Genomic DNA, 57,671 nt, shown 5'->3' with positions numbered 1-57,671 from the left:
CTGCCCGGTGACCAGGACGGCGACGGTGGCCAGCTGGCAGTTGCTCACCCGCTGCTCGGCGCGCACGTACTGCCGGTGCACCGCGGCCGAGTACCGTCCGTGCTTGGGGAAGGCCACCTCACCGATGACCCAGGCGGTCGGCTCGACCGTCTCGATCAGCCGGCCGAGCAGGCGCTCCCGGATGGGCCGGTAGTCCCAGGGACTCTGGTTGATGAACTGCTGCAGCGACTGCTCCGAGTGGCTGCCCGGAGCCAGCGCGGCTATTCGCCGGATCGACTTGCGGCCCTCGCAGTTGATCAGGCCGTTCAGGTAGGTCTGACCGGCGCGTCGCTGATCAGCACGGTGCAGCGTCCGGAAAATGTCGCTGCAGAATTCCTGGAAGTGATCTTCCGAGGTCACGCCGGCGCGTTCGTCGCCCTCAGTCACGTTGACTCCCCGACGGTCGGGCGCTCGAGCTGTTGCGGCCCCGCAAAGGAAGTAGCCGGGTGAGCGCCAATGCCATTTTTAGTCAACGATTTCGTTGAATACAAGAACTAGAACGGGAAATTTGACCACCCCGCGCGCCGCCTAAAACGCTTTATTGCCACTTACACCTGCGTAACGGACGTCCAGCGCCGACCATCGCGGCGTATTGCGCTGTTATACCCGTTATAAGCCAACGCTCCGTGTTGTTGCAACTCCTCTGAGTAATGAGACAGACGCCGCCACATTCGGGGACAAACGGGCAACTTGACGTAGTACGGCGCTTCTCTGGCCGGACACCCGCGCATCCGGTGCACCGCCCCGGCAGGCGTCCTGCCGGCCTCCGCCGATGCGAATGGCCCCGCGCGCGGGCGTACACCAGCCGACTTGACGTATATCGGCAACCGATTGCCGCGCGTCGGATCGGCGGATTTGCAATCCGTTGACTTGCCCCGCGACGCGCATAAGTATTCGCCTATCACCGGCCCGAATTCGATGGATGAGGGGTCCTCATGTCCAGAAAGATCCTCACCGTGCTGTCCGAGTACGGTTATTGGGGTGAAGAACTGCTCGGCCCGCTCACGCGATTCGACGAGCAGGGTTACGAGGTCACGTTCCTGACGCCGCGGGGCGGCCGGCCGCTCGCGCTGCCGCCAAGCCTCGACGCCGGCTTCATCGACCCGCCGCTGGGTCGCAGCGTCGTCTCGGAGGACGTCGCCAAGGCCGCTATCGCCCTGGACCAGTCCGACCGCCTGGACCATCCTGAGGATCTCTCCTCGTGGATCCCGGAGCGTCCCTACACCAGCGACGACAATTACCTGCGGGCGCTGGAGTCCTACAACCGCGAGATCGGTGACCACCTCGACGAGCGGATCGCCTGCTACGAAGCGCTGCTCATCGTCGGCGGCAGCGGTCCCATCGTCGACCTCGCCAACAACGGCCGGGTGCACGACCTCATCCTCGCGTTCCTGCGCTCCGGCAAGGTCATCGGCGCTGAGTGCTACGGCGTGGCCTGCCTCGCGTTCGCCCGCGACTGGGAGAGCCGCGAGAGCATCATCAAGAACAAGCACGTCACCGGCCACTGCAAGGAGTACGACTACAAGGACGGCACCGGCTTCCTCACCACGGACTTCAACATGGGGCCGCCGCCGTACCCACTGGAGTACATCCTGCGCGACGCCACCGCGCCCGGGGGCCGCTACCACGGCAACTTCGGCAAGGAGATCTCCGTCGTGGTGGACCACCCCTTCGTGACCGGCCGCTCGACCGCCGACTCGTTCAGGACCGGCGAGAAGATGGTCGAGGTTCTGGAGCGTGGTCTCCGCCGCTACGGCTGGTAGGCGCACGATGCCCAGAACCGGCAAAGAGGCGATGATCGAACAGTTCCTCGCCGACGGCATCACGCACATGTTCGGTAATCCGGGAACCGTCGAGCAGGGATTCCTCGACGCCCTGGAGTCCTTTCCCGACTTCCACTACATCCTGGCCCTGCAGGAGACCGTGGCGGCGGGGGTGGCCGACGGCTACGCTCGCGCGACCCGTGGCCCGGCCGTGCTCCAGCTGCACAGCGGCGTCGGCCTCGGCAACGGCATCGGCATGATGTACCAGTCGAAGCGGGGCCACACCCCGCTCGTCGTGGTAGCCGGCGAGTCCGGCATCGCGTACGACTCCATGGACGCGCAGATGGCGGCGGACCTCGTCGCCATGGCCCGGCCCGTGACGAAATGGGCGGCCCGGGTCGTCGACCCGCGGTCGCTGCTGCGGATACTGCGCCGGGCCGTGAAGACGGCCATGACCCCGCCCCGCGGGCCGGTGTTCGTGGCACTGCCGATGGACGTGCTCGACGCGCTAAACGACGAGCTGGTCGTACCAACGGTCGTCCCGTCGGCCCGCGCGGTGCCCACCGCCGACCAGGTGGCCGAGGCGGCGGCGCTCCTGTCCGGCGCCGAGCGGCCCGTGCTGGTGATCGGCGACGGCGTCACCACCTCCGGCGCGGAGGCCGAGCTGGTCCGGGTCGCGGAGAAGCTCGGCGCCGATGTCTGGTACGCCGACTCGTCCGACCTGCCCATGCCGTCCACGCACCCGCTCTCGAGGGGCGCCCTGGGGCACATGTTCGGGCCCGTCAGCAAGGCGGCCGTGCAGGACGCCGACGCGGTGCTCATCGTGGGCACGTACGTGTTCCCGGAGGTGTTCCCGGAGCTCACGTCGCCGTTCGCGCCGGACGCCACCATCGTCCACATCGACCTGGACGACTACGAGATCGCCAAGAACCACCCGGTGACGCTCGGGCTCGTCGCCGATCCGAAACCCACGCTCGCCGCGCTCGCCGGGGTGCTCGACCGGTTGCGTACCCCGGAGCAGGAGGCCGCGGCGGCCACGCACATCCGGCGGCGCGCGGCTGAGCGGGCGGCCGCCGACGAGGCCCCCGACGACACCCTGATCGGCGCGTTCCTAGCCGAGCTGGCCGGGCGGGCGCCGAAGGACCTGATGGTGTTCGACGAGGCACTGACCGCCTCGCCGTACCTCACCCGGTACCTCAAGCCGCAGCTGCCCGGGCACTACCTCGTGACGCGGGGCGGCTCGCTCGGCGTCGGTATCCCTGGCGCGGTCGGCATGAAGATCGCCCACCCCGGCCGTACGGTGATCGGCTTCACCGGCGACGGCGGCGCGATGTACACGTACCAGGCGGTGTGGACCGCGGCCCGGCACGATGTGCCCGCGGTGTTCGTGGTCTGCAACAACCATCGCTACCAGCTGCTCAACGCGAACATCGACGAGTACTGGCGCGAGCAGGGCATCGCCGGGCGCGCGCACCCGCACTCGTTCGACCTGAGCCACCCGGCGATCGACTTCTCCGCGCTGGCGCAGTCGCTGGGGGCCGACGGCGTCCGGCTCGACAAGCCGGAGCAGATCGCCGCGACGGTCGAGCGGATCCTCACCACCCGCCGGCCCCTGCTGATCGACCTGCAGACCGACGACACCCTGCGGTCCTGAGCCGCCCGCGAGAGGACGAACAGTCATGGCTGTATCCGAAGACTCCATCCGCACCCTCGTGGTCGAGTGGTACCGCGCCCTGGACCGGCACGACGAGCTGGCCGATGTGTTGCCCTACCTGCTCGACGAGGGCTTGGAGATGCGCTTCCCCGAGGTGACCGCGCGAGGGCACTCCGGCTTCATCGACTGGTACAAGGCCGTCACCAACCGCTTCTTCGACGAGGAGCACACCGTCACGTCGGTCCGGTTCACCCGGCTGGACGAGACCGGCGCCGACCTGAAGGTGCTCGTCAACTGGCAGGCGAAGATCTGGAACCCGCCGGCGGCCAGGAGCGAGTTCCTGGGCTTCGACGCGTACCAGACCTGGGAGCTGGTGTTCACGCCGGACGGCGGTACCAAGCTCAAGACGTACGTCGTCGACCGCATGGAGCCGATGCCCGGCTCCGCGTCGCTCTAGCCCCTCAGGTCCGAAGGAGAGTCATGGACACCGCATCGATCGTGACCCGGTACTACGAGCTTGCCAACGCCGGCAACTGGGATGCCTGGTGCGACCTTTTCGCCGCCGACCAGGTGATGGACGAGCAGCTCGCCGGCCACGTGGAGGGCCGGGAGACGCTGCGCGCGATGATGGCCGGCTTCCCCGCCATGTACGCATCGTTCGAGAACCACCCCCATGAGGTGATCGTCGACGGCGGCAAGGCCGGCGTCGTGTCGCACATCAGCGCCGTCGTCCCGGGCGGCGGCCGCATCGAGGCCGACGTGATGAACTACTTCCACGTCGTCGGCGGGGAGATCGTCTACATGGCGAACTTCCACGACACCCTGCCGTTCCGCGCCGTCCTCCCCGCTGCGTCGTAGGGGGCTGCGATGAGCGACGAGGTATTCGACTACGTGATCGTCGGCGGCGGTACCGCGGGCTCCGTGCTCGCCCGCCGGCTGACCGAGGATCCCTCGGTGCGCGTGCTGGTGCTGGAGGCGGGCAGCGACTTCGTGCCCGCAGCCGTCGACCAGGCGCCGCTGTGGTTCACGCTACTGGGCAGCTCCGTCGACTGGGGCTACCGGACGGTGCCGCAGCCCGGTCTTAACGGCCGCACGGTCTACGAGCCTCGGGGCAAACTGCCCGGCGGCAGCAGCAACCTCTACATCATGATGCACATCCGGGGGCACCGGTCCGACTTCGACGACTGGGCGTACCAGGGGGCGGCCGGCTGGTCGTACGCGGACCTGGAGCCCTACTTCACGAGGCTGGAACAGACGCAGACCGTCACCGACGCGGGCGAGCACGACCCGAACCCGCTGTCGAAGGTCTTCATCGAGGCGTGCGAGGAGCTGGGGCACACCCGGGTTCCCGACTTCAACGGCCCCGAGATGATCGGTACCGGCTGGCACCACATCGACGTGGAGAACGGCAAGCGGAAGGGTGCGCTGCAGGCCTTCCTCGAGCCCGCGCTGGACCGGCCCAACCTCACCCTGCGCACGGAAGCACACGCACTGAACCTCGTCTTCGAAGGCGCTCGCTGCGCCGGCGTACGCTACCTGCAGCAGGAACCCCCGGAGCCGGCCGGTCCCGGACGCCGGCTGCCGGGCGTGTCACGCGCCGACGCCGGCGTGCACACCGCGCGCGCCACCGGCGAGACGCTCGTCTGCCTAGGCGCGATCGAGTCCCCCAAGCTGCTGCTGCTCTCCGGCTTGGGCCACGGCGACGACCTTCGCCGCTTCCGGATCCGCGTGGTCGCCGACCTGCCCGGCGTGGGGAGGAACTTCCACAATCACGTACTGACCGGCCTCATCGCGGAAACCGCCGATCCCGTGATCGCGGGTACGCAGAACCTGTCGGAATCCGCGCTGTTCGCCGTTTCCCGGCCGGGCCTGCTCGCACCCGACCTGCAGCTGGCGTTCGTGCACGTGCCGTTCGACATCATCGTCGGCCGGCAGCACCCCAACGCCGTCTCCATCCTGCCCGGCGTCGTACGGCCCAACTCCCGCGGCACGATCAAGCTGGCAAGCACCGACCCGCTCGTGGCGCCTCTGATCGACCCGAACTATCTCGGCGACCGCTCCGACGTGGACCGCATGGTGGAGGCCTTCAAGATGTCCCGCGACATCTTCGCGGCCCCGGCGTTCAAGGGGCACCTGCACGGCGAGCTTTCCCCGGGCCGCGACGTCCGCACCGACCGCCAGATCGAGGATTTCGTCCGCGCCCGCGCCGACTGCTACCACCACCAGGCCGGATCCTGCCGGATGGGCATCGACGACCTCGCGGTGGTCGACCCGCAGCTGCGCGTGCGCGGCGTCGACGGCGTCCGGGTGGTCGACGCGAGCGTCATGCCCGCGGTGCCCTCCGGCAACTGCCACACCGCCATCGTGGCCATAGCGGAGAAGGCCGCCGACCTGATCACGGAGGCACGCCATGGCTGAGATCACCCTGCGCGAGGGGCCCTTGTCCGGCGCGAAGGTCGCGATCCTCATCGAGAGCGACTACTTCGAGCCCGAGATCCACTACTACCAGCGCAGGTTCGCCGAGGAGGGCGCGGACGTCCACTTCCTCACCCGGCTGTGGGGCCAGAACGAGATCACGTTCTACGGCCACGAGTGGCGCGCGCCGTTCGACGCTCACGAGAGCCTCGAGAACGTCGACGACGAGACGCTGCGCTCGTACAGCGCGGTGATCGTGCCGTCCGGCATGGTCTCCGATCGCCTCCGCTTCACCGAGGACGTCAACCAGCTCGCGCCGGCCGCGGCGCTGCTGAAGCGGGCGTTCGCCGAACCCGGCATCCTCAAGGGCATCATCTGCCACGGCTTCTGGCTGCTCGCGTCCATCCCGGAGACGATCCGCGGGCGCAAGGTCGTCTGCCACAACAACCTCGTCGGGGATGTCCGCAACATGGGCGCCGAGTACGTCGACTCGGACGTCGTGGTCGACGGCGACGACCTGGTCACCGGCCGTACGGGCATGCACGCCCACCTGTTCGCCCGGCAGCTCATCGACCTGCTCGCAGACCGCCGGGACCTGGCGCCCGCTTCCCAGGCGCCGGCATGAGCAGCGGGATGCGCTGGTCGCACGTGGCGCTCAACTGCCGGGACCTCACCGCGACCCAGGCGTTCTACCAGCAATGGTTCGGCTTCCACCGGGCCCGGGCGGTGAAGCTCGACGACGGCGAGATCGTGTTCCTGCGACACGGCGACGTCTACCTCGAGCTGTTCGGGTCGTCGGCCGACAAGCGCATCGTAGGTACGGCGGACGGGCCGCCCGATCCCGGCATCGTGCGGCATCTGGCGTTCCAGACCGACGACCTCGACGGGTTCCTGGAGCGGGCCGCGTCGTTGCCGGTGTCGCTCGGACCGCTGAGCTTCGACGACTTTCTGCCCGGGTGGCGCAGCGTCTGGCTGACCGACCCCGACGGTGTGGTCGTGGAGGTCAGCGAGGGCTTCCACGACGACGAGGCGATCGCTGTCTGATCCACACGGAGGCCCGGGCCCTGCGACACAGGGCCGGGCTTCCGCCACGCTGACCGACAAGCGGGGCAGCGCCGCTACGGCGCCGCCCCGCATGCGGGGACGGGCGATCAGGACTCGAACGGACGGTCGATGAACGCGGCCGTCTGGCGCGCGACCAGGCCGTCGACGAAGTAGATGGTGCCGACGGCCCAGACCAGCTTGCCGTTGAGGCGTTCGCTGGCCTGGTACATGAGGATGTCCTCGGTGATCTTCACGGCGGCGACGTCGCCGACCTCGGGGTGCTCCTCAAGGTAGCCGTCGAACATCGTCTTGATCTCGTCGCGGCCGTGGGCGACGAAGTCGAAGCGGACGAAGACGGCGTCCTCGGCATAGCGCAGGGCGAGCGTGGCGGTGTCGCCGGCCTCGAGCAGCGCGACCTGCGAGCTGAGAAAGTCCTGGGCGACGGCGGTGCCGTTGTCAGCGGTCATCGTGGGTTCTCCTGTCGAAATCGAATACGATCCGGTCGATGCGGAAATCGTATCTTCGCCGACCGTCACCACCGTGCCGAGCAACCATGACGGCCAGCATATCGTCAGGTCTGGTGCACTATTTCTCACCGATTTCCGGCCGATGGTTCCCGCACTGCGCGCGGACACTACGTTTCCTTGCTGCTTGACGGCACCGACGCACCCGGGAATATGCTTCGTATCAAGCCGTGAGGCGCCGGCCGCAAATGGCCGCGAACAATTCTTTCCGGCCCGCGGGTCGGGGTGAAAGGGTGTGCGGAAATGGCAAGGATCCTCATCATGATGACCAGGTCGGCGAAACTCGGCCTGCTCGACGGGCAGGATCATCCGTCGGGCTTCTGGGCCGAGGAGTTCGTCGTTCCTTACGAGAAGTTCGTCGCTGCGGGGCACAGCGTCGACGTGGCGACGATCGGCGGCACGCCGCCGACGCCGGACCCGGGCAGTCTCACCCCGCAGACCATCGGCTACACCCGGCCGGCCGGCTCCCCGGACCACGACGCGGAGAACGCCGCGCACTACCGGGAGGTGATCGACTCGCTGGAAGTGCTGCGCAAGCCGGGGAACCTGGACCGGCTGGAGTACGCCGACATCGCCGGCTACGACGGCATCTACATCAGCGGCGGGCACGGAGCGATGGACGATCTGCCCAACGATCCGCACGTGACCCGCGTCGTGAGCTGGATCCTGCAGCTCGAGAAGCCGCTCGCGGTCGTCTGCCACGGCCACTCGGCGTTGCTCGGGCTGCGCGACGGGCACAGCCGGTGGCCGCTCGAGGGATACCGCATGACCGCCTTCTCGCACGAGGAGGAAATGGTCACCGACATGGCCGGGAAACTGCCGTTCGTGCTGCAGGTGGAGCTGGAGCGGCTCGGCACGAAGTACGAGAAGGCGCCGCAGATCTGGGGCTCCTGGGTGGTCGAGGACCGCAATCTCATCACTGGACAGAACCCCTACTCCTCGACGGCACTGGCGGAGAAATTCCTGTCGAAGCTGGCATGACGGCGATGGTGGGAGAAAGGGGCGCCTCGCACCGTACGCCATGGGCGGCGGTATAAGCTGAGCACCCCGGCGCATCCGAACGAAATCGGAGATTTTCATGATCGTCGAGTACATCCGTTACCGCGTTGCCGAGTCCGACGGCGAAAAGCTGGTCGAGGCGTACGAGAAGGCGGCTCAACCGCTGTTCGCCTCGGGCCATTGCCGCTCCTTCGAGGTGACACGGTGCGTCGACGAGCCGGAGGTATTCGTGGTCCGCATCGAGTGGGACTCCGCCGAGGGCCACTTGCAGGGTTTCCGCACGGGACCGCAGTTCCCGGCGTTCTTCGCGCTCGTGCGCCCTTTCGCGCAGTCCATCGAGGAGATGCGCCACTACGAGGTGCAGACCTCCCACGCCGGCGCCTGACGACAGGCGGCTGACTGCCGAGACGATGCCCCGGGCCGGTGCCGGGGCATCATCGTGCGGAGATCGGTCAGGAAGGTTCCGCGATCGCCTCGTCGCCCGGCGATCCGACGGTGTCGCGGACGGCCAGGTGGTCGAAGCAGTAGTAGAGCGCGATGACCAGGTGCGCGAAGAGCGTCACGGTGCCGCTGACGAACGACAGGCCGAGCGTGGCCAGGTAGATCAGGATGCCGAACCCGAAGCGCCGGGACGTGCCACGTGCGGCCGCGAGGTCGACCTGGTCGTGCAGCAGGGCCGGGTGGCGGATCACGTACTGCCAGAGCCCGATGTAACAGAGCGACATAGCGACCATCGTGCCGCTGTAGAGGGCCGCGGCTGTGTGGGAGTCGCGTGTCTCGGTCAGGTGTTCCGCGAACAACGCGGTAGGGAACGGGATCGCCGCGACGACGAGCATCAGCAGGAGGTTGAGGAACAGCAGTCCCCGGTCGACGCGCGCGATGAGGTGGAACATCGCGTGGTGGTTGACCCACATGATGCCGATCACGAGGAAGCTGACGACGTATGCGAGGTACGACGGCCAGTGGCGCAGCAGCGCCTCGCTGAGCGGCTCGCCGTCGGTGCGCGCCGGCAGCTTCAGGTCCAGGGACAGCAGCGTGATCGCGATCGCGAGGATCGCGTCCGTGAACGCCTCCAGGCGTCCCTTCTCACTCACGGTGTTTCCGCTCCTTCGATCATTCCGGTTTGCCGGCCTCGATCCAGCGGCTGAACACGGCCACCTGGTTCGCCGGCCAGGTGGAGTCGCACGGCATGGTGCCCTCGCTGACCCGGTGCAGGATCGCCTCGGCATGCGTGCTGACGTCGCCGTACTCCCACAGGTCGAACGCCCACTTCATCGAGTTGCGGTCCTGGGCGCGGAACAGCTGCTTGATGTGCCGCTGGAACGACAGGACCTCGCCGGCGTCCGGCAGGATCACAGCGTTCTCCTCGACGACGGGCGCCAGCGCCGAGATGCGCGCGGACGGGGTGGCATCGCACACCCACCACCACCGCGGCACCTTGAGACCCTGCGGCGGCCGGGCGTCCTGCTGGCTGTTCTCCACGGCGATGCGCGTGCCCCACTCGAGGTACGCCGTGAACGCCGCCCGGAACTCCGCATCGTTCGGCAGTCCCGCGTCGTCGGCCGCCTGGCCCATCAGCGCCGCCCACCGCTTGCGCTGCGACTCGGTCAACCGCTTGCCGATGTGCTCGGAGATCATGTGGGTGTAGCCGCCGTACTTGCCGGTGTAGTGCGCCGGGCCCCCGAACACCTCGGCAAGCCACGTCGCCACCCGCTCGGGGTGGTCGGGCCGCATGTCCGCGAACAGCCGGGTGAGCAGCTCGTCCTGGGGGACGTACTTGCCGTAGAAGATGTGCGTCATGCGGCGCAGCGCGGGCAGGCCGCCGGCCCACTCGAACAACGTCGGGTCCGAGTCCTCCGACGGCACGGGGTCATGGAAGTCGGCGTACCAGTGCATGCCGCTGCAGAACGGCTTGTTCTGCGACTTGCCGCACCGGCACAGGCTGAAGTGCTCGTACGAGGCGCCCTCGTTGCGCGCGACCGGCGTGCCGTCGCGTTCCGTCAGCGCGATGCCACCGGTCACGCGGTACGGCCCGTCCTTGGACACCTCGATGGCCGGCGGCCGGTCCTGGTCGACCACGTCGCGGGACTCCTCATCGCCGCTGAGCGCCATGCTGAGCGCGCCGGACGGGCAGGCCCGCACCGCGTTGGTCAGCTCGTCGAGGCGGCCGCCGCTGGGCAGCACGAACGGCTCCTCGCCGAGCCGGAACACACTGGGCAACCGGTCGGTGCAGAACCCGGAGTGGGCGCAGGTGCCGCGGTTGTCGAGCACGGTCGCCTGAAGGCCGGGGTACGAGTCACGGTGGTCCGGGACACGGCCGGGTTCCTTGGCGCCGCTGAAGCCGGTGCGCGCGTGCGTACCGTCGCAGATCGGCTTGCTCGCCGACGCCCCGCACCGGCAGAGCGCGAGCTGCGGCGGCACCGGCTCCTCGACCCCGAGGTGGTCGGTGAGCTGGTCGAGGCCACTCACCAGGTAGGGCCCGTCGGGTGCCGGCTCGATGCCCTGCGCCACGCCCGCCTGCAACCTGCGCAACTCGGCGATGCGGTGCAGACGGGTGAGCGGGCCGTCCTCCGGCGCCAGGCGGCAGGCGAGGTCCTGCAGGCCGGCGATCACCTCGATCATCTCGGCCGGTCCGTCCGGGCCGGGGCGCAGGCCGGCTGCCAGCAGGGCAAGATGCCACAGGGTCTCGTCGACCGGCGTCTGGTCCATCGGCGTGTCGGTCCGCCGATACGTGAGGGCCTCGGAAGTGGCGATGTCACCGGGCCGGGCCAGCACCTCGCCGAGCGGGCGTAGCACCGAGTGGATCATCCGATCGGTGAGGGCGGCGAGCTCGGCGGTGCCCGCGGCGTCGCGCTCCGCCCGCGCCAGCCGGCTCAGCAAGAGCTGGGTCAGCTCCCAGGCGTCGCCGGCGAGGTGGCCGAGCGGGCTGTCCGGCCGGGCCGGGTCGAACGCGGTGCCGTCGGGGCCGGCCAGCACGGCGTGGTACTCCACGTCGACCGCGGCGACGGGCGCCTGCTCGCCGATCATGTCCACCAGCAGGTCCAATGCGTCGCCGCCGGCCGTTCCGGTCGCATTCGCGGGTTCAGCTGCGAGCAGCTGGCCGAGCAATTCCGCGGAGAACTGTACGGCCGTGAATTCCCAAGGAATCAGCATGCCGGACACATTGTCGGATGCGGATGGCGCGCGATGGCGATAGTGATTCGCCATGTGTCGCACGGCGGCGGCGCGCAGCCGGGATTTCCACCGGCGCACCATAGCCACCTGGGCCGGACTCAGGCCGGGCTCGACCGCCGACCCGCGCAACAGCGCAGCGGTGCCCCAGCAGCTCAGAGCCGATCTGACATCGCCTCCGGGGGTATGCGCGAGGGTGGTGTCGGCGCTTCCCGTGCCCCCACCGGTAAGTTCTTCGCTCATTGTCATCCCCCAGTGGAGATGGTCGGACAAATGGTGGACGTCAGCGACCCTAGCAGAGAACGCGCGATTGAGGACTCTCAGTCACGGGACCACCTCCCGGTTTTCGGTTCACATTTCGTGGCACCATTCCGTATCGGAGACACGACATCTCCGGCTTCCGAGTTGCCACGCGGAAACCAGCATTGCCGACTGAGCGTCAGACCCGTTTCGTGAGTGCCTCCAGGAATGGCTCGGTCCGGGCGTGGATCGCCCCGCGGACCTCGGACAAGGGACGGGCGGTGCCGCCCCGGACGGCCGCGATCAGCTCGGCGCCGATGCTGACCGCGATCTCCGCCGAGTCCGTCCCACCCAGGTCGAGCCCTATCGGGCCGGCAATCCGCGCCAGCGCGGCCGGATCCACGCCCTCGGCGACCAGTTCGCGCCGCAAGTGCTCCTGCGACCGCCGCGAGCCCATCACCCCGAGATACGCGAGCGGCAGGCTCAGGGCGACCTTCAGGGCGGGGACGGCCGTACGCGCCTCATGCGTCAGCACACACACCGCGTCCCGTACGCCGAGCCGCCCGGCCACCGCCTCGGCCCGCAGGTACTCGTCCGGCCAGCCGACCACCACCTCGTGCGCGCCGGGGAAGCGCTTCGCCGTCGCGAACAACGGCCGCGGGTCGCACACCACGACGTGCCGGCCCAGGAAGCGCCCGAGCTCAGCCAGCGCGGCCGCACCGTGGGCGCTGCCCAGCACCACCAGCCGCGGGCACGGCGCCCACGACGCGACGAAGAACTCGCACCCGTCCCCCGCCACCATCGCGGAGGTGTCCGTACGCAGCAGCTCCCGCGCCCGCCGCACCAGCAACGCGCCGGTCCCGGCGAGGACCCGCGCCCCGATGACGTCGTCCTGCGTCACGAGCAGGCGCTTGCCGATCCGCTCCGGCGGCGCATCGACGCAGGTGGCCACGGCGACCGGGAGCCGTTGCGTGATCGCCGCGGCCAGCAGGGGAAGCTCCGGGTAGGACGCGCCGCCGACGGGCTCGACGAACACGTCCAAGCGCCCGCCGCACGGGCGGGACACCGCGAATACGTCGCCCGGGTCGGCGTCGAACGTGCGGAGCCGGGGCCGGCCGTCCGCCGCCACCTCGCGTGCCAAGTCGTACACGGCTGCGTCGACACACCCGCCGGAGATGCCGCCCACCACGGATGCGTCCGGGCCGACCGCCATCGTCGCGCCCACCGGCCGGGGCGATCCGCCGCTGGTGCGTACGACGGTGGCGAGCGCGGCAGCCTCGCCGTCGCGCCACCAGCCGAGCAGGTCGTCGAGGATCTCACGCATGGCCGGATCCGGCCCGCGCGAGCGCCCGCCCGGCGAGGACCCGGGTCAGGTGGGCCCGGTACGCCGCGGAGGCCACGTCATCGTCGCGGAACCGGCACCCCGGACCCACGTCGTCCACCCAGGACCCGGGCCGGGGGGCCACGGTCTCGGCCTCGGGCACTCGCCGGGGCCACGCCGTCGCACCGGTCACCGCGACGCGGACCGCGCCCGGGGTCAACGCCACCGCGACACCCGCGACCGGGGACAGCGTTGCGCGGTCGGTCGTTCGCTCGTACGCGGTCCGCAGCTCCGCCTCGGGAGCCGGCACCTCCACCTCGACAATGATGTCCGCATGCGCGAGCAGCGGGCCGTCCGGCGTGTAGAAGTCGGTCAGCGCGACCGTGCGGCGCCCCGAGCGCCCGGCCACGGTCAACCGGCCGGCGAGCACCAGCAGCGCCGCCGCGAGATCCGAGGCGGAGTGCCGGCCCGCCAGCGTGCCGCCGACGGTCGCCCGGTTGCGAATCTGGGTGTCCGCGACCGCGGTCGCCGCCTCCGCCAGGGCGTCATAGGCGGACGGCATGCCGGTCAGCGTCGTCGCCAGGTCGGTCAGCGTCGTGTACGCGCCGATGCGCAGGCCGCCGTCCGCCGAGGGGATGACCCCGCGCAGCTCGTCGATGCGGCTCAGGTCGACGAGCAGTCGCGGCGCCGTGCGGCCGAGTTTCATCGCAGTGAGCACGCCCTGGCCGCCGGCGAGCGGTCGCGCACCGGTCAGCGCGAGCGCCGTGACGGCCTGCTCCACCGAGGTGGGGGCGGTGTAGTCGAACTCCGTCACCATCATCGGGAAGCCTCCCGCCCCGCGCGCGCCGTACCCATCGCCCGCCACACCGTCTCCGGCGTGAGCGGCATGTCGAGGTGGGTGATCCCGAATTCGGCCAATGCGTCGCAGACCGCGTTCGTGACCGCCGCGGCGACCGGCACGGTCGCGGCCTCGCCGGCGCCCTTGGCACCGAGCGGGTTGTGCGGCGTGGCCGTCTCCGTACGGTCGAGCTCGAAGAACGGGACGTCGGCGGCGCGCGGGATCGCGTACTTGTGCAGGTTGTCGGTGAGCAGCTCACCCGACTCGTCGTAGCGGGCGACCTCCATCAGCGCCTGGCCCACGCCGTGCACGATGCTGCCCTCGATCTGCCCGTCCACCACCAGCGGGTTGCCGACCTTGCCGACGTCGTTGACCGCGACGTAGCGCACCAGCTCCACGTCGCCCGTGACCTCGTCGACCTCGACGATGGCGACGTGCGCGCCATACGGGTAGTTGAAGTCCGCGGGGTCGAACGTCGTGGTCTCGTCGATCGCCGGTTCCATGCCGGCGGGCAGGTCCCAGCCGTACCAGATCGCCATCGCGAGGTCCTGGAACGTCTTGGTCTTCCCGTCGTCGCCCGGGACGAACGCCTTGCCACCCTCGAAGACGACCTGCTCGACATTCACCTTGAACAGGTGCGCAGCGACCGCGCGCATCTTGTCGGTGACCTGCCGGGCGGCGATGCGTACCGCCGGGCCGCCGACGCTGAAGCTGCGGCTGCCGTAAGTCCCCTGCCCGTACGGTGCCCGGGACGTGTCCGAGTGCAGCACCTGCACCGTGTCCAGGTCGACGCCGAACTCGTCCGCGACGATCTGGCCGAACGTGGTCTCGTGACTCTGCCCGGTGGTCGTCACGCCTATGGTCAGTGTCGTCTCTCCGGTCGGGTGTACCCGGATGTTCGCGCTCTCCCAGGATCCGCCGAGCATGCCCTCCTCGGCGATGCGAGGGGACGGGCCCACCCCGCAGACCGCGACGAAGGACGCGATGCCGAAGCCGAGCAGCTTGCCGCGCTCGCGGGCGCTACGCCGGGCGGCCTCGCGGTCGGCGTACCCCGCTGCGGCGAGCGCCGTCTCGAGGGCCTGGCCGTAGTCGCCGGAGTCGTAGAGCCAGCCCATCCGGTTGTCGAACGGCTGCTGCCCGGGCCGGATGATGTTCTTGCGCCGCACGTCCGCCGGGTCCATGCCGACGGCGGCCGCGAACCGGTCGACGAGCCGCTCGATGAGGAACGTCGCCTCGGCGCGGCCGGAGCCGCGCTGCGCCCCCAGCGGCACGACGTTCGTGAACGTCGCATAGACCTCGCAGAACGCATGCTCGATGTCGTAGGTGCCGGTGATGCTGCGGCCCATCAGGGCCGTCGCCACGCCGGGCCCGATCGTCGACGGGTACGCGCCCAGGTTCGCGTAGCTGGTGCAGCGCAACGCCGTGATCTTCCCGTCCCGAGTGCCCGCGATCGTCGCGTACTGCCGGTGGTCGCGTCCCTGCACCGTCGAGCGCATGAGCCCACGCCGGTCGTCGGCCCACTTGACCGGCCGGCCGACCTCCTTGGCGAGGAACAGCACCAGCGGCATGTCCGGGTAGAGGTAACCCTTGGTGCCGAAGCTGCCGCCGATCCCCGGGGAGACGACGCGCAGCTTGGTGAACGGGATGCCGAGCACCAGCGCGGCTATCAGGAAACGGTGGTTGTGCGGGGACTGGCTCGTCGCCGTCAGCGTGTAGTCGCCGGTCCTCGGGTCGTACTCGCCGATCGCGGCGCGCGGCTCCAGCGGGCTGTTGATGGTCCGCCGATTGTGGAGGTCCAGCTCGACCACGACCGGCGCGTCGGCGATCGCCTTGTCGGTGCTCTCCTTGTCGCCGCAGGTCCACAGGGCGTTGAGGTTGCCGGGCACGGTCTCGTGCAGCTGCGGCGCGCCCTCGGCGAGTGCCTCCTCGGGCGTCGTGACCGCGGTCAGCACCTCGTAGTCGACCGCGATCGCGCGGGCCGCCTCGGCCGCCTGTGCCCGGGTCTCGGCGACCACGGCGGCCACCGGGTCACCGATGAAGCGGACCCGGTCCGTGGCGAGCGCGGTGCCGGCGCCGGGTACCCCGTACGGGTGCGGCGGGAAGTGACTCTCTACGCCGCCGGGCACCCAGATGCACGGCAGCGGCATCAGGTGGCCCTCGAGATCGGCGGCGGTGACGATGCGCAGCACGCCGGGCATGGCCAGGGCCGCCGACACGTCGATGCCGTTGATCTTCGCGTGCCCGTGCGAACTGCGGAGGAACTCCATGTGCACCATGCCGGGCTTGACGATGTCCGCCGTGTAGTCCCGCTCACCGCGCAGCAGCACGAGATCCTCGCGGGGCCGCACGGCGGCGCCGAACCCGTGCTCACTCATCGCCCGGCCCGCAGTCCCGGCCCACCAGGGAGAGAACCGCTCGGACCACGCTCTGGTAGCCGGTACAGCGGCACAGGTTGCCGGCCAGCTCCCGGCGCACCTTGGCCTCGGTGGGCGCCTTGTCGTCGGCGAGCAGCTGCTGCAGGGTCAGGACCATGCCCGGCGTGCAGAAACCGCACTGGACGCCGTGTTCCTTCCACAGCGCTTCCTGCAGGTCGCTGAGGCCGGTCGCAGGGTTGGCCCCCTCGATCGTGGTCACGTCGGCGCCGTCGGCCTGCACGGCCAGCATGGCGCACGACTTGACCGCGCGGCCGTCGACCAGCACGGTGCAGCTGCCGCACTGGCCGGTGTCGCAACCCACCTTGGCCCCGGTCAGCCCGAGATCCTCGCGAAGGTAGTCGACGAGCAGGGCACGGGGTTCGACATCGGCATCGATTGCATGATCGTTCACGCACAACGAGAGACGCATTCCGGACCTCCACAAAAGGCCGCCGGCGCAGGTGCCGCCGTCTGTCGTGACGTCGCGGCACGTGGTCGGGTCCTGGCTTCGTGCTGCGACGCTAAGTGAGGTCGTGCCCGCGCCGGGTGACGCAGGTCGCCTTGTCTCCGGTCCGGGCAAATGCGCGACGGATCTCCGTCAAGTTGCTTCCGGGTATCCCGCGTTACGGCCTTCCGGCCCGCGCACGCGGTGCAGGCGGTCGCTTCCCCGTGGCCGCATCGTCCGGACAAGGATCGGTTCGAGCACTGGCGCATGCCGATATCCGGCGGCGTCAGGCCGTCATAGCGGCGACGTACGGCCGCAGCCGGCGGTAGGTATCCTGGTCGATCACTCCGGCGACAGGTGCGGCCACCGCCGCCGCGGACATCGCCACCGCGTCGGCGAGCGGCGCCGGCCACGGTGTACCGGCCTGCAATGCCCGGGCCAGCGCGGCGACGCACGCGTCGCCCGCGCCGGTGACGTTGCCCGTGATGTGCTCGGGAGAGACGACGCGCCAGGCCTGGTCACCGGTGAGCGCCAGCAGGCAGTGCGGGCCCTGGGAGACCACCACCGCATGCGCGCCCAGGCGCAGCGCCTGCCGGGCCGGGCCGATGTCGTCGTAGCCGGCGCCTGCCTCCGGCGCGGGGGTGGCGCCCGCGGACAGGAGTCCGGCGATGTCCTCGCCATAGGGTCTGGCGATGTCGGGACGGGCCGAAATGCCGTGCCGCAGCGCCTCGCCACCGGTGTCGAGGATGGTCCGGACCCGGTGCGCATTCGCGGTCCGGATAAGCACGGCGTATGCGTCAGGCGGTACCCCGATCGGCAGCGAGCCGGAGAGCACGACGACCCGGGCCACCCGGACCAGGGCTTCGTAGTGCTCGACGAAGCGCTCCCATTCCGCGGCCGTCACGGCGGGACCCGGCTCCAGGAAGCCGGTCGCCTCGCCCGCGTCGATCACCGCGACGGTGCGCCGCGTCTCGCCCTGGATGCGGACGAAGGACACCGGCACTCCTGCCGCGTCGAGCAGCGCGGTCACCAGGGCGCCGGTCACCCCGCCGAGCAATCCGGTGGCTAGGACCGGCTCCTCGGCCGCGTGGAGGATGCGCGCCACGTTGACGCCCTTGCCGCCCGGCTGCGACTCGACATGCCGTACCCGGTGCGTGGCGTTGGTGGAGACGGCGTCGACGGTGTACGTCACGTCGAGCGCGGGATTGAGGGTCACGGTGAGAATCAAGTGCCGGCTCCGTCCGCAGACGTCGGGATGACTGCTGAGGGCGGGGCGGCGCCTCGAACGCCGCCCGCCGATGTCAGCAGGCGTCGTAGACGTACGAACGAGTGCCGGGGGCGGAGACGTCCCGGTCCCGGCGGACTATCGACAACGTCGCACCGTGACTGCGGCAGGCCTTGGTGAAGCCCGCCTTGGTGTACTCCACGTCAATGACCTGGTTGCCGTACACCGCGACGTAGTCGCCGCATTCGCTGTACTGGCCGCATTCCTCGACGATGGCGAAGTCCAGGCCCGCGGCACGGCCGGAGGTGCCGAGTCCGGCGGCGTTCTTCTGGCCGATGGCGAGATTCCTGGTGTGGGCCCGGACGGCGAGCAGATTCGCCATCGCCACCGCGTCCGTTCGGGTGAGCAGGCCCTGCGAGCGCTCGTACGAGTCGAGATTGTCCGGCTCCACGGCCCGGAACCCGCGCTCGGCACAGTCATCCATCCAACCACCGACGATGTCCGCCACCTCGGCGCGCTTGGCGGCGGTGGAGATGTCGAGCAGGTTCTCGTCCCAATCCGTGTCGACGACGTACGTGCCGTTCGCGTCCTTGAGCAGGAGGTCTTCGTGGTGCGAGCGCCACCACCCCAGCTCGTCGGGTTGAACCTGGAAAGCGTTGACGTAGCAGATGGTGTAGAGGCCGCCGGCCGGTGCCGCTTCCCGGTCCCGGCTGACCACCTGCACGCCCGCGGGCGGCTGGTAGGCGGCCCCGATCTGGTAGTCGAACGGCGCGTTGGCGGGTGGGACGGCCACCCCGGCGGGATGCGGGGAGTCCGTGGACGCGTCCGCGTGGCGGGTGGCCAGCGCGACCGCGGCGACGGCGAGCACGGCGACGGCGAACCCGCCGAGAACGGCGAGAAGGCCGCGGCGTTCGGACATGGTCGCGGTGGGACAGGGTGCAGACGACACGACAGAGGCTCCGAAGGGTATCGGGATCTGCCCCGCCTCGGACGCTGAGGTCCTGGCGACCTGACTGCCGGGCTCGGGCTGGGACGCCCCTACCGGCTGGGCTGGATCACATCGTGCGGCGCGGGGCGGCCCGCGGCGCTAAAGGCATTCAACGTCGCTCGGGCGACGGTGTCAATACGGCCGGGCCTCAGCCCCTGAGCCCGCTGAGCCGCATCGTGGCGACGAACCATCGCTGCGCGACCAGGAACGCCATTATCAGCGGCATCGTGGCGATCACGTTTCCGGCCATCAGCTGGGACCATTCGGTGCGCCGGGTGCCCTGGAAGCCGGCCAGGCCGACCTGCAGGGTGAACCGGTGCTCGTCGTTGATCGCCACGAGGGGCCAGAGCAGATCGTTCCAGCTGGACAGCAGGGTGAAGACGGCGAGCGTCGCGAGCGCGGGCCGGGCGAGCGGCAGGACGACACTCACGAACGTGCGCAGGGTGCCGCAACCGTCCAAGCGCGCTGCCTCCTCCACCTCGAGCGGCAGCGACAGGAAGAACTGTCGCATGAGGAAGATGCCGAACGCCGACGCCAGCCAGGGCACCATTGCCGCGGCCAGCGTGTCCACGATTCCGAGCCGCGCGAACATGAGATAGGTGGGAATCATCAGCAGCTGCGTAGGAATCATCGCGGTCGACAGGACGGCGACGAACGCCATGCCGCGCCCGGGGAAGCGCAGGCGCGCGAATCCGTACCCGGCCAACGGGCAGAGCACGAGGTGTGCGCCCACCGCAACGGCCGACACCAGGACGGTGTTGGCGAACCAGCGTCCGATGTGCGACTCGGTGAACAAGGCGCGGTAGCCGTCTAGGTGCAGGCCACCGGGGAACAACTGCGGCGGGAACCGATCGATCTCCTGCGCGGTCATGAAAGACATGGCCACCACCTGCACCAGAGGCAGCACGAACAGCAGGGCCAGCGGCATGAGCACGATGTGCCAGGCGCTGAAGGGCAAGAAGCGGCGCTTGGGTGCGGGCATCAGCCCCACGCCGCCGGGTCACGGCGGTGGCGCCAGAGCACCGCGCAGGTCATCAGCAGTGTCACCGCGAACAGCAGGCAGGCGACGGCTGCGCCGGCACCCAGGCGCCGGGCTTCGAACGCCAGTTCGTACATGTAGTAGACGACGGTCTCCGTACTGTTCATCGGCCCGCCCCGGGTGGTGGTGTAGATCAGGTCGAACATCTGCAGGGCGGTGACGCACTGCCAGACACCGGTGAAGACGGTCACCGGCCGCAGCCCGGGCATCGTGATACGCCGGAAGATCTGCCAGCGGCCGGCGCCGTCGACGGTCGCAGCCTCGACGAGCTCGCGGGGGATATCCTGCAACGCGGCCAGGTAGACCACCGTGGTGAACCCGACCTCACCCCACAATGCGATCCCACAGACGACCGGCAGCGCCTGGTGCGGGCTCTCGAGGAACTGCTGTGCGGGCAACCCCAGGCGGCGCAGCAGGTCGTTCGCCGCACCGTACTGGGGGTTGAAGACGTATCCCGCCAGGATCCCGGTGGCCGCGGCGGATGCGACGTAGGGGACGAAGATGCACGTGCGGTAGAACCCGATCAGCCGGATGCGCTGGTTCAACGCGATGGCGAGCAGCAGGCCGAGCAGCAGGGAGGCCGGTACGAACAGGGCGGTGAGGACCAGGCTGTGCCGGGCGGCGGCGGCCAGGCCCGGATCCCCGGCGAGGCGTTCGTAGTTGCGCCAGCCGACGTCGACGGCCGGCGTGACGCCGTTCCACTTCGTACGGGAGATGCCGAACGCCCAGACCGCCGGAAAGATCGACAAGCCCACCACGACGATCGTCGCCGGTCCCGTGAAGGCCCAACCGGTCAGGGTGCGCCGGGCCAGGCGGCGACGGCGGCCGCGCGTCCGGCCGGCCACCGTGTCTCCGGTACGCCGGGAAACCGCGAACGTTGTCGTCACGAGTCCTCCAGCGCCGGAACGGACCTGGCCGCCGCCTCGTCGAGCGCTTCCCTGGGGCCGGCCGCGCCCTGCAGCACCCTGGCGACAGCGTCGCCGACGTGGCGCGACATCTCGGCATACCCGGTCAGGGAGGGCCTGACCTGCTTCGCGTTGGCCAGGTTTTCGGCGAAGGCCCGCGCACCGGGATACTCACGGGCGTAGGCGGCGAACTCGGCGGTGTTCTCCTCCGGGCAGCGCAGGGGCAGATTCCCCAGCTTCCGGCTCCACCTCGCGTCGACCGGCTCGCTGGTCAGCCACCGGACGAACTCCCGCGATGCGGCGGCCCGGTCGGCGGCGGCGTGGTCGAACAGGACCCAGAGGTCGGGCCCCGAAATGGTCTGGTGGTCACCGTTGAACCCCGGCAACGCCGTCACCCCGTAGTCGAGCCCGGCCTGTTTGAGCTCGAGCATCGCCCACGGCCCCGACATCATCATCGCGATGCGGCCGCTGTGGAACAGCGGCCCGTACCTCTCGTCGGTCTGGTCCAGATACATGGACTTGTCGTCCACCGCCATGACCCGCAGGGTCTCCAGCGCGGCCACCCCGGCGTCGGAGTTGAAGGCCGGCCGCTTGCCGTCCAGGATCTTGCCGCCGCGCTGCCACAGCAACGGCCACAGGTGCCAGGTCGTGTCTTCGCTGCCCGACACCGAATAGGCGGTGCCGTAGACGGACCGGCCCGGATCCGTCAGACGCCGGGCCGTGCGGCGGAAATCGTCCCAGGACCAGTCGTTCCGCGGGTACGCCACCCCGGCTTCGTCGAAGAGTCCCTTGTTGTAGATCAGTGCGACGTCGTCAATCAGCGCAGGAACGCCGATGACCCGGTCACCGTCCATCGCGGTCGCGCGGGCCGCGAACGGCATCTCCGACCAGCCGAACGCCGGATCTCGGACGATGTCGGTGAGGTCCTGGGTACGTCCGCTGGCCGCGAGCTCGCCCGCCCAGCTGCCGTACGCGTAGGAGATGTCCGGGTAGGTGCCGCTGATGAGACCGGACGTCAGCTTGGTGAGCAGGTCATCGGTGGTCGACGCGCCCGCCGACGTCCTGATCGTGACGTGGGGGTGCAGTGCGTGGTATTCGGTGGCAAGCTCCTCCGCGAGCTGCTCGGCCTCCCCCACCTGGCCGGTCCACCAGGTGATGGTGACGTCTGGTTCCCGGTCGCCGGCCGCGGCCCGCCCGCCGTCGCGTCCCCCGCTGCACGCTGTGAGCAGCAGGACGGCACCGGCCGTCGCCGCGAGCAGCCGTCCTGGTCGAAACCATGCGCTACGAGCGCCGGTCGCTGTTCCCATCCTCTCGATCTCCCCCGATCGATGTGGCATGTGCCGTGGTGAAGGTGGCCGTCAGCCCGCGGATGCCAGAACCCTAGGGCGGCAACGGTCAAGGTCCGGTCAAAACCCGGGCAAGGACGTCAGATCATGCCGGTGCGCACCGCGTACGCCACCGCGTGCGAACGGTTGCGCAGTCCCAGGCGGCGGGTCACCCGGTAGAGCACGTTCTTGACCGTGCGTTCCGAGTAGCAGAGCTTCGCGCCGATCTCGGCGGTGTCGAAGCCGTCGGCCATCAGCCGCAGCACGCTCACCTCGCGCGAGCTGAGCCCCGACGGGGTGAGCCCGTACGGGACCAGCACGTCCCGGTTGATCCTCTCGATGTGCCTGATCAGCTCACCGACCAGGTTCGGTGGCATGACGCCGCTGCCGTCGACCGCCGCCTCGATGCTCTGCACCAGAAGATCGGTCGTCACCGCCGCCTTCGGGACCACGGCGACCACCTGGCACTCGACCGCCGTGAGCAGCTCCGACTCGTAGAGCTGGTCGACGACCAGGACCACGGGCGTAGATGCGCCGGCGGCGGCGGCGCGCAGACCGGTGACCACCTCGGCCGTCAGGCGATCCACCGCGATCACCGCGACGTCCGCCTGGTCACGCCGCGACCCGCTGAGCACGATCAGCCCCGAGCGGGACTCGAGGAGCTTGGCGAGTCCCGCGAGGCTGAGCGGATCCGATGCCTCCATGACGACTCGCAGAGTGTCCACTGTAACCTCCGGCACTGTTCAGTAAGGGCGTCGAACAGTCTGCGGGACGAGGGCTTCAAGAATTCTTCATGGCGCCTCGACCACGCTGAACATTGCTCGGGCGCCGGCGTGCAGAGCGTGGGTACATTGATGCTCATGGTTGTCGGCGAGGATGTGGCGCAGCGGCACGAGCTGCACATCCGCCTGCTCGGCCCGGTGCGGGCCGTGCAGGACGGCACACCGCTGTCCCTCGGCACGCTGTATCCCCGGGCCGTCTTCACCGTGCTGGCGATGAACGCCAACCGCCCGGTGGCCCGCGAGGAACTCGTCAACGCGGTGTGGGGCGCCGACCCGCCGCCGAGCGCCGCCAACAACGTCTACACGTACGTCTCCATGCTGCGCGACGTCCTTGAGCCGCAGCGCGACCGGCGGTCCAGCGCCCGGGTGCTCGCGTCGGGCGGGGGTAGTTACTGCCTGCGGGTGGCGGAGCGGCACGTCGACGTATTCCGTTTCGAGGCCCTGCGCGAACAGGCTCGCAAGCTGCGGACGACCGGTGACCTCGACGCCGAGCTGCTTGTCCTGGAGTCCGCCATCGATCTGTGGCAGGGGGATGCGCTCGAGGCAATTCCGGGGCCGTTCGCGGAGACCCAGCGGAGACGGCTGGGCGAGCTCCGCCTGGCCGCCGCAGAACGGCGAGCCGCGCTGATGCTCGACCTCGGTCGCCACCAGGAGGCGATCGCCGAGCTGCGCAATCTGGTCGAGTGCCATCCGCTGCAGGAGAATCTGCACGGCCTGCTGATGGCGGCGCTCTACCGAGGCGGTCGCCGGACAGAAGCTCTGGAGGTCTACTGCCACGTCAGCACCCTGCTCGTCGAGCAGGCCGGCACCGAGCCCGGCGACTCACTTCGCTCCTTGCACAGCCGGATCCGGGACGGCCACGTCGAGCCGGCCGTTGCGGGAATGCGTGCCGCCGAGCCTGCGAACACCGAGCAGGGGCCGGCAGGCGGCCGTGCACCTTTCGTCGGGCGTGCGGCCGAGCTACGCCTGCTGCGCCGGGCTGTGTCCAGGGTGGCCGCCGGCCGCGGTGGCAGCGTCTGGCTCGACGGCGAGCCGGGCAGCGGCAAGTCCGCCTTGCTGGCCGAGGCGCTGCGAGGGGCCGGGCGGCGCGGCTGCGACGTCCGCTGGGGTGTCGGCGACGAGCTGTCCCGGCACCTGCCCTTGCGCCTGCTCCTGGAATGCTTCGACCTGGACTCGGAACAGGTCCCCGGCAGCGCCCGCACCATGATGCGTACGCTGCGCTCGGTCAGCGGCGAGCTGATCCGCGACCCGGCAGCCACCGTGGAGCGGGCTTTGACCATGGTTCGCAGCGCCGCCGCGGCGGCACCGCTCGTCCTCGTCCTCGACGACCTGCAGTGGGCGGACGAGACCACACTGCAGGTCTGGTCCTTGCTGCACCGCATGACCGGACAGCTGCCGCTGTTACTCATCGCCGCCGCTCGTACCGTGCCTCGCAGGGCCGAGCTCGACGTCCTGCACAGCCTCGTGGAACTCCACGGCGCCGAGGTGGTGCATCTGCCGCCGCTGGACACGGCCGACGCGACCGCCATGGCGGCGGCGCTCGCTCACGAAGTCCAGAGCCCGGCGCGGGTGGCCTCCGCGGTGGCAGCCGCCGGCGGCAACCCCTACTACCTCATCCACCTGATCGAGACAGCCGAGGGCGATCGGGATGACGGTGCTCCTCCCCCGGCCCTCGTCGCCGCTGTCGAACGGCACCTCGATCCGCTCACCGACGAGGTACGGCAGGTGCTCCGCGCGCTCGCCGTGCTCGGCGACGGCTGCTCGGTGACAGAACTGTCCGCAGTGACCGGCTCGACCGTGCCGGATCTGATCCACACCGTCGGTCAGGCGCAGGGCTCGGGCATGCTCACCGGGTCCGTGGTCGAGCCGGCGTTCCGGCACCCGATCGTCCGCCAGGTGCTGTACGACCAGATGCCCACCGCGTTGCGCGTGCTGATGCACGGCGCTTACGCCGAGCGGATCGCGAAGGCCGGCGGCGGCGCGGAACACGTGATCCGGCAGCTGCTCGCCGGCCCGACACCCATGGGCGTCTGGGGGGCGCAGTGGCTGGCCGACCACGCGGATCCGCTCTGCGTCCGGATGCCCGAGGCCACGACCGAGGCGCTGCGCCGGGCAACGGCACAGCCGGCGCTCACGCAACAGTTGCGGGAACGGCTCACCGCAAGCCTCGCCCGGCAGCTGTTCCGGCGAGGATTCCCTGCGGACGCCGAGGCCAACTGGGTCGCGGCGCGCACCTCCGATCCCGAGCTGCGCGCCGAGATGTGCCTCATCATCGCGCAGCTGCACCGCCGGCGCGGGGCGCACGGCCAGGCGCTCGCGGTGGTGCACGCCGCGCTGCGCAGCCCCCTCACCCCGCGCCCGTGGATTGCCCGGTACCGCGGTCTGATGGCCCAGTTGTTGCCGAGCGGGGCGCCCGACGACCCGGCGCCGGCATCGGAAAGGAGCGACACGTGCCCGAGGTGTTCCACGGCGACCTGCGGGTGAGCCTGCTCGGACCCGTACGGGCCTGGCGCGATGAGCGGGAGCTGGCACTCGGACCGGCCCGGCAGCGGACGGTGTTCGCGGTGCTGGCCGCGAACGCCAACCGGCCGATCGGGCGGGACGAGCTGATCAAGGCCGTGTGGGGGGCAGCCGCGCCAGACAGGGCCGTCGGCAACCTCTACACCTACATCTCCGGGTTGCGGCGCCGCCTCGAGGCTGCGGACGGCGCCGACGCTGACGTCCTCACGTGGGGCCCCGACGGCTACGCGTTGCGCCTGACCGACGGCGCCAGTGACCTCGAGGAGTTTCAACGACTGCGCGCCGAGGCAGCCGAGCTGCTCGCCGCCGGCGACCGCGTGGCCGCCGTCGACCGGCTCGAGGAGGCGCTGGGGCTGTGGCAGGGCGACGCGTACGCGGGCCTCACCGGACAGTTCGTCGAGGTGGACCGGCAGCGCCTCACCGAGCTGCGGCTCACCACTGTGGAACTGCGGGTCCGCACCCTGCTGGACCTCGGAGGCGACGACGACCTGGTCGCAGAGCTGACCGAGCTGGTCCGGGAGCACCCACTGTACGAGCCGGCGCACGAGCTTCTCATGCTGGCGCTGCAGCGAACAGGTCGGCTCGCCGAGGCATTGGAGGCGTTCCGGGACGCGCGGCGCACCCTCATGAGCGAACTCAGCGTCGAGCCGGGTCCCGCACTGAGCCGCCTGCACCGCCGACTGCTCAGCGACCCGGCCGATCAGCCGGTGACCGTGTCGCCGGGACACGGATCCACGACCGGCACGGGCGGTCATCCCTTCGTCGGCCGTGACGCCGAGCTGCGCCTGCTGCGCGGGCTCGTGGACGACGTCGCCCGCGGTGTCGGGGGTGGCATCTGGATCGACGGTGAGCCGGGCATCGGGAAGTCGGAGCTGCTGGCCGTGGCGCTCCGCGACGCCCCCCGGCTGGGCTGCCACCTCGCCCGCGGGGTCGCCGTCGAGCTGGGTCAGCACGTACCGCTGCAGGTCATCACCAGGGCGCTCGGCCTGGACGGCGCGCGCAGCCCGCTCGCGCCTCCCGGCGACGACGCCGGGCCCGAGGTGGCCACCGACCGGCTCGTCGCGTACGTGCGCAGCGCCTGCGCGGTCGCCCCGCTGATCGTGGTGATCGACGACATGCAGTGGGCGGACGACGCCACCATGCTCGTCTGGGAGCGACTGGCCGCCGCGACGCGACGCCTGCCGCTGCTGCTCGTGGCGGCGACCAGGCCCGAGCCCAACGGCCGCATCCTGTCCCGCTTGCGGCGTGGGGTCGAGGCCCGGATGGGCCACGTGCTGACCCTGCAACCGCTGCGGGCCGACGACATCGTGACGCTCATCGGGCAGATCGTCGAGGCGGAGCCCGGATCGTCGCTGCGGGCGTTGACGCCGCGTACGGCCGGCAACCCGCTGTTCGCGCGGGAACTGGTCACCGCACTGGTCCGGCAAGGGGCCGTGCACGTCGTCGACGGCGTCGCCGACATCGATCCGGACGCCGCCGCCGAGGCCCCGCAGTCGCTGATCGCGGCCGTGCGTGCGACCCTCGACTTCCTGAGGCGCGACACCCAGGAAGTGCTGCAATTCGCCGCTCTGCTGGGCATGGAGTTCGCCGTCGAGGATGTAGCAGCGGTCAGTGGACGTTCCCCCGCCGGGTTGATGACCTGCCTGGACGAAGCGGTGTCCGCGAATGTCGTCGTGGACGCGGGCAAGAACCTGGCTTTCCGCCACCCGTACCTGCGTCAGGCCCTGAGCGATCGGGTCCCCTCTGCTCTTCGCGCGGTGATGCACCGCCACGCCGCAGAGTCGCTGGCCCGCGGTGGAAGCCCCGCCACTCGCGTAGCGGAGCAACTGACCGCCGAGACGCCGGTCGTCGACGCCTGGGTGGTGTCCTGGCTTGCCGGCAACCACGCCGACGTCGTCCGGCGGGCACCCCAGCTCGCTGCCCTCCTGCTGCACCGTGTGCTCGCAACCGATGTGCCCGACCCGGCCCAACGGGCGACGCTGCTCCCGGCATTGACCCGCGCGCTGTTCCGGCAGGAGCAGCAGCCGATCCATGAGGCCAGGCAGGCGCTTGATGTCGCCACCGACGCCGTTGACCGCGCGGAGATGCGTTACCTGCTGGCCACCATGCACTTCCAGCGCGGCGAATCGGCGGCCGCCGCCGCGTTGTTGCAGGACGCGGTGCACGATTCCACCGTGCCGGACCTCTGGCGCACGCGTCACCGGGTCCTGCTGGCCAGCGTACGGCGGGGAACGCTCGACGACCTGGACCGCGTGGAGCAGCGGGCGACCGAGCTCTACGCCGAGGCGGTGGCCGCCGGGCAGCAGTACGAGTCCGCGTACGCGCAGCAGACGCTGTGGCAGGTCCACTCGATGCGGCGCGATCATCGGCGGGCCCTGGAGCACATCGACCGTGCGTTGACGATCGTGCGTGACCCCGGCCTGGCCTGGATGCGGCTGGACCTGCTGGACAACCGCATCTTCGCCCTTCAGAACCTGGACCTGCTGGACGAGGCGCATCAGACGTTGCACGACGCGGCACAGTTCGCGCTGAGGCATCGCACCACGGGCTTGCCGCTGTCCGCCGCTATCCACTACTACTGGCTCGGCCGCTGGGACGAAGCGCTCGCCGAGATAAATTCGGTCACCGCCGATGTGCCGACCACCACATTCCAGGGCATCCGCGAGCCCGGTGCCATGACGATGCTGCTGCACGGCGTCGCTGCGCTCATCGCCGCGCACCGCGACGCCCCCGAGACGGCCGCCGCGCATCTCGAAGCTGGAGAGTCGCGGCCGGCATCGCTCGCCGAGCGGGAGTGCTGCGACTTCTCCATGGTCGCCCAGTCCCTGCTCGCGCAGCGGGAGGACCGTCCGGAAGAGGCGTTGTCCGTGCTGGCCCCGCTCCTGCGACCGGCGTTCGCGCCGATGATGCTGCGCCACCAGTGGCTGCCGGACATGATGCGGCTGGCGCTCGCGGAGGGTCGCCGCGACCTGGCGGAGCAGGCGATGGAGGTCTGCGCCGGGGAGGCGGCCAAGGAGACCGTACCGGCACGGGCGGCCGCGGCAGCGGACCGGTGCCGCGCCCTGATGACCGGTGACCCCGGACCGGCGATGAGCGCGGCGCAGCGGTACCGGACGGTGGGACGGACGCTCGAACTTGCCGCCGCGCTGGAGGACGCGGCAGAGCTGCTGGCCCGGCGGGGACAGTTCGAGGCGGCCCTGGACGCCGGCCGCGAGTCGATCGAGCGGTACGGCCAGATGTCCGCGACCTTCGACGCCGGCCGCGCCCACCGCCGCCTGACCGCTGCCGGCATCCCGCTCGCAATCGACTGCAAAGAGTGGCCGGCGGCGTAGGGTGGACGTATTCCGTGCAATGACATCCCGCCCTTGAGGTGGATCGCCACCCGGGCCCACGAAGAGTGACCGTGACTCTTCTCCAGGGATATGCGTGATGCCTACCGTTCTGCTCGGTGAATCAACCCCAACCTTCTCGTCGTGTTCGCCATGCTCTTCCGGCGCGCCGGCGACACGGTCCACACCGCCGGCGACGGTGCCGAGGTGTTACGCCTCGCCGCCCGGATGACACCGGATCTCGTGGTGCTCAACCTGCCCGAGGATGAGGGGCCGGCCACCTGCCGGGCGCTGCGCGCCGATCCGCACACCGCCGACACCCCGATCTTGTTGCTGTCCCGCTGCGCTGTATCCCGACGCCGACGCTGCCCGGCAAGCCGGTGCAGACGACTACATGACCAAACCGCTGCACAACGCCGACCCCTGGGCACTTGTTCCGTCCCGACGGCACGCCCCTGCCCTGGGAACAGATGCCTCTGATGCGCGCTCTGGGCGGTGAGCACGTACGCGACCACGTGACACTGAGCGCCGGGATCGGCGAACAACTCGGACAATTCCTCGCCAGCCAGCACAACACCCAACTCGCCCACGAAGTCATCCGGGGCAAGGACGACTTCCTGTCCCTCGTGGAGCACGAAATGCGCACCCCGGTGACCGCCATTTCGTCCTACATCGACATCCTGCTGACCGACCACGATCCCGACCCCCACGACACCCGCCTGCTGCACGAAGCGATCGCCCGCGCCACCGACACCCTGCGGAGCATCGTCGACGACCTGCTCGACCTCGCCGCCCTCGAATCCGGGCACCTGTCCCTCAGCGCGGTCAAGTACAGCCCCGACGGCGGCCACACCACCCTCACGCTCACCCACGACGAACACACGGTGGCCATCACGATCACCGACACCGGCATCGGCGTACCGCCCGAAGAACACCGCCACCTCTTCGACCGCTTCTACCGCGCCTCCAACGCCCGCCACACCGACGTCCCGGGCAACGGACTCGGGCTGAGCACCGTGCGCGCCATCGTCGAAGCGCACCACGGCACGGTCACCCTGCACGACCCACCGAGCGGGGCACCACCGTCACAGCACGGCTCCCCCACACCACGGCCGGCGCATGACCGGGGGCCTCGACGCCGACGTGTTCATCTAGCTTTCCGGTGACGTTGCCCTCGCCGCCGGCAAGCCACCGACGACGGCTGCGAAGGCCGCGTCCAGGATCTCGTCCGGTAGGACGCGGGCCAATACGCTCGTCACCCGCGAATCGCGGCCCACGCGGTACCGTGTCTTCGGGCGCCGGGCGGTCATTGCGTGCGCGACGGCGACGGCGAAACCTTCCGGCCGGGTGGCGCTCGCCCTGGCCCGCCGATCGTTGTTCTCCAGGAACCGCAAGAACGAATCGCGATACAGCTCGGCGATCTCTTCCGGCGCCCCGTCGAGGGTGCCGTGTCCAACCTCGGACACCTTCTCCCAGATCGGCGTCCTGATCGCGCCCGGCTGCACGACCGAGACGGTGACGCCCTGGGGCCGCAGTTCGCGCCGGAGCGCGTCGCTGTATCCCTCCTTGGCGAACTGCGACGCGGCGTAGGCGCCCAGGTACGGGCTGGCGACCCGGCCGAGACCGGAACTGACGTTCACGATCCGCCCGTGGGCCGTACGCGACAGGGGCAGGAAGGCCTGGATCACCGCGTGGTGGCCGATCAGGTTGGTCTCCAACTGGTGGCGTAGCTGGGCGGGAGTCACGCATTCCAGCGGCGCCGAGACGCAGATGCCGGCGTTGTTGACCAACCCCCACAGGCCTCGGTCGCCGACGTGCGCCGCCACCAGCGTCGCGGCCTGCGCGACGGACTCCTCGTGGGTCACGTCGAGCATGATGGGGCGCAGCCGGGGCGACGACCCGGCTTGGAGCGCCTCGGCGTCGGCCGGCCGGCGGACGCCGGCGAAGACGCGGAAGCCGAGATGGTCCAGGTGGCGGGCGCATGCACGGCCCAGCCCGGTGGACGCACCCGACACGACGACCGTGCGGTCTTGCCCGACGACCTGCTCAGACAACAGTGGTCCTTCCTCGGTGCGAGTCCGCCGCCACGGCGGACAACAGTGTGGTGACGCACGCGTCCGCCAGCTGCTCCGCGCGGGTGCGGGGCACGATGCCGTCGACGTACGTGAAGTTCCAGAACAGGTGGTCGTGGGTGGTGTTGACGGTGGCCACGAAGTAGCCCGAGACGGAGATGCCGGCGATGAACTGCGCGCCGGACAGGTGCCACGGGCCGAGCTCATCCGGGAACGGGTGGCGACCGATGTTGGACAGGCACAGATTGCCCGGCCCCTGCCGCTCCACCCGGCGCACGAACGAGGTGCTCGTGGCCACGGTGAGCGGCGCCGCCCAGCGCAGCAGGCTGATCATGGCAAGGTGCTCGCCGCGCCGTCGCCGTCGGGCGAGATCGCCGCTGACGGCGCGGGCTGTCGGCCACAGCGGTGCACCCGGCCGGTGGGGGACGAACGACGGGACCGTCGCGACGTACGCACCGACCTCGTCCGGTGACACCGGCGGGTCCAGATCTCGCCGGAAGTCGACGGGCGAGCCGACGACGACATGCCCGTCGTCGCCGGTGCCGGCGGGCTCGGCGACGGCAGTCGCCATCGCCGCGGCGAGCGCTCCGTGCACTGTCACGCCTTGCCGCCGGCACGCGTCGGCGAGCGCGTCGACCTGCGCGCCGGACAGCGACCGGTGGATAAACCCGGTTCGCCGGCGGTCGAACGGCACCGCTGCGCTGGCCGCGATCCGCCGGGGCCGCCACCGCAGCCGCGCGATCTGGTCACGCACCTGAGCGCGGACGACGGCGAGGGCACCGCTCATGCCGCGGTGGTGGCGCGGGAACAGGTCCTCCGGGGCCGGCAGGCTCCGGGCGCGGGCCGGTGCGCTGGAGCTCGATCGGTATCCGTCGGCGATCCGGATCCATTGCTGGAGCAGCGACAGTGCTGTGGTGCCGTCGGCGATGCAGTGCGCGACCGTCAGGACGAGGTCGTGGACCTCGTCGTCGCGGCTGACGACCACAGCGCGTAGGAGCGGCCCGGTGCGCCAGTCGAGCCGGTCGACCAGTTCCCGGTCGTTGATCTCCTGCTGCCACCGCGCCTCCGCGTCCGCGGCCGTCGCCGTGACCTGCCGCAGCGCGATCGCGGCGGTGCTCGGGACGAAGGCCGCCGCCCGGCCGGCATCGTCGGTGATCGCTACCCGCAGCAGCGGGTGTCGCGCCTGCAATCCGTCGAGCGAGCGTCGAGCCAGCTCCGGCGGGAACCGTCCGTGTAACCGGACCCGGGCGATCACGTTGAGCGGGGATATCTGGTCGGCTATCCAATACCACCGTTCGAGCGGGCTCAGCGGGCGGCGGACCTCCGGGCCGGAGTGTTCACCCACGGAGGGGCTCATCGCATCGCCGAGGGGTCGCGCCGGAACCGCTTGGGGCGGACCAAGCGGGCCGTCCCTGACCGGACCTGGTCACCGACGTTGGCCAACAGCGCGCCGAAGTCGTACGACGGCTTCGACCGCCCTGGGTCCGCCGGCGGGCCGGGCAGGATCTCCGGGAATAGCGGGCCGCCCATCGGATCCCCCTTGGCCAGCCCGTGCTTGAACAGCAGGGGCATGGTGTGCGGTCGCGGGTCGTAGCGGATGTCATCGCCGGTGAACCGCAACGAGATCGCCCGGCGGCTCCTGCCGCGTGACGGGTTCCCCCGGGAACCGTGCAGGATGCGCGGGCTGAAGAACAGTGCGTCGCCGGGCTGCATGTCCCACTGGACGATGTCGAACGCGTCGCGGTCACCCTCGATGTCCGGGGCCCACTCCAGATCATGGTTGGCGAGCAGGATCGAGTCGGAGGTGGCCGACTCGACCCGGTAGTCCTTGCCCCAGCGGTGCGAACCGCGGACGAACTCGAGGGCGCTGTTCTCGTGGGTGACCGCGTCGACCGTGACCCATACGTTGATGATCTGCTGGCCGGCGATCGGCCACGCGCTCATGTCCTGGTGCCACGGCGTGGGCATCGTGCTGCCCGGCTCCTTGCAGAAGATGTCCTCGTAGAACAGGTTGATCCGCTCGGCGCGCATGGCCTGCGCGGCGAACCGGGCCAGCGGCGAATGGAACCACAGTTCGCGGATCTTGTCGTGCTTCAACCAGACGAACATGTCGTGGTAGAGGCCCTTCTTGCGCCGCGACAGGAAACGGCCCGACAGGGTCGGCCGGGCGGCGGCCTCGTCGAGGGCGATCCGGACGTGGTCGACCCACTGCACGTCGAGCACGTCACGGACGCAGATCACCCCGTCGTGGTCCAGCGTTTCCAACTCGGCGGCGGTGAGGTCGCGGTGGGGCGTGGCGGGCAGAGTACCGATCATGGCTGATTCCAGTCGTCGAGAATCCGGCAGGTCTCATCGAGAAACTTGGCGGCGAGCGTCCCGTCGATCGCGTCGTGGTCGAAGGCCAGGACGAGGTGCATGGCCGGGCGAACGACGACCCGACCGTCGCGGACGACCGGGGTGTCCACCGTGGCGGAGCCGACGAGACCCAGGGTGTTGTTGATCTGCGGAAGTGCGGCGATCACCCGCGGCTGGTTGATCCGCGTGAAGGTGAAGCTGCCCTCCACCTCGGCCCGCCGGCGGGGATGCCGGGTTACCGATCGGTACACGATCCGGCCCAGCCAGAACGGCAGGCGGTGCAGGGTCCGCAGGTCCCGCAGGCCGTCGTTGTCCTCGTACGGTGTTGCCCGGTAGTGATCGACGATTTCTTGGATGGCCAGCAGATCCATCCGGTCGGGACCCGGTATCCGCGCGGAGACCACCGCCGCTCCGCCGTCGACCTGCTTGTCGAACAGCATCAGGCAGTTCACCGCATCGTGTTGGTAGACCCTCGGCCGCAGCGATCGCCGGACCGTGATGTTGGCCTCCGGGTACTTGGCGAGGGCGAGCGCCGCCGCCTTGACGGCGAACGAGCTGACGCTCACGTGGACGCCCTGCGCGCGGTGCCGGCGTTGCGCTTGCCGCACCCGCGTCAGGTCGACGGTGGCGATCATCTGGATCGGCGCCACCTTCCGGGCCTGGCGCATGAAATGGTGGATGTGGCTGCGGGCCTTGGGAAACGCCACGTACTGTCCCAACGCGCTCCTCCTAAGGGGTGTGGGCCGGAAACGTCAGGACGGACTCGTTCTGCCGGTACAGCAGGGGGGCGGGCACCCGCCGGAAGTACGCGTCCCGCAAGCGCCTCGGCAGGGGATGTTCGAACTGCTCGATCAGGCTGAGCATGCGTGACATCCGGACCATCCGCCGGGCCCGTGACCGGCGGCGACTCTCGTAGCGGCGCAGGGCCTGCGACACGTCGGCAGTCTCGGCGAGGCTGCCGGCCAGCACGACCGCGTCCTCCATGGCGGTGCCCGCGCCCTGCCCGAGGCTGGTCAGCATCGGATGCGCCGCGTCGCCGAGCAGGGTGACCGGGCCGGTCCCCCACCGGTTGAGGAAGGGCCGGTCCTGCGCGGGGACGCTGACGATGGCCTCGGCGGGGGTGATTCGGATCGCCTCGCCCACCTCATCGGCCCAGCCGGCGTACGCCCGCGCGATCTCGTCCTTGTCGCCGCGCCACCCGCGGGCCACCGCGGCTGGCATGTTCTTCGTGCCCCACCAGTAGACCCGTTCGTGGCCGATGTCGATCAGCCCGAACCGCTGCCCTGCCCCCCAGTAATGGCGGACCGCCCCGTCGCTGAGCCGCTCATGACGGAAGGGTACGACCGCCAGCCAGCACACGTATCCCGGCTCGCGCGTTGGTGTGGGACCGGCGATCTGGCGGCGGATCACCGAGTGGAATCCGTCGGCGCCGATGAGCGCGTCGCCGTGTGCCTCGCGGCCGTCCGCGAACTCGACGTGGGCGCCGTCGGCGGTGGTCTCGAAGCCGGTCACGGTGGCGCCCAGCTCGACCGGTTGTCCGTCGAGGCGGTCGAGCAACGCCTGTTGCAGGTCGGCGCGACCGATGTTGACGCTCGGCGCGCCGACCCGGTCGCCGATCTCCTTGAGCGGCAGTGCCCGGATGGGACGGCCGTCGCGGGCCAGGAACTGGAAGGTCTCGATGGCCCGACCGTGCTTGTCCAGGTGCAGGTCGATACCGAGCGTGCCCAGCGCGGTCACCGCGTTACTCATGATCGACAGTCCGGTGCCGGCCGGGCGGAGCTCTTCCGCCCGCTCGTAGACCGCCACGTCGATGCCGACCTGTCGCAGGGCGACCGCCGCCGTCAAGCCGCCGATCCCGGCGCCGACGACGATCACCCTGGGCCGGCGACCCGGCCTCACCGCGCGCTCCACTGGGCGCAGGTCACTTCGCGGATCCGCCGGGCGACCGTGGTGATGTTCGGTGGCTCCATCATCTGCAGGTGGTCACCGGGGACGTCCACGACGTCGACGCGGCCGTTCGTCCAGGTCGACCAGCCGTTCGTCGGGTCGAGGTGCATGCTGCCGACCGCGCGGTGCGCGGGCGCGAGCACGTCCGGCAGCGGCGCGCTGGCCCGCAGCAGGGTCAGGTCCTGGTCGACCGGTTCCGGCCGATAACTGAGCAGTGCCTGCCAGTTGGCCTCGAACACGCCGAACAGGCGACGTACGTAGGTGGGCGAGCTTCCGGCGGGCAGGACGCCGGCGTCGATCGCGTGCCGCACGATGAAGTCGAACGCCTCGTCGTCGTCGAGGCCGGGGGGAAGTGCCGTCGCGGCGGCGGCGCCACCGCGTTCGAGCCACAGCAGCTCCCACAGGAACCACTCGAACAGCAGGTGCCGGTTCACCGGGGGCCGCCCGTCTATTGTCGGGATGATCGTGTCGAGTAGGACGAGGTTGTCCACCTCCGCACCCGAGCGCCGCAGTTGGCGGGCCATCTCGAACGCGGCGAACCCGCCGAACGACCAGCCGCCGAGGGTGTAAGGGCCGTCCGGCTGCACCCGCCGGACCGCGTCCACGTAGCTGCGTGCGAGGGCGGGCAGGTCGCGCAACGGCTCGGTCCCCGGCTCCGTCCCTGCCGCCTGCAACGCGTATACCGGCTGGTCTGTGGGCAGCGCTTGGGCCAGCCGCACGTAGCACAGGACGTTGCCGCCGATGGGGTGGACGAGGAAGAGCGGTGGCCGGCTGCCTTCGGCCCGGATCGGCACCAGGGGGTCGAAGGCCGTGAGCGTGCCACCGCTACGAAGTCTGCCGGCCAGTTCGGCGATGGTCGGGGTTCTCACGAACGCCGACAGGGGGACGTTCATGCCGAACCTCTTCTCGATCATGACGACGATTCGCATGGCGCTCAGGGATGTTCCGCCGAGGGCGAAGAAGTCGTCGTGCGCGCCCGGCGTCGGCACCTGCAGCAGCTCGGCGACCAGGTCGGCCACGACGCGCTCGTATTCGTCACGTGGCGGAGTGCGCGGCACCCCGACGGCCGCCGGTGCCAGCGGGATCTCCCGCAGCCGGGCGTCGTCCCGCTTGCCGCTCGGCGTTCGCGGCAGCCGGGGCAGCCACGTGAACCGTGCCGGAACCAGGTGTGCGGGCAGCGACGCGCGCAGGCGCCGACGCACGTTCTCCAGGTCGACCCGCGATTCGTCGCCCACCAGGAACGCGGCCAGATACGCCTCGGTGTCCCGGCGTCGCGCCACCACGGCCACCTCCCGGATGCCGGGGTGGTGTGCGGCGAGCCCCAGGACGGCCAGCTCGACCTCGGCGGGTTCCACCCGGAAGCCGCGCACCTTCACCTGGGTGTCGACCCGTTCGAGGCAGACGATGTCACCGCCCGGCAGCCGGCGGCCGAGGTCTCCGGTGCGGTACAGGCGGCCGGTGGGGTGTGCGACGAAGCGTTCGCGGGTCAGGTCCGGCCGGCCCTCGTACCCCTGGGCGAGGCAGGCACCGCCGACGTAGATCTCCCCCTGGGCCCCCTCGGGCACCGGACGCAGCCCCGCGTCGAGAAGGTGGACCTCGGCCCCGTCGATGGCCCGCCCGATCGGCGGCAGCGCCGGGAAGCCGTCCGGATCACCGCTCATCGAGAAGGCGGTCACGACGTGCGTCTCCGTCGGACCGTACTGGTTCTCCAGCATCGAGCCGGGCAGCGCGCGGCACAGCCGGCGGATGTCGGTGGTGACCCGTAGCTGTTCACCGGAGGAGATCAGCACCCGCAGCTTCCGGGGCCGGATTTCCAGGGTCTGTGCCGTCTCGGCGAGTTGCTGGAGGGCCACGTACGGAAGGAAGACCCGCTCGACGCCGTCGCGGTCGAGCAGGCGGAGCAGGGATGCCATGTCACGCCGCTCGTCCTCGTGGACCAGCCGTAGGGTTCCCCCGCCGCACAGGGTGGAGAAGATCTCCTGGAAGGAGACGTCGAAGCTGAGCGGCGCAAACTGCAGCGTGGTCCCGCCCAGAGCGCCGCTGGCCCGGCGGTTCTGCCAGGCGACCAGGTTGGCCAGCGCGCGGTGCGGCATCGCGACGCCCTTCGGCTCGCCCGTGGAGCCGGAGGTGAACAAGACGTAGGCGACGCTGTCCGGGGCGATCGCAGGCAACGCGGATTGCTCGTCGGCGGTGTCGGCCGCGGTCACCGATCCGGCGGGCAGGAGCAGGGCCGGGTCGTCGACGAGGTGGGCGTGCCGCGCGTCGGCGATGATCCGGAACGGCCGGGCCACGCCGACCATGGCGGCGATGCGCTGCGGCGGATAGTTGACGTCGAGGGGGACGCACGCTGCGCCCGCCTTCGCGACGCCGAGGAGGGCGGCGATCACCTCCGGCGAGCAGTCCATCGCGATTCCGATCCGTGCGCCCGGCGGCGCTCCGAGCTCGATGAGCCGCTGCGCCACCCGGTTCGCGGCCCGGTCCAGCTCTTCGTAGGTCCACCGCTGCGACTCGAACCCCGCGGAGAAGACCAGGGCGACCGCGCGGGGTGTGTGCAGTGCCTGGCGTTCGAACCAGCGCACCACGTCGGCGCCGCCGGCGGTGAGGAAAGCGAGATCGGCGGGCTCGCGTGGACGGTCGACGATCCGGCGCAAGATCTCCACGTAGTGGCGCCCGAACAGGTCGGCCTGTGCTGCGGTGATCGTGTGGCCGTCGCCGTCGATGCGCAGCTGCAGGCGCCCGTCCCGAGGGTCGGTGATCGCGTTGACCAGCAGCGGGAAGTTGGTACGTTCCCAGACCTCGACGTCGCACAGCTCGACGCCCGCCGTCGCCAACAGCGGTGTGAGCTGATGGAAGTTGACGTAGTTGAAGGCGGTCTGCACCTCGGCGCCGTGGTCGGCCTGGATGGCGCTGAGCGGGTACCGCCGGTACGGGTGGCCGTCCCGTTCCTGGTCGAACACCGCGCGTACCGTGTCCAGCCAGCTGCGGGGCCCGGGGTCGAGCCGGACCGGCACGGTGTTGAGGAACAACCCGGCAAGCCGCTCGGCGTCCGGCTGCTCCGGCCGCCCGTGTGTCACCAGCCCGGTGACCACGTCGTCGCCGCCCGTCAGAAGTCGCAGCGTGAGGCAGTGCGCCGCGAAGAGCACCGACTTGACGGCCACCGCGTGGTCGAGGGCGAACCGGTGGATCGCACGGTCGAGCCGGTCCGGCAGCGGGACACGACGTGTGACGGGCGCGCCGTCGCCGGGCGCTTCATGGGGCCGGAAGCTTCCGACCGGGGCGGGCGCGGCGCCGTGCAACCGATCCCGCCAGTATCGCCGGGTCGTCTCGTCCGACAGGGCATGCTGCTCGGCCCGCACGTAGGCGGCCGGCGACGGCCCGACGGCCGCGGCGACCGGCTCGACGTTCACCCCGATCGCGTGCAGGTAGTCCTGCAACAGCTCACCGACCAGGTTCGCGACGCTCCAACCGTCCAGAATCGCGTGGTGGAAGCTGAACACGAGGTCGAGCTCGGTGGGCCGGACGTGCACCCGGAGCAGGTGCAGCTCGGGTGACTCGAAGGTGTACCTGTGGTGGCGCCGTGCGGCGATGTGCTCTCCGACCACGGCCTCCGCCGCCGTCTCGGAGTGCGAGCGCAGGTCGACGACGTCCAGTGTCGTTCCTGGCTCGCGGTGCACCACCTGCAACGGCTCGGAGAAGCCGGCCAGATGCAGCGACGAGCGCAGGACGGGATGGCGGGCCACCAGGCCCGCGCAGGCCCCGCGGAAGGCCGCTTCGTCCCAGGTCAGCTTGAGCGTGTACCGGAAGACGTCGTGGTAAACGTCCGAGTCGTCGTGCTCGCGGCTGTGGAAGAGCATCCCGAGCTGGAGCCGGGTCATCGGGTAGGCGTCCTGCGCCGCTGCCAGGCGCGCCCGGTCGACGCCCGCGACCAGAGCGAACGGTGCCACCGCGGGCGCTCCAGGGTCCGGCGCGGTGGTGGTGACGCGCGTGGCCAGCTCCGCGACGGTGGGGTGGGCGATGAGGTCGGTCAGCGCGAAGTGCAGCCCACGACGGGCGGCAGCGGCGCGGATGCGGAGCATGAGGATCGAGTCGCCGCCGAGGCCGTAATAGTTGTCGTGGACGCCGACGGTGCTTGTCTCGAGCACGTCGCACCAGATCGCGGCGAGTGTGGCCTCCACCTCGTTGCGGGGCCTCGCCTCCGGTGCGGCGTCGGCGAGCGGCGGTGCGGGCAGGGCGCGCCGGTCGGTCTTCCCGTTCGGCGTCAGGGGGACCCTGTCGATCCACACGAAGTATGCCGGGATCATGAATTCCGGCAGCGTGGCCGCGAGGTGGTCGCGCAGCAGCACCGGATCGATCTCGGCGTCGGCGACGTAGTACCCGACGAGGTGGAGGCCGCGCACCGCGGTGCGCCGGTCGACGACCACCGCGCCGCCCACCCCGGGCGCACTCGACAGGGCGTTCTGCACCTCGCCGAGCTCGACCCGGTTGCCGCGGACTTTCACCTGATCGTCGATGCGGCCCAGATACTCGATGGTGCCGTCGGCGAGCCACCGGGCGAGGTCGCCCGTCCGGTACATGCGCTCGCTCGGGTGGAACGGGTCGTCGACGAACTTCTCCCGGGTCAGCTCGGGCCGGTCGAGGTAGCCGCGGGCCAGGCCGACGCCGGCGATGCACAGTTCCCCGGCGGCACCGACCGGCTGCGGCTGGTCGCCCACACCCAGCACGTAGAGCCGGTGGTTGTCGATCGGCCGGCCGATCGGCACCCGATGTACCGGCAGTGTCGCGTCCGCCGGGCAGTCGAAGGAGGACACGTCGACGGTCGCCTCGGTCGGGCCGTAGAGGTTCACCAGCCGCGGCGCCTCGGTGGTGGCGAACACCCGGTTGAACCGCTCGACCAGCGTCGCCGGTAAGGCTTCGCCGCTGCAGAAGACATAGCGCAGCGATGCCGCCTCCGCGCGCCGCTCGGGCGCGCTCTCCAGCAGATCGAGGAACGGGCCGAACATCGACGGTACGAAATGGAGCACGGTCACGCCGTGCTCGGAGATGGCGCGCAAGATCCGGTCCGGCTCCTTTTCGGCGCCCGGCGGCAGGAGAGCCACCCGAGCGCCCTGCACCGCCCACCAGAACAGTTCCCAGACCGACACGTCGAACGAGCTCGGTGTCTTCTGCAGCACGACGTCGTCGGCACCGATCGGGTAGCGCTTCTGCATCCAGGCCAGGCGGTTCACCACCGAGTGGTGCTCGATCATGACGCCCTTGGGCCGCCCGGTCGAACCGGAGGTGTAGATCACGTAGGCGAGGTTGTGCGGCGACGCGGCCTCGGCGAGCCGCGCCACCGGCCCCGCATCCGGGGTCAGGGCGGGATCGTGTGCGGTCAGGACCGCCCTGGCCCCGCTGTCGGCCAGCAGGAATTCGATCCGGTCCGGCGGGTAGGCCGGGTCGATCGGCACGTACGCCCCGCCCGCCTTCAGCACGCCCAACAGCGCGACGATGAGCCCGGGACTACGTTCGATCCGGACGGCGACCCGGTCGTCCGGCCGCACGCCGCGCTCCCTCAAAGCCCGTGCGACGTTGGTGGCGCGTGCGTCCAGGTCGGCGTAGGTGAGGCCGCCATCCGTCCCGCTCCACGCGACGGCGATGCGGTCCGGCGTCCGGGCGGCCTGCTCGGCGACCAGCGCGTGGAGGGTCACGTCCGCTCGATACGGCGTCCGGGTGTCGTTGTTGCGCCGGACGATGTCATCGTATTCATCGCCGGAAATCATCGCCAAGTCTTGTACGGGCGCCTGCGGGTTGTCGATCGCCTGACGGATCAGCGTTTCGATGTGCCGGGCCGCGGACGCGATGGGGAAATCCTCGTCGAACACGTCGAGTGCGTAGTCCAGGTCGACCCGGACCGCGCCGATATCGTCGTACTCCCTGATATACACCGTCAGGACGTCCTGGTCATGCCCGTGCGGCAAGCCGACCTTCTCCACCGACAATCCGGGAATCTCATCGGAGGTGGACAGCCGGAGATAGGAAACGGTGACGTCGAACAGGCGGCGGGGCCCTTCTGCCGACGACGGTAATGCGCGGAGAACGTCGCCGAGGGACAGTCGCTCGTGGCGTTTCGTGGCGAACGTGGCTGTGGTGATCTCCGTCGCGATGTCGGACATCGACATGGCGCCATGCACCGGCACCCGCAGCGGAAGCATGTTCACGAAATGGCCGACGGTCTGCTTCTCTCGCACATTGTGGCGGTTGAGCTGGGGAACACCGAGGACCACCTCGTCCGTGCGATGCAACCGGGCCAGGTAGGTGGCCAGCGCCGCGGTGAGACACGAGAACACGGACGCCTGCCGTTGGCGGATCCGGTCGACCAGATCACGCTCGATCATGAAAGTGTGGCGGCCGCTGCGCCGTGCGCCGTCCCCCTCGGCGGCCGCCGTCCTGACCGGGAACAATGCCGGACGGACATCCGCGAAGGTGCTCCGGTAGAACTCCCGGTCACGCTCCTGCCGGTCCGATCCCAGATAGCGCGCGTGTTCCTCGACGTGCGCGAGGTAGGAGCCCGGAGTGATCGCCAGGGCCTGGCCCGTCCGCGCGGCGTGCGCGTAGTCCGCCAGAATCTGCCGTACGAACTGGTCGGCTCCCCAGCCGTCGACGATGATGTGGTGCGCTGTCCCGTACAGGTAGCTGACCGAGTCACTCTCGCGCAGCAGGGCCAGTTCGTACAGCCGCCGGCCGGCGAGATCGATGGGGCGGCGGGCCGCTCGCTCCATCCAGGACCGGCATCGGGCCACCGGGTCGGGCGCGGCGGAGAAATCGTGGATGTCGATCCGGGCCGGCTCGGGCTGGCGCCACTGGACGGGGGCGCCGTCACGTTCACCGAACCGGAGTGTGAACGCGTCGTTGCGCGCGATGGCACGTTCGCAACATTCCTTGAGCACCGCGAGGTCCACGTTTCCCACGAGTCGGGCGGTCGCTCCGACATTGAAGCGGGGGAGCTGCGGAAACTGCGCGCTCGCGGCCCAGACGTCGCGCTGGTAGGCGGTCAGCGGGATCAACGAATCGGCGTTCATAACATCCTCGGGAAGGTGAGCCGGTCAGCATCAATGCGTTTACACTCGGGAAAAGCGACATTCACACGTCGCCCGGGGAACGCGGATCGCTGCGGACAACCGAGCCCGGGTGCGGCAATGCCGACGACCCTATGCGTGTCGCGGCAGCGGTGGGAACCCCCGCGATTCATCGACTCTGGTGACAGATCCAACATCCGCTCGATCTGGCCGCTCGAACGAGATTCACGTAGCGTCGGCGGTCAATCCATAGCGGGGCTTCCGTCGTCGGACTGCCGGCAAAACCACATTGGAGGCCGGGTGGAACAGTCGATCCCGCACCTGCACGTAGCCGTTGTCGGCGCCGGCTTCGCCGGGCTGGGCATGGCGATCCGGCTGCGGCGCGACGGCGTCGAAAACTTCGCGGTCTTCGACGAGGCGAGCGAGGTGGGTGGCACGTGGCGCGACAATTCCTACCCGGGAAGTGCCTGCGATGTGCCGTCGCATGTGTACTCGTTCTCGTTCGCGCCCCACCCGGGGTGGACGCGCACGTTCGCCCCGCAGCCCGAGATCTGGGCCTACCTGCGCGAATGCGTACGGCGGTGCGGCATCGCCGGGCACCTACGCCTGAACACCAGGGTGACCGACGCGACCTGGGACAGCGACCGGCGCTGTTGGCGGATCGAGACCAGCCGTGGCCCGGTCACCGCCGATGCCCTGGTGGCGGCCGCCGGTGGGCTCGCCGAGCCATCCGTGCCGGACCTGCCCGGGCTGGACACTTTCGCCGGGGCCGCCTTCCATTCCGCTCGCTGGGACCACGACACCGACCTGGCCGGTCGTCGCGTGGCCGTCATCGGCACCGGTACCTCGGCCGCTCAGTTCGTGCCGGAGATCGCCCCGCGGGCCGCCGCGCTGTACGTGTTCCAGCGCACTGCTCCCTGGGTACTGCCCCGCCGCGACCGCCGGATCACCGACCTGGAGCGCCGTGCCTACCGCGCCGCGCCGGTGCTGCAACAACTGGCCCGCGGCACCATCGGCGCGCTGCGCGAGACTCTGGTAGTCAACAACCGGCACCCTCGCCTGGCCCGGCTGCTGGTCCAGCGCATGGCAGCGCGTCACCTGCGCCGGTCCGTCCCCGATCCGGCGCTACGCGCCCGGCTGACCCCGGGCTACACCGTCGGGTGCAAGCGGATCGTCCTGTCCAACGACTATCTGCCGGCCCTGACCGAGCCGAACGTCGAGGTCCTGACGGAACCGATCACCGAGGTACGGGCAGACGCCTTGGTCACCGCCGACGGCGTCGAACGCGGCGTAGACGTCCTCATCTTCGGCACCGGCTTCCGGGTCAGCGACCCGCCGATCGCGCACCGGATCCGCGGCCCGGCCGGGCAGACGCTGGCTCAGCAGTGGTCGGGCAGCCCGGCGGGTCATCTCGGGACCATGGTCGCCGGCTTCCCGAACCTGTTCCTGATGCTCGGGCCGAACACCGGGCTCGGTCACAGCTCGGTGGTGCTCATGATGGAGGCGCAGCACGGTCATGTTCTCGACGCGCTCCGGTTTCTGCGCGAGCGGGGGTATGCGGCGCTCTCGCCGCGCGCCGACGTCCAGGCGGCGTACACCGCCGAGATGGATGCCCGGCTGGCCGGGACGGTGTGGAACGCCGGCGGCTGTCGAAGCTGGTACCTGGACGCCGCCGGCCGTAACTGGACCATGTGGCCCAGCACGTCATGGGCGTTCCGCCGCCGGCTCGCACAGTTCCGGCCAGACGACTACGACGTGATCCAGGATCGCACGTACGTGATGAGAGGAACCGCATGACAGACCTGTTGGCCCGCGAGTTGGCTGGCAAGGCCGTGCTCGTGACCGGTGCGGCTCGCGGAATCGGCGCCGAGACCGCGCGCGCCGCCGCCGCCCGCGGAGCCCGGGTTGCGCTCCTCGGTCTGGAGCCCCGGCTGCTCGCGGCGCTCGCCGAGGAACTGGGGCCGCAGCACGCCTGGTTCGAGTGCGACGTGACCGACCAGGAAGCGCTGGAGCGCGCCGTTGCCGGCGCGGTCGCCGCGCTCGGCGGTATCGACGTCGTGATCGCCAGTGCGGGTATCACCAACAACGGCACGGTCGCCGTCGACCCGGTCGGCGCGCTCGTGCGCACCATCGAGGTCAACCTGATCGGGGTGGTGCGTACCGTCTCCGCGACGTTGCCGCACGTCGCCGCACGTCGCGGGTACTACCTGCTGGTCTCGTCCGCCGCGGCGTTCATCGTGCTGCCCGGCATGGCCGCGTACGGTGCGTCCAAGGCCGGGATCGAGCAGTTCGGCAACGCGCTCCGCCTCGAGGTGGCCCATCTCGGCGTCGCGGTCGGCACCGCCCACATGGTCTGGGTCGACACCGACATGATGCGCGACGTCAAAGAAGACCTGCCCATGTTCGGTCAGATGCTGAGCGGGCTGCCTCGGCGTCTGGGTCTCTACACCACCCCGGAAAGATGCGCCCGGGCGTTCCTTCGCGGAGTCGCCCGCCGCAGCCGCCGCGTCTACGTACCCCGGTACCTCGCGGTGGCCCAACTCGTCCGCTGCACGTTCGGCGGTGCGGCCGCTGACATGGCGCTGCGCCGCGTCGCCGCACGGACCGTGCCGGAGCTGGAAGGCCAAGTCCGGCGGCTCGGCCGCAGTTTCGGCCGGCACACCGAAGCCCTCGGCGAGTAGTTCGAGGGCGCGGAGTCCGCGGGTTCGGCCGGGCCGAGCAGCGGCCCGAGCGGGCCGAGGTCAAGGTTGAGACCGGCGAGGGTCAGCCCGAAGCGCTCGCAGACCCGGGCCATGTTCTCCTCCAGCGCCATCAGCGTGCTGCCCACCCTCTCGATCTGCTCGGCGGACAGCTTCCCGTCGTCGACGCGACGCAGCGCCTGCCGCTCCATCAGCTGGCGCAGCAGCTCCACGACGGTCAGCACGATCCTGGCCAACCCCCGCCACACCGGCCGCCAGGTGTGGCGACGGCAGAGGATCGACACCATGAGAGCACGCCCGGCGACAAATCGAGTCGGCCGGGCGGCAGCAAACCGACCCGATCCTGGACCCCCCCCGGACCAGTGGGAGTTCTCGCCTCCTGGCGCACCCGGCCCTGGTCAATGACGCGGACTTCCTGCGGGTACAGCAGGGCAGCGCGCTGCCTGTTGCCGACGACCGAAGTACGGACCGGTATCAGCTGACCGGTCTGGTGATCTGCGGCTTGTGTGGGCGCCGGGCGGAACGACATTGGGCGCATGGCCGAGCCCGATACCGGTGCCGGCACGGCTACACCAGCGCAAGCGACGCCCAGCTCGAACGGGCGAAGTCGTTGTATGTGCGTCAAGATCAGATCGTGGCGCAGGCCCGCACCCAGTTCGCGCACCTCATCGACGTCGACCCGGATACCCTTGGGCCGCATGACCTGGCCCGGCAGCTGCGAGACGCCGGGATCACGATCGTGTGCACGCCGGTCGGCATCACCCTCGACACCGGCACCACGCCCAAGACGGACACCACATCGTCGCTCGAAGCAGGGCTAGACAGCCAGGTCGTCTTCACAGCTCTCCCCCGCCCGGGGCAGGCAGCGAAAAACCCCACCAAGCCGTCCACGAAACGTGAATGACTTTGGTGGGGGTTAACGTGTCCGAGGACCAACACTCGGGCTACGCACCCGGTGATCGCGGCCAGAGTGCTGGCCCGCACCCTCTGATCACGTGCTGCGCCGTCTCGGGCTCGGGGTTGGCATGCCGCCAATCCGGAGGCAGACACACGGCATTCCCGACTGGCGCCGGAACAGCACTCGTCACGTGGTCGGCGTCAGCAGCGCCATGGCACGTCGCAGGAAGGCGTCGGAGCCGCGCCGGTGATGCGCTCCTTCGAAAACGGAGAGCCTGAGGAGGCACATTGCAACCGCTCGCGCGGACCAGGCCTATGGCGCGTGCCGAGAATCAGGCTGTGCCGACGAGTTTGAAAACCACGGCTTCGTCGCCCAGGAAGACCGTGAGGAGCGCCTGAAAGCTGCCCGCTTCGGCCGGGCTGAACATGACGGCGAAGGGAAGGGGGTCGCCCGGCCCGACCCGGGCCGGCACCATGGGACCTACCAGGGAGAAGGCGCCGCCACGAGGGTGAATCTCAGGTCCGGGGAAGTTCGGGTCCGCAATGGTTATGTGCGCGTCCGATGACTTCGATTGACTCAAGTGGAGCATTTGCACCTCGTGGGAGCCGACTTCCACCTTGCCGAAGTTGACGATGGTGGTCAATCCATCGCCTTCCGCGTTGTTCGATGTGGAGCCGTCGGCCCCCAGCATCAGATCCGTCGCCCGCGTGACCAGCCGCCGGAAGGTGGCCTCCCGAAATCCCACCACGAACGCCAGAACGTAGAACACCACCAGTTGACCCTGTTGATGCGGGTCCGTGCAATCTGCCTTGCAGAGGCCCATGTCTCCGGTAGGCCTTCCGGATGTCGCCTGCAAAACTCCGAACAGAATGAAGTACGCGATAGTCCCCAGGATCATGCCGACCACCGGGCGGGCGACATGCCAGTAGCACCAGGTGTTCTCCCATTTGGAGTTGTGGCTGAACACCCCGTAGAGGCTGATGGTTACGGCGCCAAGGGCACCGAACCACGGGACACCGATGGGAAGCACGCTGGAAATGACCGTAGGCAGGTCGCTGACGAACCACGGCCAGCCGTAAACGCGGGAGAGGGCGAACAGCAGCAGAGTGCAGAGATAGATGAGGTCCAACACGAAGAAGAACGACGGCCGGCGGCTCTGCAGACTCCAGCTCGCAGAAGTCATGATCGCTGGACACCGCCTCGGCTCGCCACGAATGCGACGACCTGACACTCTACCGAGACCGACCCGATGTTCAGGTCCGAAAGGACTTATGTCCGGTCAAAGGCACGACGTCTGATTACCTGCCTGAGCCCTCCTGTCGATGGTCCTACCCGCTCGCCTTTTGATGACAAGGTCCGGCAGGGCATTACCCGGTGGCGTGAACCCAGGTTCCGGCGCCGGCATTGGCGCCCTCGAGCCAATGCGGCTCGCCGGTCCAAGACGACGAACGCCGTCACGAGAACGGCAACCGCCACCGCCACCGCCATCACCAGGAGCCGGATCGACCGGCCCATCGCAGCCGGCCCGCGCTCCCGGTGGGTCGCCGGCGACGAAGCCTTCGGCGGCGCCCCGCACCTGGCCGCGGATGGGATCCCGTCGCGGTGAACTGCCGTGTCCTGGGTCCTTCAAGCAGGCATCCTCTGCCGGGGAAGGCAACCCAGTCAGCCGGCGCGACAAGACTTGAACCAGCAACGCCGAGAGTACCGAGCGGATCACGCCACTCGCCAAGGCGAGAGGGGCCCAGCCGTGACGACCACCCCGTTCTTCAGTCGTTTGACGTGGTGGATGCACGACGGGTGTCCACTAACGGCGAGCGACGAAGGACCTGCCAATAAGTCAGAATGACGTGGCCGGAAGCGAAGAAGCGCCATGCGGCTATGCGGAGCCATGGTGGCTTTACGGAAGAGCGACGTTGAAAGTGCGTGGCGAATGTTGGCGGAATGCCTGAGGAAAAGCTCTGAGCACGTCGGCACTTCGTAGTAGCCGCGGCGCATACTCTGCACGAAAGCGTGCCCGGCGATGACCACTCGAGCTGTCCGGTCGGTCCGCGGTCCGCGCATGGGTCTCAGACGGCGCTTCAGTTGACCGTGATCGGCCTCAATTCGGTTGTTCGCGTACTACTCGACGTGGTGCCGCGCCCCCCACCGGCACCGAACCCGCTCACGACGCTGGTCAACAAGCCCGAGGACTCTCGCGCAACCTCCGCGCCCGCCTCCCCAATCTGGTTGCGAGCGCGCACTCAGACCACGGCGGATCCTGGCTAAAGTCACCATCGAGTGAGTCGAAACGTGAGAATTAGGGACTAAGGGTACGGCGCTGCTACGGTCTCCGGCGTGCGTCGCGCCTTCCTTGTTCCGGTGTCGGCGGCGTTGACGGCGTTGGCGCCGGCCGGCCCCGCGCAAGCAGCTCCATCTCCTGCCCCGCCGGTGCGTGTCGAGGTCCGCCGGTCGGAGGAGAACCAGCCGTTACTCGCGCTGCCGGTCTCCACAACGGAGCTGGGTGGCGACGTCGCCTTCGCCACGCACGGATCGCACAGCTCCCACTCGTCGCATTCCTCGCACATGTCGGGCCACTCGTCGCACACCTCGCACCTGTCGCACGTGTCGTCGGTGAACCCGCCGACCGGTGGCGGTGACGGTGTGCCCGATGATCCGACTCCGCAGGATCCGGTGCCCGCGGATCCTGTACCGGATGATCCCGAGCCGCCCGCGGCCACAACCCACCCGAAGCCGGAACCGAAACCAAGACCGAAGCCACGGCCGAAACCGAAGCCGCATTCGAACTCGCAGCCCTCGAGGTCCAGGATCCACCCGAGTCCGAGACCGACGATGCGGACCGAGCCGCCGATCATCGCACAGGAAGCGCCGCTATCAGCGCGGAGCGAGGAGCCGGCGCCGTGGGAGACCACGGACGACCCGTTGCCGACGGCACCTGCAACGGCGATCACCACGGACGACCCGTTGCCGACGACACCTGCAACGGCGATCACCACGGACGATGCTGCCCCGGAAGATGCCGCTCAGACCAGCCCGGACAGCGACTCGTCGACTCTCGGATGGGTCGGCCGGTATTGCTGTTTCCTTGTGTTCGCAGGCGTCGGGGCCGCCATTTTCGCCGCCCGGCGCCACAAGCCGGGTCGCCGGTAACTCGTCCCTGGAGTCCTCAGATGTCAGATTCCCAGCCCGACGCGGTAATCAGCCTGGACGCTGCCACACATCCGGCGGACGTCGTACAGCGCGCCGCCTACCGGTTCAGTGATGTCATCACTGTCGAGATCAGTCGTGGCGGCGACAATCTGATCTGCAAGGTGTACGCCCGCGATCCGCAACGTCTCGACGCCGCGGTGCATGATCTGCGCTCCGAGATCGTCGATCAGGTGCTGCGCGCACGGATCCGGGAGGAGACGCAGGATGTCCGCAATCTCGTTCTGTCGGTCGCGTTCTCGCGCACGGGGCTGACGGAGTCCGGCGCATGAGGCAGCGGCTCGTCCTGGAATCGTCGAGCGGGCCGCTGGAGCATCTGCCGTTTCGGTTCGAGCGCTGGGCGGACGGTCGTGTGCTGGTCACCAACATGGTGGGCGAGCACGTCTTCCTGACCACCGACGAGTTCACGTCCCTCGCAGAACTGCGCGTCGAGGATCCCGCTCTGCTGCGCACTCTCCGTGCCAAGCACATCGTTCGCGTACGCGGTGAAGAGCTGCCCGTCGAGCTGATTGCGCTGAAGTATCGGACGCAGCATCATCGGCTGGCGGATTTCACGGGTCTGCACATGTTCGTGGTGACGCTGCGGTGCGAGCACTCGTGCGGCTATTGCCAGGTGTCGCGGCGAACTCCGGCCCGTACGGAATACGACATGTCTCCGGAGACGGCCCTGGCCGCCGTGGATGCCGCGTTCCGATCTCCGTCGCCGCAACTGAAGTTCGAGTTCCAGGGCGGCGAACCGCTCCTCAACATGGACATCGTGCGGCTGGTCATCCGCCGGGCAACCGAACGCAATCGTACGGAGGGAAGGCAGCTCGCCTTCGTGATCGCCTCGAACCTGGCTCTGCTGGACGACGAAGTGCTGGACTTCGCGGACAAGTACGACGTCTATTTCTCCACCTCGCTGGACGGCCCGCGGGATCTACACAACCGCAATCGGCCCCGGCCCGGGCGCGACAGCTGGGAGCGTGCGCTGACCGGCATCGAACGCATTCGCAAGCGGCTCGGTGACCACCGGGTCAGCGCGCTGATGACGACGACAGCGGCAAGCCTGGGTCGCGTACGGGACATCATCGACACGTACCTGGAGCAAGATTTCCGCGACGTGTTCCTGCGCCCGGTGTCGCCGTACGGTTTTGCGCTACGGCCCCGGCAGCGCAACGGATACGACATGAGCACGTGGATCGACTTCTACAACGAGGGCATGGACTACATCCTCGACCTCAACTCGCGGGGAATCCCGGTTGTGGAGACGTACTCGGCGCTCGTCCTAAAGAAGATGCTGACCAACGCGAATCCCGGCTACGTCGACCTCACCTCGCCGGCCGGAATCGGCATCGGCGCGCTGGTCTACAACTACGACGGCGCCGTGTACGCCTCCGATGAGGGTCGGATGCTGGCCGAGAACAGCGACACCACATTCCGGCTCGGCCACCTCGCTCACGATTCGTACGAGACGTTCATGACCGGCGCGGCACTGCTCGACCCGCTTGAGGAGTCGTACACGGGAAGTGCCCCGCAGTGCTCGGACTGCGCATTCGAACGCTGGTGCGGCGCCGATCCGGTGTTCCACCATGCGACCGCCGGCGACTATCTCGGCCGCAAGCCCGAGTCCGCGTTCTGCCGCCGCAACACCGCCGTGTTCCGGTACCTGCTCGACCGCTATTCTTCCGATCCGCGGGCGCGGGAACTGTTCCGCAGGTGGACCGCCCGATGATCGCGCTGCGCGGCCGTACGCTCTCCGCCACCCTCGCCGAGCCACTGAGCCGCGAGTTGTTCCGCCTCGTCGAGGGTCCTGCGGTTGCCCCCGACGAAGCAGTCATCGGCTCGTCCGGCACGGCATCCAGCCTGAACATCCGGCGGTCCTCTGATGGCCCGGGGCCCAACGCCGTCGTGCTACCACCACAGTTGGACTATCTGAGCGCCGGCGACATCATCGCCGTCTCCCCCACCGGTACCCAGGTAGAGGCGATCTGGCGATCCCGGGTCCCGCACAACAGCGTGCTCCTCACCGAGCGCTGCGACAACTACTGCCTGATGTGCTCGCAACCGCCGAAGGACCGCGACGACTCCCGGCTTCTGCGCCGCGCCACCGCACTGGTCCGCATGCTGCCGCCGACCGCCGTGGAGCTGGGTTTCACTGGCGGCGAGCCCACCCTGTACGGCAGCGGGCTGGTCACGTTGCTCAGGACCACCACCGATCGTCTGCCCGGCACCGAAGTTCACCTCCTCTCGAACGGGCGCCGCTTCGCCGACCCCGCTTTCGCCGCCGAGTACGCGACGGTCGGCAACCCGCGCCTGATGATCGGCATCCCGGTGTTCGGCGCCGAGCCGTCCCTGCACGACTTCGTGGTTCAGGCCCGCGGCGCGTTCGACGAGACGATCAAAGGCATTCTCGCGCTCGGCCGGCATAGGCAACGCGTCGAGATCCGGGTGGTGCTGCAGAAGCACACGGCACCAGCGATCGTGGAGATCGCCGAGTTCGTTGCCCGCAACCTGCCGTTCGTGGAGAAGGTCGCCCTAATGGGATTGGAAATGACCGGCCTGGCCCGCGCCAACCTGGACGAGGTGTGGAGCGACCCGCACGACTACCGGGCCGGTCTCGCCGAAGCGGCGCTACTGCTCAAACACGCGGGAGTCCGCACCGACATCTACAACCACCAGCTCTGCGTCCTGGACCGGCAGGTGTGGCCGCTCGCGGTCCGTTCCATCAGCGACTGGAAGAACGAGTACCTGCCGGCGTGCGATCCCTGCTCTGTGCGGCAACGGTGCGGCGGTCTTTTCACCTCGTCGGCGAAGCACCGCAGCAGCGACCACATCACACCCGTGCTGGTCGCCTGATCTGCACGGGCGGCGGCTACTCGGCGGGCTTTCAGCTGGGCAGGACGGCCCGGATGGGCGGTGCCGTCGACCCCGGCTCGGACGCCCACGACCTCGTCATGGCGCTGTACGGCGGAATGAGCAAAGGCGATCGCAACCGAATCAAGATTCGCGTTCGATCGGCGACGAATTCGCAAACGGAGTTGGAGGACCGGTACCTCGGCGGACGACCGCCGTACGGTTTCCGGCTATGCCTGTCTGCCTACGACCGGGCCCGCAACCCGCACCGCAACACTGAGGTATGGGAGACCACGGCCGTCCGCGCCATCCTGCAAAACCCGCTACACAGGCCCGACAGGTCTGGAACCGCGCACGCACCGACGAGGTGCTGATCGACGTCGAAGACGTCGCGCTCGGCCACGAGAACCGGCGCCGCCGGAACGACCCCACGCAGTGGGCCTGGTCCCGAACCGAATCGCATACGCCCCTCGGAAGAACCGACCTCTACGAGGGCGCTTAAAGAACGATCAAGAAGCGCGGCACTCAGAGCGACACCGGCCGGGCGCCGCGCCACACCGTACATCCGTACCTGTTCCGCGGCCCGATCACCGGCGGGGTGTGCGACCGCAAGATGGTGGGGACCCCAACCACGGGCGCCTCTACTACCGCTGCACCGCGAGCCGTGACTTCGTCCGTCAGCACAAGATCAGTCACCCGTCGGCGCTCTACCTACGCGAAGATCAGATCAGCGACCCGGTCGGCCGGTTCCTCCGAGCTGAACTCACCGGATCCGCGCTGAGCCTGAACCTCACGCAGGTGGCCGAAGCTCAATACCGGGCAGCGCGCGCTGCCCACGACGCCACCGGCGAGATCGACTAACTGCGCCGCACCATCGCCGACGCGGACGCCAAGATCAGGCGCTACCGCTCGACCCTGGATGCTGGCGGCGACCCGGCGCTCACCGCCGACTGGATCAGCGAGACCACCGCAATCAAGAAAGCGGCTCAGGCGCGACTCGGCCTCACCGAGGTACCGCCGCAGCGGATGAGCGACGACCAACTCGACACCATCGCCGAGGCGTTCAACGACCTGTTCCGGCTGCTCCGCGACGCCGACCCGCGCGACAAAGCGGAGCTGTACAGCCGCATCGGCCTGCGGCTGACCTACCAACCGGGCCCAGGAACAATGATCGCCGAGGTAGTCACCCCGGCGAACGCTCGTGTCTTTGATTGGTGTCCGAGGACCGACACCGCGGATACCCACACGGTGATCGCTGAGGGGACATTGCCGCTGCTCGTTCCTAGCTGAGGCCTGGCTGTCATTTGATCGCCAGCATCTGGCCTTCGATGTGATGATGGCTGTCGCCGAGCTTCGCACTGGGCGAGTGACAGCTCGGTCGGGCATGAGTGCGATGCGCCCGCGGCGGTGGCGTGCTCCGGCGGTGAACCGTGATCGACGCCGGATGGGCGCAACGTTGCCGCTGGGGCGGGACTAAGCCCCGCACCGAGCGGGGTAGCGCCGCGGTCGGCCCGGCCGACGTCGTGGGTACCCCTTGTGAGCCGACTTGAGGGTTTCGGCGGAGACCTCTTTCACGGCCTCGGCCGGCCGGCGCATGTCGTGGCCGATGAGCCTGAAAAGACGGATGTGACTCAAGGCCGCCTCAAGTTGATATGGCGACGGTCAACCGCTCACCCGAATGGCCGGCCAACACCGCACATGCCGCCCCCGGCGCCTCGGCGTAGCGGGGGCTCGCCTCGGACGTCAGTACCTGCCTCGCATATACCGCGAATCCCTACCTTTGGGGCACCCCTCGGCAACGGAAGGTTGTGCCCGCATGTCTCCTCGCGGAGAACGGTTAGTTCTGGGTTCGATGAGCCGGCGTCAGCGTCACCAGTCCTCGCGGCTGGTCACCCTTGCCGTCGCCTGTGTGCTGGCAGTGCTGAGCGGATTCCTGTACGCGCCGCCGGCATCGGCAGCCACCGCGCCGGCCGTCACGAGCCCCGGGAACCAGTTCAGCGGCGTGGGCATCGCGGTCAGCCTGCAGCTGGCTGCCACGGGGGGAACAGCGCCGTACCAGTTCTCGGCGACGGGTCTGCCGGCCGGGCTGGCGATCACGCCCACCGGTCTGATCGCCGGTACCGCGACCACGGCCGGCACCTACACCACCAAGGTGACTGCGACGGACGCGCTGAACGCCACCAGCGCGGCGGTGTCGTTCACCTGGACCACCGGCACGGCACCGGTCGTGGCCGCTCTGGCTGCGCCCGGCACCCGGGCGAGCACCCTGAACACCGCGGTCTCCGGAATCACGCACTCGGCCACCGGGGCGACCACGCCGTACACCTGGTCGGCCACCGGCCTACCGACCGGCCTGAGCATCAGCTCCTCCACCGGAGCAGTGACCGGCACCCCGACCGTTGGGGGCACGTACGCCGTCAAGGTCACTGCCACCAGTGCGGCGAAGATCCCGAGCGCCCCGCTGTCCTACACATGGAACGTGGCGAGCGCACTGGCGTTCACCGCTCCTGCCACCCAGCAGGGCACCGTGGGACAGGCCACCTCGCTCACCCTGACCGCCAGCGGCGGGGCCAGCCCGTACACGTGGACCGTGACCGGCCTACCGGCCGGACTGACCGCCACCACTGACGGGACCATCTCCGGCACCCCGACCACGGCCGCGACCTCAACGGTGTCGGCGACCGTGAAGGACTCCTTCGGCCGCAGCCTGAACCGTACGTTCAGCTGGGTCGTCGCCGTCGGACCGACAGTCAACGCCCCGGCCACGCAGAACAGCACCACTGGTACCGCCATCACGAGCCTGACCGTGACCGCGGCCGCCGGGAAGACCCCGTACACCTGGACCGCGACCGGCCTGCCCACCGGCCTGACCATGACCACCGGCGGCGTCATCTCCGGCACCCCCACGGTCGCCGGCACCTTCACGGTCACCGTCACCGCCAAGGACAGCACCGGGCGCACCGGCAGCAAGACCTTCACCTGGAACGTTGCCGCGCCGCTGAGCTTCACCGCCCCGGCCACGCAGCAAGGCACGGTCGGACAGTCGAGCACGCTGACCCTCGCGGCCACCGGTGGCAGCGCCCCGTACACGTGGACCGTCACCGGCCTGCCGGCCGGACTGACCGCCACCACTGACGGGACCATCTCCGGCACCCCGACCACGGCCGCGACCTCAACGGTGTCGGCGACCGTGAAGGACTCCTTCGGCCGCAGCCTGAACCGTACGTTCAGCTGGGTCGTCGCGGTCGGACCGGCGGTGAACGCCCCGGCCACGCAGACCAGCACCACCGGCACAGCCATCCCGAGCCTGACCGTGACGGCCAGCGGTGGCACCGCCCCGTACACGTACACCATCAGCGATCTCCCCGCCGGCCTGACGATGAGCACCACCGGCGTCATCTCCGGCACCCCCACGGTCGCCGGCACCTTCACGGTCACCGTCACCGCCAAGGACAGCACCGGCCGCACCGGCAGCAAGACCTTCACCTGGAACGTTGCCGCGCCGCTGAGCTTCACCGCCCCCGCGACCCAGCAAGGCACGGTCGGACAGTCGAGCACGCTGACCCTCACCGCCTCCGGCGGCAGCAGCCCGTACACCTGGACCGTCACCGGCCTGCCCGGCGGGCTGACCGCCACCACCGACGGACTCATCTCCGGCAGCCCCGCCGCCCTCGGCACCTTCACCGTGACAGCGACCGCCAAGGACACTGCCGGGCGCAGCCTCAGCCGTACATTCGACTGGGTCGTCGCGGCTCCCTTGAGCGCGGCCGATCCTGGTGCACAGACCGGCACGGTCGGCGTCACCACCAGCCTCGCCTTGACGGCGACCGGAGGCACCAGCCCCTACACCTGGAGCGTCGGTGGCCTGCCGGTCGGCCTGACAGTCAGCACCACCGGAATCATTTCCGGTGTCCCCACCACCGCTAGCTCCACCACTGTCACGGCCACCGTGACCGACGCCATCGGCCGCACCAGCCGCGTCACCTTCGCCTTTGACGTCAAGGGTCCCGTCGTCGTGACGAACCCCGGCGCGCAGGACGGCACCGTCGGCTCTCCCTCGGCCCTGGCCCTGGCTGCCGTCGGCGGCACCGGCAGCTACGCCTGGTCGGCGCTCGGCCTGCCGGACGGTCTGACGCTCGACGCGGCAACCGGACTGATCTCAGGCACGCCGAGGACGGCCGCGACATGGGCCGTCACTGTTACCGCGACCGACACCGCACTACGCAGCAACAAGCTCTCCTTCGACTGGACCATTGCTTCCCCACTGCTCATGACTGATCCCGGCGCGCAGTCCGGCACGGTGGGTATCGCCACGGCTCTCGCCCTGGCCGCGACGGGTGGCACCGGTCCTTACACCTGGACCGCGACCGGCCTGCCCGCCGGCTTGACCATCGACCCTGTGACCGGTGCAATCACCGGCATCCTGAGCATGGGCGGCGCCTCCACCGTGACGGTCAAGGTCACCGACACGGCCGGACGCATCGCCACCGCGTCCTTCCCGTGGAAGGTCGGCGAGCCGGTCGCGATCGCGGTCATCGCGAACCAGAACGCCACGGTGGGTGTAGCTGCGACCCTCACCGCCACGGCTGACGGCGGCACCGCCCCGTACACCTGGTCCGCCGTCGGCCTTCCCGACGGGCTCGCGATCAACAGCACCACCGGGGTCATCACCGGCACGCCTACGACCACCGCCACCTGGTCGGTCACCCTCCGGGCCACCGATAAGCAGGGCCTGACGGCGACCACGACCTTCACCTGGGACGTACGCACCGCTCCCGCCATCGCGGCGCAAGGTGCGCAAGGCAGCGACGCCGGCCAAGCGAGTCAGCTCGTCCTGACCGCGACCGGTGGGGCCGCCCCCTACGCCTGGTCCGCGACCGGGCTCCCGCCTGGCCTGAGCATCGCCGCGGACACCGGCATCATCAGCGGTACGGGCACGCGTGCAGGCATCTACCGCGCCACCATCACGGTCACCGACGCGGCCGGGCGCACGAACACCAAGGGCCTCGACTGGAAGATCTACGCGGCGGCGACGTCCAGCCCGGTGATGAGCGCCGGTAAGGGCGTGCGGCTGGGATCCGACATGCCGACCGGCGCCCACCTGGGTGCCGCGGTGGTCGGTGACTACGCGTTCACCACCGCCGGCAACCAGATCATCAAGACCAACACCTCGACCGGCACCAGCACCGTCCTGGCCGGCACCACCGCCAGCACCAGCTGCGCAACTGCTGACACCGGCGCCGCGGCACGGTTCAGCTCCCCGAAGGTCATCGGCGCCGACGGCTCCGTGCTCTATGTCTCCGCCTGCAGCGGCTCCGTCTATGCCGTCAATCCGGGCAGTGGTGCCACCGCTGTGCTGGCCGGCTCCCCCAGCGCCACCGTGTACATCGTGTCGGGGCATCTGCTCTACGGCCTCAACGGCAGCTACCTCTACCAGTACGACCTGCAGACCGGCGTCAACACCCTGATCGCCAGCGGCTTCACCAACACCAACTACCGGGCGCTGGGCGCCGACGACACCGCGGTCTGGCTCACCAACGACCGCACCATCACCCGCTGGGACCTGGCCACCCGCACCTCGAGCACGCCGACGACCACCGGCCTGCTCATGACCGGACCGATGGTC

General features: G+C 69.7%; 42 protein-coding genes and 3 pseudogenes (1 of these 45 running past the window's edge). 21 read left to right on the top strand and 24 right to left on the bottom strand.

Features of this window, described 5'->3' with window-relative positions; genetic code table 11:
* Positions 1 to 426: the 5' end (the start) of an IS701 family transposase gene (locus ACIBO8_RS36890; RefSeq protein ID WP_396120188.1), read on the bottom strand. 789 nt of this gene lie to the left of the window's left edge; only the first 426 of its 1,215 coding nucleotides appear in the window; it begins with the start codon at positions 424 to 426; the stop codon falls past the left edge of the window.
* Between the two features lie 548 nt (positions 427 to 974).
* Between ACIBO8_RS36890 and ACIBO8_RS36885 the strand changes: the two genes are divergently transcribed.
* From ACIBO8_RS36885 to ACIBO8_RS36855, 7 genes are read left to right on the top strand one after another with little or no spacing between them, the layout of a single operon-like run.
* The gene (locus ACIBO8_RS36885) at positions 975 to 1,802 is read left to right on the top strand and encodes a type 1 glutamine amidotransferase domain-containing protein (protein ID WP_396120187.1); all 828 of its coding nucleotides are present in this window, start codon (positions 975 to 977) and stop codon (positions 1,800 to 1,802) included.
* Positions 1,803 to 1,809: 7 nt separating this feature from the next.
* A complete protein-coding gene (locus tag ACIBO8_RS36880) occupies positions 1,810 to 3,456 on the top strand; it encodes a thiamine pyrophosphate-binding protein (RefSeq protein ID WP_396120186.1) in 1,647 nt (548 codons plus the stop codon).
* A 25-nt stretch (positions 3,457 to 3,481) separates the two neighbouring features.
* Complete coding sequence (locus ACIBO8_RS36875) at positions 3,482 to 3,913, top strand: nuclear transport factor 2 family protein (RefSeq protein ID WP_396120185.1); 432 nt, start codon at positions 3,482 to 3,484, stop codon at positions 3,911 to 3,913.
* 23 nt (positions 3,914 to 3,936) lie between these two features.
* Complete coding sequence (locus ACIBO8_RS36870) at positions 3,937 to 4,314, top strand: nuclear transport factor 2 family protein (protein ID WP_396120184.1); 378 nt, start codon at positions 3,937 to 3,939, stop codon at positions 4,312 to 4,314.
* A gap of 9 nt (positions 4,315 to 4,323) precedes the next feature.
* Positions 4,324 to 5,874, top strand: a complete 1,551-nt coding sequence (locus ACIBO8_RS36865; RefSeq protein ID WP_396120183.1) for a GMC family oxidoreductase — start codon at positions 4,324 to 4,326, stop codon at positions 5,872 to 5,874.
* The gene (locus ACIBO8_RS36860; protein ID WP_396120182.1) at positions 5,867 to 6,496 is read left to right on the top strand and encodes a DJ-1/PfpI family protein; all 630 of its coding nucleotides are present in this window, start codon (positions 5,867 to 5,869) and stop codon (positions 6,494 to 6,496) included. The genes ACIBO8_RS36865 and ACIBO8_RS36860 overlap by 8 nt, the downstream gene beginning before the upstream one ends.
* A complete protein-coding gene (locus ACIBO8_RS36855; protein ID WP_396120181.1) occupies positions 6,493 to 6,915 on the top strand; it encodes a VOC family protein in 423 nt (140 codons plus the stop codon). Before ACIBO8_RS36860 ends, ACIBO8_RS36855 begins: the two co-directional genes overlap by 4 nt.
* Positions 6,916 to 7,022: 107 nt before the next feature.
* Here ACIBO8_RS36855 and ACIBO8_RS36850 read toward each other — a convergent pair whose 3' ends face one another.
* Positions 7,023 to 7,382, bottom strand: a complete 360-nt coding sequence (locus ACIBO8_RS36850; protein WP_396120180.1) for a hypothetical protein — start codon at positions 7,380 to 7,382, stop codon at positions 7,023 to 7,025.
* Positions 7,383 to 7,700: 318 nt separating this feature from the next.
* Between ACIBO8_RS36850 and ACIBO8_RS36845 the strand changes: the two genes are divergently transcribed.
* Together ACIBO8_RS36845 and ACIBO8_RS36840 are read left to right on the top strand one after the other, a co-directional pair.
* Positions 7,701 to 8,420: a type 1 glutamine amidotransferase domain-containing protein gene (locus ACIBO8_RS36845; RefSeq protein ID WP_396120179.1), complete on the top strand. Its 720-nt coding sequence runs from the start codon at positions 7,701 to 7,703 to the stop codon at positions 8,418 to 8,420.
* A 97-nt stretch (positions 8,421 to 8,517) separates the two neighbouring features.
* Positions 8,518 to 8,823 (top strand): putative quinol monooxygenase, encoded by a 306-nt coding sequence (locus ACIBO8_RS36840; protein WP_396120178.1) that lies wholly within the window; start codon positions 8,518 to 8,520, stop codon positions 8,821 to 8,823.
* A gap of 67 nt (positions 8,824 to 8,890) precedes the next feature.
* Here the strand turns inward: ACIBO8_RS36840 and ACIBO8_RS36835 are convergent, their stop codons facing one another.
* From ACIBO8_RS36835 to ACIBO8_RS36780, 12 genes are all read right to left on the bottom strand, one after another.
* Positions 8,891 to 9,532: a TMEM175 family protein gene (locus ACIBO8_RS36835; RefSeq protein ID WP_396120177.1), complete on the bottom strand. Its 642-nt coding sequence runs from the start codon at positions 9,530 to 9,532 to the stop codon at positions 8,891 to 8,893.
* A gap of 19 nt (positions 9,533 to 9,551) precedes the next feature.
* Positions 9,552 to 11,591 carry a CDGSH iron-sulfur domain-containing protein gene (locus ACIBO8_RS36830; protein WP_396120176.1) on the bottom strand — a complete coding sequence of 680 codons (2,040 nt, stop codon included), beginning with the start codon at positions 11,589 to 11,591 and terminating at the stop codon, positions 9,552 to 9,554.
* A 457-nt stretch (positions 11,592 to 12,048) separates the two neighbouring features.
* Positions 12,049 to 13,173, bottom strand: coding sequence for an XdhC family protein (locus ACIBO8_RS36825; protein ID WP_396120175.1), 1,125 nt, complete (start codon positions 13,171 to 13,173; stop codon positions 12,049 to 12,051).
* Positions 13,166 to 13,990: an FAD binding domain-containing protein gene (locus tag ACIBO8_RS36820; RefSeq protein ID WP_396120174.1), complete on the bottom strand. Its 825-nt coding sequence runs from the start codon at positions 13,988 to 13,990 to the stop codon at positions 13,166 to 13,168. The genes ACIBO8_RS36825 and ACIBO8_RS36820 overlap by 8 nt, the downstream gene beginning before the upstream one ends.
* The gene (locus ACIBO8_RS36815) at positions 13,987 to 16,383 is read right to left on the bottom strand and encodes a xanthine dehydrogenase family protein molybdopterin-binding subunit (protein WP_396120173.1); all 2,397 of its coding nucleotides are present in this window, start codon (positions 16,381 to 16,383) and stop codon (positions 13,987 to 13,989) included. Before ACIBO8_RS36815 ends, ACIBO8_RS36820 begins: the two co-directional genes overlap by 4 nt.
* Positions 16,376 to 16,834, bottom strand: coding sequence for a (2Fe-2S)-binding protein (locus ACIBO8_RS36810; RefSeq protein ID WP_396120172.1), 459 nt, complete (start codon positions 16,832 to 16,834; stop codon positions 16,376 to 16,378). Before ACIBO8_RS36810 ends, ACIBO8_RS36815 begins: the two co-directional genes overlap by 8 nt.
* A 319-nt stretch (positions 16,835 to 17,153) precedes the next feature.
* Positions 17,154 to 18,095, bottom strand: a complete 942-nt coding sequence (locus ACIBO8_RS36805) for a 1-phosphofructokinase family hexose kinase (RefSeq protein WP_396120171.1) — start codon at positions 18,093 to 18,095, stop codon at positions 17,154 to 17,156.
* Positions 18,096 to 18,168: 73 nt separating this feature from the next.
* Entirely contained in the window at positions 18,169 to 19,011 is an 843-nt protein-coding gene (locus tag ACIBO8_RS36800; RefSeq protein ID WP_396120170.1) for an endo alpha-1,4 polygalactosaminidase, read from the bottom strand.
* Positions 19,012 to 19,228: 217 nt separating this feature from the next.
* Positions 19,229 to 20,062, bottom strand: a complete 834-nt coding sequence (locus tag ACIBO8_RS36795; protein ID WP_396120169.1) for a carbohydrate ABC transporter permease — start codon at positions 20,060 to 20,062, stop codon at positions 19,229 to 19,231.
* On the bottom strand, positions 20,062 to 21,006 hold the full coding sequence (locus ACIBO8_RS36790; RefSeq protein ID WP_396120168.1) for a carbohydrate ABC transporter permease: 945 nt from the start codon (positions 21,004 to 21,006) through the stop codon (positions 20,062 to 20,064). The genes ACIBO8_RS36795 and ACIBO8_RS36790 overlap by 1 nt, the downstream gene beginning before the upstream one ends.
* Positions 21,003 to 22,331, bottom strand: coding sequence for an ABC transporter substrate-binding protein (locus tag ACIBO8_RS36785; RefSeq protein ID WP_396120167.1), 1,329 nt, complete (start codon positions 22,329 to 22,331; stop codon positions 21,003 to 21,005). The genes ACIBO8_RS36790 and ACIBO8_RS36785 overlap by 4 nt, the downstream gene beginning before the upstream one ends.
* A gap of 119 nt (positions 22,332 to 22,450) precedes the next feature.
* Entirely contained in the window at positions 22,451 to 23,074 is a 624-nt protein-coding gene (locus tag ACIBO8_RS36780; RefSeq protein WP_396120165.1) for a LuxR C-terminal-related transcriptional regulator, read from the bottom strand.
* Between the two features lie 135 nt (positions 23,075 to 23,209).
* Here ACIBO8_RS36780 and ACIBO8_RS36775 point away from each other — a divergent pair, with 135 nt between their 5' ends.
* From ACIBO8_RS36775 to ACIBO8_RS36765, 3 genes are all read left to right on the top strand, one after another.
* Entirely contained in the window at positions 23,210 to 25,615 is a 2,406-nt protein-coding gene (locus tag ACIBO8_RS36775) for a BTAD domain-containing putative transcriptional regulator (protein WP_396120164.1), read from the top strand.
* Positions 25,582 to 28,983: a BTAD domain-containing putative transcriptional regulator gene (locus tag ACIBO8_RS36770; RefSeq protein ID WP_396120162.1), complete on the top strand. Its 3,402-nt coding sequence runs from the start codon at positions 25,582 to 25,584 to the stop codon at positions 28,981 to 28,983. Before ACIBO8_RS36775 ends, ACIBO8_RS36770 begins: the two co-directional genes overlap by 34 nt.
* 476 nt (positions 28,984 to 29,459) lie before the next feature.
* Positions 29,460 to 30,146 carry a sensor histidine kinase gene (locus ACIBO8_RS36765; RefSeq protein ID WP_396120160.1) on the top strand — a complete coding sequence of 229 codons (687 nt, stop codon included), beginning with the start codon at positions 29,460 to 29,462 and terminating at the stop codon, positions 30,144 to 30,146.
* Here the strand turns inward: ACIBO8_RS36765 and ACIBO8_RS36760 are convergent.
* From ACIBO8_RS36760 to ACIBO8_RS36735, 6 genes are read right to left on the bottom strand one after another with little or no spacing between them, the layout of a single operon-like run.
* Positions 30,132 to 31,034, bottom strand: a complete 903-nt coding sequence (locus ACIBO8_RS36760) for an SDR family NAD(P)-dependent oxidoreductase (protein WP_396120159.1) — start codon at positions 31,032 to 31,034, stop codon at positions 30,132 to 30,134. The genes ACIBO8_RS36765 and ACIBO8_RS36760 overlap by 15 nt on opposite strands.
* Positions 31,027 to 32,397 carry a condensation domain-containing protein gene (locus ACIBO8_RS36755; RefSeq protein WP_396120157.1) on the bottom strand — a complete coding sequence of 457 codons (1,371 nt, stop codon included), beginning with the start codon at positions 32,395 to 32,397 and terminating at the stop codon, positions 31,027 to 31,029. Before ACIBO8_RS36755 ends, ACIBO8_RS36760 begins: the two co-directional genes overlap by 8 nt.
* Before the next feature lie 8 nt (positions 32,398 to 32,405).
* Positions 32,406 to 33,368 (bottom strand): phytanoyl-CoA dioxygenase family protein, encoded by a 963-nt coding sequence (locus ACIBO8_RS36750; RefSeq protein ID WP_396120156.1) that lies wholly within the window; start codon positions 33,366 to 33,368, stop codon positions 32,406 to 32,408.
* On the bottom strand, positions 33,365 to 34,126 hold the full coding sequence (locus tag ACIBO8_RS36745) for a 2-oxo acid dehydrogenase subunit E2 (RefSeq protein ID WP_396120154.1): 762 nt from the start codon (positions 34,124 to 34,126) through the stop codon (positions 33,365 to 33,367). The genes ACIBO8_RS36750 and ACIBO8_RS36745 overlap by 4 nt, the downstream gene beginning before the upstream one ends.
* A 10-nt stretch (positions 34,127 to 34,136) precedes the next feature.
* Positions 34,137 to 35,306, bottom strand: coding sequence for an FAD-dependent monooxygenase (locus ACIBO8_RS36740; RefSeq protein WP_396120153.1), 1,170 nt, complete (start codon positions 35,304 to 35,306; stop codon positions 34,137 to 34,139).
* A complete protein-coding gene (locus ACIBO8_RS36735) occupies positions 35,303 to 42,412 on the bottom strand; it encodes an amino acid adenylation domain-containing protein (RefSeq protein ID WP_396120152.1) in 7,110 nt (2,369 codons plus the stop codon). The genes ACIBO8_RS36740 and ACIBO8_RS36735 overlap by 4 nt, the downstream gene beginning before the upstream one ends.
* Before the next feature lie 297 nt (positions 42,413 to 42,709).
* On the opposite strand from ACIBO8_RS36735, the gene ACIBO8_RS36730 reads away from it, so the two are divergent.
* Together ACIBO8_RS36730 and ACIBO8_RS36725 are read left to right on the top strand one after the other, a co-directional pair.
* Positions 42,710 to 44,206, top strand: a complete 1,497-nt coding sequence (locus ACIBO8_RS36730) for a flavin-containing monooxygenase (RefSeq protein WP_396120151.1) — start codon at positions 42,710 to 42,712, stop codon at positions 44,204 to 44,206.
* Positions 44,203 to 45,090 carry a short-chain dehydrogenase/reductase gene (locus ACIBO8_RS36725; protein WP_396120150.1) on the top strand — a complete coding sequence of 296 codons (888 nt, stop codon included), beginning with the start codon at positions 44,203 to 44,205 and terminating at the stop codon, positions 45,088 to 45,090. Before ACIBO8_RS36730 ends, ACIBO8_RS36725 begins: the two co-directional genes overlap by 4 nt.
* 47 nt (positions 45,091 to 45,137) lie before the next feature.
* Here ACIBO8_RS36725 and ACIBO8_RS36720 read toward each other — a convergent pair.
* Positions 45,138 to 45,395: pseudogene (locus ACIBO8_RS36720) on the bottom strand (gas vesicle protein K); the annotation flags it as partial.
* Positions 45,396 to 45,598: 203 nt separating this feature from the next.
* On the opposite strand from ACIBO8_RS36720, the pseudogene ACIBO8_RS36715 reads away from it, so the two are divergent.
* Together ACIBO8_RS36715 and ACIBO8_RS36710 are read left to right on the top strand one after the other, a co-directional pair.
* Positions 45,599 to 45,724: pseudogene (locus ACIBO8_RS36715) on the top strand (recombinase); the annotation flags it as partial.
* 18 nt (positions 45,725 to 45,742) lie between these two features.
* Complete coding sequence (locus ACIBO8_RS36710) at positions 45,743 to 46,012, top strand: hypothetical protein (protein WP_396120214.1); 270 nt, start codon at positions 45,743 to 45,745, stop codon at positions 46,010 to 46,012.
* Positions 46,013 to 46,337: 325 nt separating this feature from the next.
* Here ACIBO8_RS36710 and ACIBO8_RS36705 read toward each other — a convergent pair whose 3' ends face one another.
* Together ACIBO8_RS36705 and ACIBO8_RS36700 are read right to left on the bottom strand one after the other, a co-directional pair.
* Positions 46,338 to 47,189, bottom strand: a complete 852-nt coding sequence (locus ACIBO8_RS36705; RefSeq protein WP_396120149.1) for a hypothetical protein — start codon at positions 47,187 to 47,189, stop codon at positions 46,338 to 46,340.
* Positions 47,190 to 47,977: 788 nt separating this feature from the next.
* A pseudogene (locus ACIBO8_RS36700) lies at positions 47,978 to 48,118 on the bottom strand (DDE-type integrase/transposase/recombinase); the annotation flags it as partial.
* 1,055 nt (positions 48,119 to 49,173) lie between these two features.
* Between ACIBO8_RS36700 and hxsD the strand changes: the two are divergent.
* From hxsD to hxsC, 3 genes are read left to right on the top strand one after another with little or no spacing between them, the layout of a single operon-like run.
* Positions 49,174 to 49,482 (top strand): His-Xaa-Ser system protein HxsD, encoded by a 309-nt coding sequence (gene hxsD, locus ACIBO8_RS36695; RefSeq protein ID WP_396120147.1) that lies wholly within the window; start codon positions 49,174 to 49,176, stop codon positions 49,480 to 49,482.
* Positions 49,479 to 50,924 (top strand): His-Xaa-Ser system radical SAM maturase HxsB, encoded by a 1,446-nt coding sequence (hxsB, locus tag ACIBO8_RS36690; RefSeq protein ID WP_396120146.1) that lies wholly within the window; start codon positions 49,479 to 49,481, stop codon positions 50,922 to 50,924. The genes hxsD and hxsB overlap by 4 nt, the downstream gene beginning before the upstream one ends.
* Positions 50,909 to 52,048 carry a His-Xaa-Ser system radical SAM maturase HxsC gene (hxsC, locus tag ACIBO8_RS36685; protein ID WP_396120145.1) on the top strand — a complete coding sequence of 380 codons (1,140 nt, stop codon included), beginning with the start codon at positions 50,909 to 50,911 and terminating at the stop codon, positions 52,046 to 52,048. Before hxsB ends, hxsC begins: the two co-directional genes overlap by 16 nt.
* A 708-nt stretch (positions 52,049 to 52,756) precedes the next feature.
* On the opposite strand, the gene ACIBO8_RS36680 is transcribed toward hxsC, so the two are convergent.
* Positions 52,757 to 53,086 carry a hypothetical protein gene (locus ACIBO8_RS36680; RefSeq protein ID WP_396120144.1) on the bottom strand — a complete coding sequence of 110 codons (330 nt, stop codon included), beginning with the start codon at positions 53,084 to 53,086 and terminating at the stop codon, positions 52,757 to 52,759.
* Between ACIBO8_RS36680 and ACIBO8_RS36675 the strand changes: the two genes are divergently transcribed.
* Both ACIBO8_RS36675 and ACIBO8_RS36670 read left to right on the top strand, forming a co-directional pair.
* Positions 53,072 to 53,335: a hypothetical protein gene (locus tag ACIBO8_RS36675; RefSeq protein WP_396120143.1), complete on the top strand. Its 264-nt coding sequence runs from the start codon at positions 53,072 to 53,074 to the stop codon at positions 53,333 to 53,335. The genes ACIBO8_RS36680 and ACIBO8_RS36675 overlap by 15 nt on opposite strands.
* Before the next feature lie 526 nt (positions 53,336 to 53,861).
* Positions 53,862 to 57,671, top strand: a 3,810-nt coding sequence (locus ACIBO8_RS36670) for a beta strand repeat-containing protein (RefSeq protein ID WP_396120142.1), incomplete at its 3' end; no start/stop codon positions are given.

This window comes from Actinoplanes sp. NPDC049681, assembly GCF_044465265.1.
Classification (GTDB): Bacteria; Actinomycetota; Actinomycetes; order Mycobacteriales; family Micromonosporaceae; genus Actinoplanes.
The sequence above is the reverse complement of the archived record's forward strand: the minus strand, read 5'-3'. Positions and strand labels throughout refer to the sequence as shown.

What these genes read in the sequence shown, in the direction of transcription:
- ACIBO8_RS36880 (WP_396120186.1), top strand. Translation starts at nt 1,810, where the DNA reads ATGCCCAGAACCGGCAAAGAGGCGATGATCGAACAGTTCCTCGCCGAC.
- hxsD (WP_396120147.1), top strand. Translation starts at nt 49,174, where the DNA reads ATGTCAGATTCCCAGCCCGACGCGGTAATCAGCCTGGACGCTGCCACA.
- ACIBO8_RS36855 (WP_396120181.1), top strand. Translation starts at nt 6,493, where the DNA reads ATGAGCAGCGGGATGCGCTGGTCGCACGTGGCGCTCAACTGCCGGGAC.
- ACIBO8_RS36750 (WP_396120156.1), bottom strand. Translation starts at nt 33,368, where the DNA reads ATGATCGGTACTCTGCCCGCCACGCCCCACCGCGACCTCACCGCCGCC.
- ACIBO8_RS36815 (WP_396120173.1), bottom strand. Translation starts at nt 16,383, where the DNA reads ATGAGTGAGCACGGGTTCGGCGCCGCCGTGCGGCCCCGCGAGGATCTC.
- ACIBO8_RS36885 (WP_396120187.1), top strand. Translation starts at nt 975, where the DNA reads ATGTCCAGAAAGATCCTCACCGTGCTGTCCGAGTACGGTTATTGGGGT.
- ACIBO8_RS36875 (WP_396120185.1), top strand. Translation starts at nt 3,482, where the DNA reads ATGGCTGTATCCGAAGACTCCATCCGCACCCTCGTGGTCGAGTGGTAC.
- ACIBO8_RS36735 (WP_396120152.1), bottom strand. Translation starts at nt 42,412, where the DNA reads ATGAACGCCGATTCGTTGATCCCGCTGACCGCCTACCAGCGCGACGTC.
- ACIBO8_RS36830 (WP_396120176.1), bottom strand. Translation starts at nt 11,591, where the DNA reads ATGCTGATTCCTTGGGAATTCACGGCCGTACAGTTCTCCGCGGAATTG.
- ACIBO8_RS36795 (WP_396120169.1), bottom strand. Translation starts at nt 20,062, where the DNA reads ATGCCCGCACCCAAGCGCCGCTTCTTGCCCTTCAGCGCCTGGCACATC.
- ACIBO8_RS36725 (WP_396120150.1), top strand. Translation starts at nt 44,203, where the DNA reads ATGACAGACCTGTTGGCCCGCGAGTTGGCTGGCAAGGCCGTGCTCGTG.
- ACIBO8_RS36850 (WP_396120180.1), bottom strand. Translation starts at nt 7,382, where the DNA reads ATGACCGCTGACAACGGCACCGCCGTCGCCCAGGACTTTCTCAGCTCG.
- ACIBO8_RS36865 (WP_396120183.1), top strand. Translation starts at nt 4,324, where the DNA reads ATGAGCGACGAGGTATTCGACTACGTGATCGTCGGCGGCGGTACCGCG.
- ACIBO8_RS36765 (WP_396120160.1), top strand. Translation starts at nt 29,460, where the DNA reads ATGCGCGCTCTGGGCGGTGAGCACGTACGCGACCACGTGACACTGAGC.
- ACIBO8_RS36705 (WP_396120149.1), bottom strand. Translation starts at nt 47,189, where the DNA reads ATGACTTCTGCGAGCTGGAGTCTGCAGAGCCGCCGGCCGTCGTTCTTC.
- ACIBO8_RS36825 (WP_396120175.1), bottom strand. Translation starts at nt 13,173, where the DNA reads ATGCGTGAGATCCTCGACGACCTGCTCGGCTGGTGGCGCGACGGCGAG.
- ACIBO8_RS36675 (WP_396120143.1), top strand. Translation starts at nt 53,072, where the DNA reads ATGAGCGACGACCAACTCGACACCATCGCCGAGGCGTTCAACGACCTG.
- ACIBO8_RS36775 (WP_396120164.1), top strand. Translation starts at nt 23,210, where the DNA reads ATGGTTGTCGGCGAGGATGTGGCGCAGCGGCACGAGCTGCACATCCGC.
- ACIBO8_RS36845 (WP_396120179.1), top strand. Translation starts at nt 7,701, where the DNA reads ATGATGACCAGGTCGGCGAAACTCGGCCTGCTCGACGGGCAGGATCAT.
- ACIBO8_RS36840 (WP_396120178.1), top strand. Translation starts at nt 8,518, where the DNA reads ATGATCGTCGAGTACATCCGTTACCGCGTTGCCGAGTCCGACGGCGAA.
- ACIBO8_RS36820 (WP_396120174.1), bottom strand. Translation starts at nt 13,990, where the DNA reads ATGATGGTGACGGAGTTCGACTACACCGCCCCCACCTCGGTGGAGCAG.
- ACIBO8_RS36800 (WP_396120170.1), bottom strand. Translation starts at nt 19,011, where the DNA reads ATGTCCGAACGCCGCGGCCTTCTCGCCGTTCTCGGCGGGTTCGCCGTC.
- ACIBO8_RS36860 (WP_396120182.1), top strand. Translation starts at nt 5,867, where the DNA reads ATGGCTGAGATCACCCTGCGCGAGGGGCCCTTGTCCGGCGCGAAGGTC.
- ACIBO8_RS36870 (WP_396120184.1), top strand. Translation starts at nt 3,937, where the DNA reads ATGGACACCGCATCGATCGTGACCCGGTACTACGAGCTTGCCAACGCC.
- hxsB (WP_396120146.1), top strand. Translation starts at nt 49,479, where the DNA reads ATGAGGCAGCGGCTCGTCCTGGAATCGTCGAGCGGGCCGCTGGAGCAT.
- ACIBO8_RS36785 (WP_396120167.1), bottom strand. Translation starts at nt 22,331, where the DNA reads ATGGGAACAGCGACCGGCGCTCGTAGCGCATGGTTTCGACCAGGACGG.